Genomic DNA, 56,851 nt, shown 5'->3' with positions numbered 1-56,851 from the left:
GCGAAATTGCTCGCGGCGTTGGCGACGCTGGGATGGGCGAGGACGCCGCGCATGATGAAGCGGTCATAGTCGGCGACGTCCTCGACGGCGATGCGCAGCAGATAATCCCATTCACCGGACATGGCGTAGCATTCGACGATCTCGGCGCGCGATCGGATGAACTCCTCGAACTCGGCCCGCGCCTCGATGGACTGGCGCGTCATGCGAACCTGGCATAGGACGTTGACGCTCCGGCCGAGCATCTCGGCGCTGGCCAGCCGTACCGTCGCCCCCAGGACGCCCGCTTTCTCGAGCTGGCGGACACGGCGCCACACGGAGGCCGGCGAAGCGCCGACCCGCTCGGCCAGGGCAGCGTGACTGAGGCTGCCGTCGCGCTGAAGCTCGCGGACGATTCGCCGATCGATTTCGTCGAGGTGAAACATTGCTCTCGGGCGCCTGACTTTGGTTGAAATATCTATTTCACCAACGGTCGTTTCCAGTCAATGAATGACGGCACTATCGCAAAATTCCGGTGTAAGGGAGCAAGTGAGATGGAGACAGCGGGAATGGAACAGGACGTGCTGGTCGCCGAGCGGCGGATGCTGCTGGACCGGCTCGAGGAGCAGCCGGCGGATGCCTTGCTGGCGCTGATCGCCTTGTGCGACGCGGATCCGCGCCCCGAGAAGATCGACGTCGGCGTCGGCGTCTATCGCGACGCCGCCGGCAACACCCCGATCCTGCGCTGCATCAAGGCGGCCGAGCATATCCTGCTCCAGAGCCAGAAGACCAAGGCCTATCTCGGCTCCCAGGGCGACGCTCACTTCGTCGAGCTGATCAAGCCGATCGTCTTCGGCGATGCCACGGCGGCGGACGACCGCATCGTCGGCGTTCAGACCCCGGGCGGGTGCGGCGCCCTTCGGCTCGGCGCCGAGCTGATCGCGGCAGCCGATCCGGACGCCCGGATCTTCGTCGGCCAACCGACCTGGCCCAACCATCAGCCGCTGATCGGCCGGGCGGGCGTCAACATGGTCGATCATCCCTATTACGACCGCGACAGCCGCGAGATCCGCTTCGACGCGATGATGGAGGCGCTCCGCGGCGCCCGCGCCGGCGATCTCGTCCTGCTCCACGGCAGCTGTCACAATCCGACCGGCGCCGATCTCGACCTCGACCAGTGGCGCGCGATCGCCGACCTGGTGTCGGAGCGCGGCCTGATCCCGTTCGTCGATCTCGCCTATCAGGGGCTCGGCAACGGGCTCGAGGCCGACGCGGCCGGCACCCGCCTGGTGGTGGAGGCGGCCGAGCAGGCGCTGGTCGCGCAGAGTTGCGACAAGAATTTCGGAATCTATCGCGAGCGGACCGGCAGCCTGTTCGTCAAGGGGCAGAATGCGCGCATCGCCGCGCTCGCCTTCGGCAATCTGCTCTCGCTCGCCCGCACCATGTGGTCGATGCCGCCCGATCACGGCGCCGCCGCCGTGCGCATCGTCCTGTCCGACCCCGAGCTTCGCGCCGACTGGCGCGTCGAGCTGGACGAGATGTGTCGGCGCATCCGCACCATCCGCGCGCGGCTCGCCGCCTTCGATCCCAGGCTCGAATATATCGGGCGCCAGAACGGCATGTTCTCGATGCTGCCGTTGTCGCCCGATGCCGTGCTCGCGCTGCGCAAGAGCCACGGCATCTACATGGCCGGCAGCGGCCGGTTCAACGTCGTCGGCCTGTCGGACGATGGCGTCGAGCGGTTCGCGGCGGCGGTAACGGAGCACCTGCCGGATGTCTGACGCGCCGTTTCGCGAGTCCGATCTACGTTCGAATGTACCCGATCCGGCGTTCGATTGGCGCCGGGTCGCCTATCTGGTCCATGTCAGCCGCGCGCTCGACCGGCTCGAGGAGGAGCGTCTCGTTCCCGAGCGCAAGGTCCTCTACCAATTCAGTGCGCGTGGCCACGACATGGCCCAGATCCTGCTGGGGTCGCGGCTGACCGACCGCCATGACGCCGCCGGCGGCTATTACCGTTCCCGGCCCTTGCTGCTCGCTCTGGGCGTTCCGCTCGCCGACGCGCTCGGCTCCGGCATGGGCCGGGCGGGTGGCTATTCCGACGGACGCGATATCGGCGTCGTCTTCAACTATCCCAATCCGGGCGGCTGCCCGGCCTTGCCGATGGCCGGCGGCGTCGGTGCCCAGTACACGCCGACCGCCGGCTGGGCCCAGGCGATCGACTATCACCGCAAGGTGCTCGGCGACCGCGCCTATGACAAGGCGGTGGCGGTCGTGCTCGGCGGCGACGCCTCGGTCGCCACCAACGGCTTCTGGTCGGCGCTCACCATGGCGACGACGCTGGAGCTGCCGATGCTCTTCTACATCGAGGACAATGGCTTCGGCATCTCCGTGCCCTCGACCGTGCAGACTCCAGGCGGCGACATCGGCCGCAATCTGTCGGGTTTCGCCGGCCTCGAGATCTTTTCCGGCGACGGCACCGAGCCGGCCGAGGCGGGGCGGCTGATCGATCGCGCGCTCGGCCATGTCCGCGGCCGCCACGGCCCCGCGCTGCTGCGCCTGACGGTGCCGCGCCTGCAGGGGCATAGCGCCCAGGACACACAGGCGTACAAATCCAGCGAAGTGGTAGAGGCCGAGTGGGCGCGCGATCCGCTGCCCCGGCTCAGATCCCATCTGGTCGGTTCGCTGCTCGACGAGGGCGAATGGGAGTCGATCGCGGCCGAGGCCGAGGCCGCCGTCGCGGCCGCCTGCGCCGAGGCGGAGGCGCGCGGGCCGAGCGATCCCGAGGCGGTGACCGCCCATCTCTTCTACGAAGGCGAGATGCAGCAGCGCGGCGGCCAGTGGACCCGCGGCTATCGCGCCCCGCGCTCGACCGAGACTCCGCGTCCCGAAGGCCAGCGCCTCAACATGGGCTCGGCGATCCGCCGCACGCTCGACCAGGAGCTCGCGCTCAACAAGCGGATGGTGCTGTTCGGCGAGGATATCGGCCCCAAGGGCGGCGTCCACGGCGTCACGCTGGGCCTCCAGGAAAGGCATGGTTCCGACCGGGTGTTCGATACCAGCCTCAGCGAGGAAGGCATTGTCGGCCGCGCGGTCGGCATGGCGCTCGCCGGGCTGCTGCCCGTCCCCGAGATCCAGTTCCGCAAATATGCCGAACCGGCGCTGGAGCAGATCAACGATTGCGGCACGATCCGCTGGCGCACCCGCAACCGCTTCGCCGCCCCGATGGTGCTGCGCATGCCGGTCGGCTTCCTCAGGTGCGGCGATCCCTGGCACAGCCAGACCAACGAGGTGCAGTTCCTCCACAATCCGGGCTGGATGGTGGCGGTCCCCTCCAATGCCGAGGACGCCGTCGGCCTGCTTCGCTCCGCGCTGCGCGGCAACGACCCCACCGTCTTCCTCGAGCATCGGGCGATGCTCGACGATGCCTGGGCGCGGCGGCCATGGCCGGGCGACGATTATGTCCTGCCCTTCGGCCGCGCGCGCAAGGTGACGGAAGGCGACGACATCAGCCTCGTCGCCTGGGGCGCGATGGTGCCGCGCTGCGAGGCGGCGGCGAAGGCGGCCGGAATCTCCGCCGATCTCATCGACCTGCGCACCCTGATGCCCTGGGATCGCGAGGCGGTGCTTGAGTCGGTCCGCCGCACTCGACGCTGCCTCATCGTCCACGAGGATCTGCGCACCGCCGGCTTCGGCGCCGAGATCGCCGCGGTCGTCGCCGACGAGGCGTTCCTCGATCTCGATGCCCCCGTCTCTCGGCTGACCATGCCCGACATACCCAGCCCGCACGCTCCGGTCCTGCTCGACTGGGCGGTGCCGTCGGTGGCGAAGATCCAGGCCAAGATCGAGGAGCTGGTGAGGTTCTGATGATCGACGTCGTCGTTCCCGAGGAGCAGGAAGGCACCAAGGCCGTCGTCCGCGCCTGGCTCAAGCAGGTCGGCGACAAGGTCGAGGAGCATGAGCCGCTGGTCGAGCTCGAGACCGACAAGGTCGCGATGGAGGTCCCGGCGCCCGCATCCGGGATCCTGCGCGAGATCCTCCTCCACACCGATGCCGAGGCCGTCCCCGGCGCCCTGCTCGGTCGCATCGCGCCCGCGCTGGACATGGGCACCGCCGAGCATTCCGAGCCCGCACCCTCCTCCGAGCCCGTGCGTCCCGAGACCTTCGACGCCGCCGGCGGCGGCGCTCAGGAAAGGCCGGGTCGAGGGGCGCAGCCGCAGGTTTCGAGCCCGCCACCCACGCAGGAAGCGGACCGCGAGACCCGCTTCTCCCCTTCGGTCAAGCGCGCCATCCTTCAGCACGATATCGATCCCGCCCGCATCCACGGTACCGGCAAGGGTGGCCGCATCACCCGCGCCGATGTCGACCGCGCGGTCGAGGAGGCGACCCGGGTGCGCCAGCCGGCCGAAGGCGTGATCCCCGCCGGCACGGCCGACATCCGCTCGCACTTCGTGCCGCACGATCGCATGCGCCTTCGCATCGCCGAGAACATGCATGCCTCGGTGACGCAGGCGCCCCACGTCACCGCCGTCTTCGAAGCGGATTTCAGCGCGATCGCCGCCCATCGCGACCGCCACAAGGAGAGTTGGGCGAAAGCGGGCGTCAACCTCACCTACACCGCCTATCTCGTCGCCGCCGCGGCCGAGGCGATGAAGGTGGCTCCGGCGATCAACAGCCGCTGGCACGAAGACAAGCTCGAAATCTTCGACGACATCAATATCGGCGTCGGCACCGCCTTGGGCACCAAGGGCCTGATCGTGCCGGTGCTGCGCCAGGTCCAGAAGCTGTCGCTGAAGGGAGTCGCTGCCGGCCTCGACGACCTGGTCGGGCGCGCCCGGCGCGAGCAGCTGACCGGCGCCGACGTCCGCGGCGGCACCTTCACCATTTCGAACCACGGCGTTTCCGGTTCGCTCTTCGCTGCGCCGATCATCATCAACCAGCCGCAATCGGCCATTCTCGGGGTCGGCAAGCTCGAGAAGAGGGTGGTGGTGCGCGAGGTCGGCGGGGTCGACGCGATCCAGATCCGGCCGATGGCCTATGTCTCGCTGACCATCGACCACCGGGTCGTCGACGGCCACCAGACCAATGCCTGGCTCAGCCGCTTCGTCGAGCTGATCGAGACCTGGCCGATAGACTGAAGCCGCCATCATGGTCCGCATCCGCCGCGCTCGTCCCGATGAGGCGCCGGCCCTGTTCGCGATCTGGGAGGCGGCGGTGGCGGCGACCCACCAGTTCGTCAGCCCCGGCGACCTCGCCGAGTTCGCGGCGATCGTTCGGGACCAGTATCTGCCCGCAGCCGACATCCGGGTTGCCGTCGATGCGGACGACCGCCCCATCGCCTTCATGGGCGCGACGGGAGCCAGCCTGGATGCTCTGTTCGTCGATCCCTCCGTCCACGGGGAGGGTGTGGGAACGGCGCTCGTCGAGCATCATTGCGCGCGTCACGGCAGCGTCGATGTCGACGTCAACGAGCAGAATGCGGGCGCCGTCGCCTTCTACTTGGCGCGCGGCTTCAGGAGGGTGGGGCGTGCCGAGCGCGATTCCTCCGGCAAGCCTTATCCGATCCTCCACCTGCGCCGGTGACCTCTCCCGATGTGAGCGCTCCCTTAAACCTTCCTTTACCGTAACAACCGTAGGTCGGCGTTCGGAGAGGATCACAAAAGTGACACAACTTGTCTGCGCCATCGACGGCGAGAATGTCTCGTTCGGCCTGATTTCCGACGGCGACGGTCGCCGCCTCGATGCCGTGCGCCAGTTCAAGACCAGCGAATTCCCGACCTTCACCGACGCCCTCCAGGCCTATACGCGCGAGAACCGGCTCTCCAGCGCCGGTCTGCCGCTCGGCCTTGCCGTCGCCGGGGTCACCGGGGGCGACGTGATCAGCCTGGCCAATTGCCGCTGGTACATCTCCGTCAGCGGACTTCGCGCCTTCCTCGCGCGCGATCCGCTGCTCATCAACGATTTCGAGGCGATCGCCTGGTCGCTGGCCCACGTCGACACCAGCCGGCTGACCCGGATCGGCGTGCTTCCGCCCAAGGCGCCCGCACCCGGCCGCCGCTTCCTCGTCGTGGGGACCGGCCCGGGCCTCGGCATGGCGACGCTGTCGATCGGAGACGACGGCGCCGTCACCGTCATCCCGGGCGAGGGCGGGCATAGCAGCTTTGCCCCGCAAAATGCCCGCGAGGACGCCCTGCTCGCCAAGCTCCGCGGCCGTCACGGCCATGTCTCTTTCGAGCGGCTGCTCGCCTCGTTCGGCCTGCAGTTCATCTACGCGAACTTGATGGAGTCGAAGGGGAGGGCGGGGGAGCCGCCGGCCGCGGAGACGATCATCGCCGCCGCCGTCCGCGGCGACGCGCTGGCGGCCGAGGCCGTCGAGCAGTTCAACGCCGTGCTCGGCTCGTTCGTCGGCAACATGGTGCTTTGCACCGGCGCCTTCGACGGCGTCTTCCTGGTCAGCCCGATGCTCCGCGGCCTCGTCCCGTTGCTCGACCGCGGCGGCTTCCGCTCCGCCCTCACCGCCAAGGGACGGATGAAGAAGGCGCTCGAGCTGGTGCCGGTCAGCTTCGCCGCGGACGACAATGCCCGTCTGCACGGCGTCGCGGCCGCGATGCGCGCGCGCCACGACTTCGCGACGCCTGGCCGCCAGGCCGCCTGAAACCCGATCCGTCTCCTGGTCTCGACGGGGAATTTAGGCGGTCTCGAGGGCGTGCTGATAACCTGCGAGCAATTGGCTCCAGCCGCCGTCCATGCCGCTGTCATCGTCGCCGCGCACCTGGACGGCGCGCTCTCCGAAGCGCTCCAGGTCACGATGCTCGAACTCGACGATCGTGTGGTCCGCCTCGGCCGTGAAGCGCAACTCGACGGTGGTCTCGAGACCCGGATCGTAATCGAACTCGGCGTCGAGCTGCCAAGCCAGCACCAGCCGCCCCGGCCGCTCCCAAGCCAGCACCCTGCCCCAATCCTGCTCGCTGCCATCCTCGCCGATCTCGTACCAGCGGCCGCCGGTCCGCGGCTCGACGACGACGTCCTTCTGCGCCGCCGCCAGCAGCGAGTGGCTCTTGATCCACCAGCCGCCCATCCCCGCCACGAAGGTATCGAAGGCCTTTTCGACCGGCGCCTTCACCCGCAGCGTCTTGCGGATCGGGGCGGGGCTGATGCGCTGCGCTTCCAAGTTCATTTCATATCCTCCCTTTCAACGGCGTCGACATAGGCGGCGAGCGCCTGGTCCCAGAACCGGTCGAGCCAAGCCCGGAGCGGCCCGAGGCCGGCCGGATCGAGGCTGTAGATGCGTCGCGTGCCCTGCGCCTCGTCGCGAACCAGCCTTGCCTCCTTGAGCACCTTGAGATGCTGGGACACGGCGGGACGCGTCACCGGCAGGCCCTCCGCCAGTTCGCCGACCGCCATCGGCCGCTCGGCAAGCCGTTCGAGGATCGTCTGCCGGATCGGCTCGGCAAGAGCCGCGAAGGCATTAGCGTTAGTCATGACTTACCGTTAGTCGACACTTACCGATGATGTCAAGGATCGGGAGTTCGGCGCCAGGTCGGCCCAGGCCGGAACCCTGTCGCCCTCGGACTTGCTCAGCGCCAGCCGACCAGGCGCGCCCACGCCCGCATTCGGCGCCGATGCTCGGCGAGATCGGCGGGCCGGTTGTCGCGATTCGCGCTCGCGCGCTGAACGAGGATCGCCTCCGCGAGCGGCGGCAGTCCTACGGCGGAACGAAGGGCGTCGACCGCCGCAGCGTCCTCGATCGGCAACGGACTCATCTCGCCCTTCCCGTCCCAGTCGAATTGGGTCCCGTAGACCTGCTTGCGGCCTTCGAGGCTCAGGATGCGGTCGACCAGATAGGCGGGTTGCCAGGTCGGCACCTCTCCCGCTTCGGCCGCGGCTTCGAGATATCGGAGGCAGGTACGCTGGAAGGGTGGAAGGCCGATGGCATGCTGCGCGATCAGCCACGCGGCCTCTGCGCCGTCATCGCCGACGAGCGGCCGACCCGGCCAGCCCTGGGCCTCGACGAAGACCAGCAGCGCCGCGGCATTGGCCTCGTGCACCGCCTGCATCTCCGGATGATAGGCGTCGAACAGCGTTCCCGCGGCGGCAAGCCGGTCACGCGTCTCGAGGTCGCGCCGCGCCAGTGCCAGCAGCCCCCGGCGCAGCGCCTCGTCGATCACGGCTGATTCATCGTCAGCAGATCGTAGGAGGCGACGATCTCGTCCTTCTGGTTGAAGACGTAGACCGCCCAGCGCACCTCGCCCATTTCGGCATTGCGCACGCTCATCGACCTCACCGTCAATTCGACCCGCATCATGTCTCCCGGATAGAGCGGGGTCAGGAAACGCAGATTCTCCAGCCCGTAATTGGCGAGCACGGGACCCGGCGCCGGGTCGACGAACAAGCCGGCGGCGAAGGAGAGGATGAGATAGCCGTGGGCGACGCGGCCGTCGAAGATCGGGTTCGCCTTGGCCGCTTCCTCGTCCATATGGGCGTAGAAGGTGTCGCCGGTGAAGCGGGCGAAGCGCTCGATATCCTCGAGGTTGACCTGCCGGCTCGCCGTCTTGAGCGTGTAGCCGATTTCAAGCTCGCCGATGCGCTTGCGGAACGGGTGGACCTCGCCCTCCGTCTTGGCGCCGCCGGGCAGCCACTGCTTCACCACCTTCGACAGCATCTCGGGCGCGCCCTGGAGCGCGGTACGCTGCATGTAGTGGGTGACACCGCGTATCCCGCCCATTTCCTCGCCGCCGCCGGCGCGGCCGGGGCCGCCATGGACGAGGACGGGGAGCGGCGAGCCGTGGCCAGTCGATTCCTTCGCCGACGTGCGGTCGAGGATCATCATGCGGCCGTGATAGGCGCCGGAGCCGAGCACGAATTCTTCCGCCACGGCGGGATCGAAGGTGAACAGCGACAGCGCCAGCGATCCCATGCCGCGATTGGCGAGCGCGATCGCGTCGTCCAGATCGCGATAGGGCATGATCGTCGAGACCGGGCCGAACGGCTCGACGTCGTGGACCGCAGGACTGCCCCACGGATCGTCGGCGCGCAGCAGGATCGGTTGGATGAAGGCGCCGTTGCCCGCAACCGGCGAGGCGTCGGGATCGCCGGCGACGACCCGCGCGGATCGCGCCAGCTCCGCCACCGCCGAGCGCACCGACTCGAGCTGCTCCCGGCTGGCGAGCGCGCCCATCGTCACGCCCTCCTCGCGAGGATCGCCCACTTTGACCTTGGCGAGCCGCGCCGCCAGTGCCTCCTCGACGGCGTCGATATGCTGCGCCGGCGCCATCGCGCGGCGAATGGCAGTGCATTTCTGCCCCGCCTTGACGGTCATCTCGCGCACGACCTCCTTCACGAACAGGTCGAATTCAGGGGTTCCCGGCCCGGCATCGGGGCCGAGGACCGAGGCATTCAGCGAATCCCGCTCGGCGATGAAGCGCACGCTCTCCCGTGCGATCGCCGGGTGGCTCTGCAGCTTCATCGCGGTCGTGGCCGAGCCGGTGAAGGAGACGACGTCCTGAAGCGTCAGATGATCGAGCAGGTCGCCGGTCGAGCCCGCGATGAACTGGAGCGCGCCTGGCGGCAGCGTCCCGGACTCGATCATGATCCGGAACGCGGCCTCGGCCAGGTAGGCGGTCGAGGAAGCCGGCTTGACGATCGCGGGGACGCCGGCCAGAAGGGTCGGCCCGAGCTTCTCGAGCATGCCCCAGACCGGGAAGTTGAAGGCGTTGATGTGGACGGCGACGCCCTGCAGCGGCGTGAAGACGTGCTGGCCGACGAAGCTGCCGCCCTTCGACAGTGGCTCCATCGCCCCGTCGATCAGGATGCGCTGGTTGGGCAGCTCGCGTCGTCCCTTGGACGAGAAGGAGAAGAGCGTGCCGGCGCCGCCTTCTATGTCGATCCAGCCGTCGGTGCGGGTCGCGCCGGTATCGTAGCTGAGCGCGTACAATTCTTCCTTGCGCGCCATGATGGCGTTGGCGAGGTCCTTCAGCATCCACGCGCGATCGTGGAAGGTCATCCGCCTCAGGGCGGGCCCGCCGACGCCCCGGGCATGGTCGAGCATCGCCTTGAAATCCAGGCCCTTGCTGCCGGTCTCAGCGACCACGTCTCCGGTGATCGCGCTTCTGATCTCGGCGAAGGAGCCGTCTCCCGCGACCCAGGCGTCGCGTGCATAATTGAGCAGCTTCAGCGTCTTCAATGTCCACTCCGTTCGGGCTGAGCCTGTCGAAGCCCGTCCTTGCTTTCCCGTCCCCAGGAAGGGGAGGCCTTCGACAGGCTCAGGCCGAACGGGAGGGGGTTGTCATCTGCCGGAGAAATTCGGCTTCCTCTTCTCCATGAAGGCGGCGACGCCCTCGCGATAATCCTCGCTATAGCCGAGTTCGCGCATCGCATCGCGCTGGCGGACCAGTTCTTGCTCGAGGCTATGGTCCCAGCTCTCGCGGATCAGCTGCCGGGTGCGGGCGAGGCCTCGGGTGGGGCCGTTCGCGAACTTCGTCGCGAGCCGATCCACCTCCTCGTCGAGCCGATCGTCCTCGACCGACTTCCAGATCATCCCCCATTCGGCCGCCTGGTCCGCCGGCAGCGGCTCGCCGGTCAGCGTCAGGCCGAGGGCGCGCGCCTGGCCGACCAGCCGGGGCAGCACCCAGGTGCCGCCGCTGTCGGGACTGAGGCCGATGGCGGCGAAGGACTGGATGAACCTGGCCGATCTGGCGGCGATGACGATGTCGCAGGCCAGAGCGATATTGGCCCCGGCGCCGGCGGCGACGCCGTTCACCCGGGCGATGGTCGGCATCGGCAGCGAGGTGAGGGCGCGGATCAACGGATTGTAGCGCACCTCCACCGAATCGCCGAGGTCGACGGCTTCCCCGGGCGCCACGGCGCGATCGTTCAGATCCTGGCCCGCGCAGAATCCGCGGCCGGCACCGGTCAGCACCAGCACGCGCGCCTGGGCGGCCTGGCTGAGAGCCTCGGCGACTTCCTCGTGCATCTGCACGGTGAAGCTGTTGAGGCGGTCAGGCCGATTGAGCGTGAGGCGGGCGATGCCGTCCTCGAGGTTGAACAGGATCGTCTCGTAGGTCATGGCGGCAATTCATAGACCGATCGGTCGGCTAACCCAAGGAGCTTGTGATGGGTGAGGACGAACGCGCCGCAACGATCGCCGCGCACATGCTCGCCGCCGAGGGCACCGGCCCCGCCTGGCAGATCGCGATCGAGGAGGCGCGCGCGGGTTACGCCCGCATCCGCATGGCCTTGCGACGCGACATGCTGAACGGCCACGGCACCGCCCATGGCGGGATGATCTTCGCCCTCGCCGATACCGCCTTCGCTTATGCCTGCAACAGCCGCGACGTGAAGACCGTCGCCGCCCAGGCCTCGATCGTCTTCCTCGATGCCGCGCGGGAAGGGGAGGTGCTGGTCGCCGAAGCCCGTGAGCAGGCGCTGGTCGGCCGGTCGGGCGTTTACAACGTCACCGTGCGGACGCAGGAAGGCCGCGCCATTGCCGAGTTCCAGGGCTTCTCCCGGAGCGTCGGCGGATCCGTGATCGGAGAGTAGGATCCAAACCCGCTACTGGAGGAGGCCGACCGCGAAGCGGCGGGTGTCCTTTGCTGCCCGGCTGCGTCGCTCGGTCGGTCACGATGCACCTACATCGCTCCCTCCCTCGCTTCTTGCGGAACAACAAACTACACTCCGTCACGACCACCTCCAGTAGCGAGTTTGGACCCTTCATGACCGAAGCTTTCATCTGCGACGCCGTGCGCACGCCGATCGGCCGCTATGGCGGCTCCCTCGCCCCTGTCCGCGCCGATGATCTTGCCGCCATCCCGATCAAGGCGCTGATCGACCGCAACCCGGACATGGACTGGGACGAGCTGGACGACGTCATCTACGGCTGCGCCAACCAGGCCGGCGAGGACAATCGCAACCTCGCCCGCATGGCGGCCCTGCTCGCCGGGCTGCCCGACCGTTCGGGCGGCGTCACCCTCAACCGCCTGTGCGGTTCGGGCATGGACGCGGTGGCGATGGCGGCGCGGGTGATCCGCGGCAGCGAGGCGGACATGATCGTCGCCGGCGGATCGGAGAGCATGAGCCGCGCGCCCTTCGTCATGGCCAAGGCGACCAGCGCGTTCGATCGCAATGCCGAGATGTACGACACCACGATCGGCTGGCGTTTCGTCAATCCGAAGATGAAGTCCGCTTATGGCGACGACACCATGCCGAGCACGGCCGAGAACGTGGCCGAGGAGTTCCAGATAAGCCGCGAGGATCAGGATGCTTTCGCCGTCCGCAGCCAGGCGCGCGCCGCCGCTGCGCAGGCCAATGGCCGGCTCGCGGCCGAGATCGTCCCGGTCTCGATCCCGCAGCGCAAGGGCGATGCCGTCATCGTCGACAGGGACGAGCATCCGCGCACGACCAGCGTCGAGGCGCTGGCGAAATTGCGGCCCATCGTCCGCGCGAACGGCACGGTAACGGCCGGCAACGCCTCCGGAGTCAATGACGGGGCCGCCGCGATGATCGTCGCCACCGAGGAAGCCGCGAAGCGCAACGGCCTCACGCCGCGCGCGCGCGTCGTCGGCGCCGCCGTCGCCGGCGTGCCGCCGCGGATCATGGGCATCGGCCCGGCGCCCGCCTCGGATAAGCTGCTCGCCCGCCTCGGGCTGAAGATCGGCCAGATGGACGTGATCGAACTGAACGAGGCCTTCGCCGCCCAGGGCCTGGCGGTGATGCGCCAGCTCGGGCTCCCCGACGATGCCGCGCACGTCAATCCCAATGGCGGCGCGATCGCGCTCGGCCATCCGCTCGGCATGTCGGGCGCGCGCCTCGTCCTGACTGCTGCCGAGGAGCTGCAGCGCAGCGGCGGGCGCTACGGCCTGTGCACGATGTGCATCGGAGTCGGGCAAGGCATCGCCATGGTGATCGAGCGGGTGTGACCGGCGGCGCCCCGGCCTGATCCGGTTTGTGCGTGGCTCACCACCCTATTGGGTGGGTGTCGCCCGCGTTGAGAGACCCGCCGGCGAATGTTAGCCTCCTCCGGCGCCCACGCCTTCTGTCTTGGGTCCCGCCGGGACGGGGCGCTCCCTCTGCGGGATCGGGGGAGGTGAATCATGCCGTCTGTTCGATCCAATGCGGCCGCGCGACACGCGGTCCGCGCCGGCGTTGCGCCCGTCGCCATCGTGGCCGCCTTGTGCCTCATGCCGGCGCCCTCATGGGCGCAGACCTGCGGCTCCGGCACGGCGTCGGGAACGGGCTCTACCGCCTGCGGAACCGGCAGCTCGGCCTCGGGCGACAGCGCCGCCGCCTACGGGCAGTCGAGCAGCGCCGCCGGCGACCTCTCGACCGCGGTCGGGTCGGTGGCGGGGGCGACCGGGGCGGAGTCGACGGCGATCGGCTCCACCGCGGTCGCGTCGGGCACGTTCAGCACTGCGCTCGGTTCCTCGTCCCTGGCGACGGGTACGCTTTCGACCTCGGTCGGCGCCGGATCCCAGTCCCTGGGGCTTCGCGGCACTGCCGTCGGCGGCAGCGCTCAGGCCGATGGCCAGGGCAGCCTCGCCGTCGGCGTCAACAGCGCTGCGCTTCAGTCCGGCGGCACGGCGGTCGGCGGCTGGCTGGATCGGAACGGGGACGGCTTCTTTGGAATTGACGAGACGGCCTTGGCCGTAGGGCAGGGGGCGAGCGCCTTCGGCGCGGCCGCGCAGGCCCAGGCCGCGGGCGCGACCGCGCTCGGAACGCAAGCCCTCGTCACCGGAATCGATGGCTTCGCCGCCGGATTCGCCAGCTTTGCCCAAGGGAGCCGCAGCATCGCTCTGGGCGCAAGCGCCGACGCCCTGGCCAATGATGCGATCGCGATCGGCTCGCTCAGCGTGGCCGACCTGCCCAGCGCCGTCGCCATCGGCGGCTGGTTCGACGCCGATCTCGACGGAAACGTCGATGCGGGCGAGACATCGAGGGCCTTTGGCTACGGCGCGAGTGCGATCGGGGCCGGCGCCCGCGCCGAGCAGAATCTGGCCAGCGCGCTCGGGGCGCAGGCGGTCGCCACGGGCATCGACAGCACCGCCGCCGGCGCAAGGGCATCCGCGACCGGCAGTTCCAGCTCGGCTTTCGGCGTGTTGAGCATCGCCTCGGCCGTGGACAGCTCCGCCTTCGGCATGTCCAGCACCGCATCGGGCGTCGACAGCTCCGCCGTGGGCCGATCGGCACTCGCCTCGGGCGCGCGTTCCACCGCCGTCGGCCGGAGCAGTCTAGCCACGACCAGCGGCGCGGTCGCCCTTGGCTTCAACGCACGCGCGACGGGCAATTACGCGATCGCGATCGGCGGCGGCTTTTTGGGCGGCCCCGGCCCGCTGGCAGCGGGAGGCGACTCGATCGCAATCGGATCGGATGCCGAGGTCGCCTCGACGGCCGGCGGCGGGATCGCCTTGGGCGGCCTTTCGCGCGTCACCGCTTCCAGCGCCATCGCGCTTGGCCAGCAGGCGGCGGCCGAGGCCGCGGGCGCGACGGCGGTCGGCGATCAGGCGAGCGCGACGGCGGTCAATTCGGTCGCCCTGGGCCAGGATTCCGTCGCCAACGTAGCCGACACCGTGTCGGTCGGCAGCAGCGCGCTGCAGCGCCGGATCGTCAATGTGGCCGCAGGGTCGCTCTCAACGACGAGCACCGACGCTGTCACCGGCGCCCAATTGTTCGCCACCAATCAGGGTGTCGCGGCGGCCCAGGATACGGCCGATCTCGCCCGCACCGAAGCGGCGACCGCCCACGATAGGGCGAACATAGCGGTCAACGATGCCGCAACGGCCCAAACCACGGCCAATGGCGCCCTGAGCACCGCCAACTCTGCGCTCACCAACGCCGCGACAGCCCAGTCGACGGCGAACACGGCGCTGGCCGATGCGGCGCGGGCCCAGACGACCGCCGAGACGGCGCAGGATACGGCCGACACCGCGCTCGGCAACGCCGCCGCTGCCCAGCAGACGGCCGCCGATGCTCGGGCGGAAGCGGTATCCGCGCGCCTCGTCGCGAACGCCGCCCAGCTCCGTGCTGACGAGGCGAAGGATCTTGCCGAGCAGGCGGTGGCCGGCGGCGCCGCCACGCGCCAGATCGCCGAGACGGCGCTGGCCAATGCGGCCACGGCGGAGGAGGTCGCCGTGCAGGCCCGCGACCGGGCGAATGCGGCCGAACAGGCGGCGGCGCTCGCGGCGGACAACGCCACGCTCGCCCGCGCCGTCGCCGCCAACGCCCTGACCGTCGCGGAGACCGCTCAGGCTTCCGCCGAGGAAGCGCTGGAGCGGACCGACTATCTGGCGATCAACGGCAGCGGCGACCGGCCGACGGCGAGCGGCGCCAATGCGATCGCGCTCGGCTCGGGCGCCAATGCCAGCGGCGCCAATTCCGTCGCCTTGGGAACCGGCGCGATCGCCCGCGACGGCGCCGCCGTCTCGATCGGCGCCGGCAATATCGCCTCGGGCAATGGCGCGGTGGCGATCGGCGATCCCAATATCGCGACCGGGCAGGGGGCGGTGGCGCTCGGCTACAACAATGTCGCCGCCGGTACCGGCGCGGTCGCGATCGGCAGCGAGAGCCGGGCCGAGGGACGCTCGGCGATCGCGCTGGGCGCCAATGCCAGCGCCGGCGCCGACGGCAGCGTCGCCATCGGCGAGAATGCCGTCGCCACCCGTGCCGGCCAGGTCTCGCTCGGCTCGTCGGCCTCGACCTACACCTTTGCGGGCCTCGCCTCGCCGGCGAGCCGGGCGGCCCAGGTCGGCCCCGTGAGCTACGTCACGGCGGACGCCGCCGGCAATCTCGCCGTCGCCGATTTCGGTCCGGGCGATTTCGCCGCGCTCGACGCCGCGATCCGGATCGACCGGCGCGACGCCCGCTCGGGGATCGCCGCCGCGGCGGCGATCGGCTACGCGCCGATGCCCTCGGAGCGTGGAAGGACCGCCTGGATCCTCAACGGCACCCATTTTCGCGGGCAGCAGGCGATCGGCGGATCGATCGCCCATCGCTTGGGCACCGAGACGCCCTTCGCCGTCACCGCCGGCTTCGCTCTTGCCGGCCACGACAACAATCTGGTCAGGGTCGGCCTCGCCGGCGAGTTCTGACGCGCCGCTTCCGGTCGCAAAAATTGCAATCTCCCCAATAGGTCGCCCGACCTTTTGGACACTTGAGATAAAGACCCTGCCTGAACCGCCTGGGATCGGCCCCGTCCATCGGCGGGACGGCCGGGCGGAGACGCTTGACGCTGCGGGAATTTCGTTCTTTCTCCGTCAGCAAGCGGATGGGGATCTCATGACGGAGCCGCAGCGCGAGCGACTGGAATTCGATCTGGCCAACCTGCCGGCCGAAGCGCGTTTTCGCACTTGGCAGGCCGCCATGGCCTTCTGGGACCTCGAGACCGCGGATCCGTTCGCTTTCGACGGCCGCGGTCGCTCCTGGCGGGTGCCGCCGCTCCTGATCAGCGACATCCATCTCGGGCCGCTCACCTTCATGCGCACCCCCGAATTGATCCTCGCCGATCAGAAGGACGACATAACGTTGCAATTCCTGCTGACCGGCCAGGCGGTCGGCGACGCGGACGGCGTCGCGCTGACCCTGCGAGCCGGCGATATCGCGTTGCAGGACATGAGCCGGCCGCTCAAGATCGCCGCCGGCTCGGTTCACATGATCACCATCGCCATTCCCCGCGCCTTCCTCGACGACGCTTTGCCTGGGGCCGAGGTCCATGGCGTCGTCCTGAGAGGCGGCATGGGTGCCCTGTTCGCCGGCTTCCTGCGCGATCTTCCCGCGGCGCTCGAGGATTGTGCGCCCGGAGACCTGCCCGACATGGCGCGGTTGTTGCGCGACCTGCTTGCCGGGGCGTTGCGGCAGGCCGGCCGGCGCGAGGCCGCCGAGACGCCTACCGAGGCGACCCTGCGATCGCGCGCCCGCCGCTACATTTCCCGCAATCTCACCGGCGACCTCGAGGTCGGCTCGCTCTGCCGCGAGCTCGGTGCGTCGCGCTCGAGCCTCTATCGCGCCTTCGAGCGCGAAGGCGGCATCGCCTCCTACGTCCAGCGCCGCCGACTCGCCCGCATCTATCGGTTGCTCTGCGACCCGGCCGAACGGCGCTCGGTGTCGGAGCTGGCCGGGCTGCACGGCTTCCACGACAATAGTCATTTCAGCCGGCTCTTCCGCCGCACCTTCGGCTTCGGCCCGCGAACGGTGCGCGAGCGGGCCGCGGCGCAGCCGCCGATCGAAACCCCTCTCGATGACAAGCCGCACGAGAAGTTCGCCCGCTGGCGCGAGCTCGAGGGCTGAACCGCGTCCGGCGGCCGGCTGGGACGCGCAGTCCATCAATTGAGACGGTCGGACCACGCGGCGCGCCGCCGCACTCGCTAACCTCGCCACGACATTCGGACCGGAAGGGAAGCCGCCGTCGCGGCCGCCTCCCGCCGGGCGGGGGGAGGACGGAATGGAGTCGAAATTCGCTGTCTCGACGAGGAGGCGCCGCCGCCTGACGGCCCGGGCCTCCTTTCTGGCTCTCGCCGGTGCCAGCTTCGGCGGCTCGGCGCCAGCCGCGGCGCAGATCGTCTGCGAAGCCGGCGGAGGCACCGCCTCGGGAGTCCAGGCTACCGTCTGCGGGCCGACCGCCGTGGCTTCCGGCGAATATAGCACGGCGCTCGGCAATGGCGCCGAGTCGACCGGCAACGGTTCGGCCGCGATCGGCGATTCCGCTTTGGCCGCCGGTCTCCGCTCGACCGCCATCGGCTATGACACCTCCGCCAACGGCGACGGTGCCGTCGCCATCGGCGAGTCCGCAAGCGCGGCCGGGAGCCGCAGCGTCTCGGTCGGCGCTCTGGCGGCGGCCTCGGGCGATTCGAGCGTCCTCGTCGGGACGGTGGTCGATCTGGACGGCGACGGCATCATTTCCGCCGGGGAGAGCTCGGCGGCGTCCGGCGCCCATTCGAGCGCTTTCGGGGCTATCGCCCGCGCGACGGGCGACGATAGCGCCGCCTTCGGCTTCCTCGCACACGCCGACGGCCTGTCGAGCACCGCCTTGGGGACGAGGGCGCTCGCCGCCGGCGCCTATTCGATCGCGATCGGCGACGAGGCGACTGCGTCGGAGGAAGACGGCGTCGCCATCGGCCGCCGCAGCGTGACTGGGCTTAATGCGGTCGCGATCGGCGTCGACTCCGCGGCGACGGGGAACGACACGATCGCTCTCGGCCGCGAAGCCCGATCCGAAGGCTATAACGCGATGGCGCTCGGCGTCGACAGCTATGCGCTGGCCGCTCACGGCATCGCCTTCGGCGTCAACGCCTATGCCGGCGGCGGCGGCGGGTCCGTGGCGCTGGGCTATGGCGCCGGCGCCGGCGCGTCCAACAGCATCGCGATCGGCGAGAGCAGCCAGGCCAATGGCGATCGCAGCACCGTGATCGGCTATCTCACCGGGGGCGGCGGCGAGGATAGCGTCGTGATCGGCACGCTCAGCCAGACGACGGGCGAGGACGCGATCGCGATCGGCGGCTGGTACAATATCAATGGCGACCTCGTTGTGACCCCGGACGAGCGGACGGTCGCCGCGGGCACGCGCAGCGTGGCGCTCGGGGGCGCCGTCCATGCCGACGGCACCGACTCCATCGCGCTGGGTACGCGCGCCGGCGCGGCGGCGGCCGACACCATCGCGATTGGCCGTGGAGCCCAGGCGGCGGATATCCGGACCGTCGCGATCGGCCCGACCAGCGAGGCGCGCGGTCCCCAGTCCGTCGCCCTCGGCAACTTCGCCCGGAGCTCCGGGGGACAGGCGACGGCGCTCGGCGGCGGCGCGCTCGCGTCCGGCGTGTCCAGTCTCGCCGCCGGCTATGGCGCGTTGGGAACCGGATTCGAGTCGGTGGGTCTTGGCGTGCGCTCCGTCTCCACCGGCAACGGCAGCATCGCGCTCGGCGGCTACAGCTCCGCTTCGGCCGAGGGGGCGGTCGCGATCGGCTTCGGTTCCGTCGCCGATGTCGCCGACACCGTCTCGGTCGGGACGGCGCAGCGCACGCGCGCCATAGTCAATGTCTCCGCCGGCAATGTCGCCGCCGGCAGCGCCGACGCGGTGACCGGCGGCCAACTCTTCGCCACCAATGAGAATGTCGCCGCGGCGCAGTCGACCGCCGACACCGCCCGCACCGAGGCGGCGGCGGCGCAGGCGGCGGCGGGCGCCGCCCAGGGCACGGCCGATTCCGCCCTGCTCGCTGCGGACTACGCCCGGCGAACGGCCGACCGGGCGCGGCTCGAGGCGGCCTCGGCTCAGACCAGTGCCGATGCCGCGCAATCGACGGCGAACGATGCCGTGGCGGCGGCTTCCGGCGCGCAGGGCACCGCCAACAATGCGGCCGCCGGTGCCGCCGCCGCCTTGACCGCTGCGAATGGGGCGCAAGGGACGGCCGACACGGCGCGCGGCGACGCCGCCGCGGCGCAGGCGACCGCGACGACGGCACTGGGTCGGGCGACAGCCGCGCAGACCACCGCCGACACCGCCATCGCCAACGCCGCCGCGGCTCAGAGCACGGCCAATAATGCGCTTGCCAATGCCGCCGACGCCCGCGCCGTCGCCGACGCGGCGCAGGTCCGCGCCAACGAGGCGCAGGCCCTCGCCACCCAGGCCCTCGCCAGCGGCGGCACCGCGCAGCTCACCGCCGATCAGGCCCTCGCCGATGCGGCGACGGCGCAGCAGGCGGCCGACGAGGCGCGCGGCCGCGCCGACACGGCCCAGTCGCGGGCCGAACTCGCCATCGCCAACGCCGCTTCGGCTCGCTCGGTGGCCGACGACGCGCTCGCCAATGCCGCGTCGGCGCGGACCATCGCCGAAACCGCCGCCGCCAATGCCGCCGCCGCCCAGGCGACCGCCGACGTGGCGCTGGCGCGAACCGACTATCTGGCGATCAACGGCAGCGGCGATCGGCCGACGGCGAGCGGCGCCAATGCGATCGCGCTCGGCTCGGGCGCCAATGCCAATGGCGCCAATTCCGTCGCCTTGGGAACCGGCGCGATCGCCCGCGACGGCGCCGCCGTCTCGATCGGCGCCGGCAATATCGCGTTGGGTAACGGCGCGGTGGCGATCGGCGATCCCAATATCGCGACCGGGCAGGGGGCGGTGGCGCTCGGCTACAACAATGTCGCCACCGGCACCGGCGCGGTCGCGATCGGCAGCGAGAGCCGGGCCGAGGGACGCTCGGCGATCGCGCTGGGCGCCAATGCCAGCGCCGGCGCCCCCGGCAGCGTCGCCATCGGCGAGAATGCCGTCGCCACCCGTGCCGGCCAGGTCTCGCTCGGCTCGTCGGCCTCGACCTACACCTTCGCCGGCCTGGGCTCGGCGGCGAGCCGCGCCGCACAGACCGGCGCGACCGCTTTCGTGACTTCGGATGCGGCCGGCAATCTCGCTTTGTCGGATTTCGGCCCCGGCGATATCGGCCGCCTGGACGCGGCGATGCAGATCGATCGGCGGGACGCCCGGTCGGGCACGGCCGCCGCGGCGGCGCTCGGTCATGCGCCGATGCCATCCGAGCCCGGCCGCACGGCGTGGGTGCTGAACGGCAGCCATTTCCGCGGTCAGCAGGCGGTCGGCGGATCGATCGCTCACCGCTTCGAGGCCGACATCCCGATTGCCGTCACCGCCGGCTTCGCGCTCGCCGGCCACGACAACAATCTCGTCCGCGTCGGACTGGCGGGAGAATTCTGAAGACGCGGAGAGGCGAGACGGTGAGCCGATGGCGCTGATGGGCCTCAACAACTGGCTGCTCCTCGACGAGGGCGAGGAGGGAGGCGGCCTCACCATCGCCTTCCGCTGGGGCGACGTCGGCGAGCATCGATATCGCCTCGGCGAGACCGTCTTCTGGCCGGAGGGGCAACGGCCGGCGCAGGCCGGGGGCGAGCATCTCGTCCCCGGCCTCGCCAATGCGGCGCCGCCAGACGATCGGCGGGGCTTCGTGCCGCTCTACTATCTGATCCGGATCATCGACGACCTCATCGTCTCCGTCGATCTCGCCGACGAGGCTCGCTTCGCGAGGGCCGAGGCGGCGCTGGTGGCGCGCGGCATCCCGCAATAAGGCCGCTCAACCCCGGGCAGCGGCTGCCTTGTCGAAGTCCCTCAGCGCATCCTTGCCGATCCACCGCGCGGTGCGGTCGCCCGAGCCGGCGAGCCGCTCGGCGAGCCGCCGCGCCTCGCCCTGGAGCGCTGCGCTCTTGCGGCGGCCGATCGCGCGCAGCGCCCAGCTCACCCCTTTCTTGACAAAGTTGCGCGGATCGTCCGCGGCGGCCTCGATCAGCGCAAGCCGCTCGCGGAACGGCCCATCTTCGCATTTCTTGTCGTGGAGGGCGAGGCTGGCGAGCAGGGCGAAGGCGGCGCGCCTGACGAATTCGCGCGGATCTCCGGCCCATCGATCGACCGCGGCGAAGGCATGCCGCGTTCGGTCGAACAGGTCGAAACAGGCGGTGTCGCAATCCGCCCAATTCTCGAAATCGGCGGCCCATCGGTCCATCAGCTCCGGAGTCACCTTGGTCGGATCGGCGACGAACACGGCGAGCAGCCGCGCCTCGTACCAGCCGGTGTGCCAGAGGGCCTCGGCGAGCGCCTGGTCGCGTCCCGACGCCTTGGCCAGCCGGCGGATCTCGCCGACGCCGACCCCGAACGCGCGCGACGCCACGATGCCGTAGCGCGCCATCCCCTCGCGGACCGCTGCGCTGCCGAGCGCCTCGAGCGAAGCCAAGGCATCGCCGACCCGCGGTTCGGCGGCCGTGGAGGCAGTCTTGCCGACAGTGGCGGCTCCGGACATGGAAGCAGTCTAGACGGGAGGGTGGTTGGCGCCAACGCCGATGCCACCCGATGACCGCTTGCGCGTTGATTCCGGTGATGCCCGTCAATTCATTGAACGACCGGTCGGTTAATGATAGAAGGGGACCAAGGAGCCGCCATGTACACCACTGAATTCCAGAAGAGCCGCGACAGGAAGGTCGCCGCGATCGAGGATCCGGCCAAGCTCGCCGCCTTCGAGGCGCGGGTCGCCGCCGACGAGTTCATCGAGCCAAAGGACTGGATGCCGGAAGCCTATCGCCGCACCCTGACCCGCCAGATCTCCCAGCATGCCCATAGCGAGATCGTCGGCATGCTCCCCGAAGGCAATTGGATCTCGCGCGCGCCGTCGCTGCGCCGCAAGGCGATCCTGCTCGCCAAGGTGCAGGACGAGGCCGGACACGGTCTCTATCTCTATTCCGCCGCGGAGACGCTGGGCACGAGCCGCGACGAGATGATCGAGGCGCTCCATTCGGGCAAGGCCAAGTACAGCACCATCTTCAACTACCCGACACTGACCTGGGCGGATATCGGCGCGATCGGCTGGTTGGTCGACGGCGCCGCGATCATGAACCAGGTGCCGCTGCAGCGCACTTCCTACGGCCCCTATGCCCGCGCGATGGTTCGGGTCTGCAAGGAGGAGAGCTTCCACCAGCGCCAGGGCTACGAGATCATGATGGTGATGGCCGCGGGGACGGCGGACCAGAAGAGGATGGCGCAGGACGCGCTCAACCGCTGGTGGTGGCCGTCGCTGATGATGTTCGGGCCGCCCGACGAGATGAGCCCGAACACGGCCCAGTCTATGCGCTGGCGGATCAAGCGCGAGACCAATGACGAGCTCCGCCAGAAGTTCGTCGACATCACGGTGCCGCAGGCCGAGGCGCTCGGCCTCACCGTTCCCGATCCGGCTCTCAGCTGGAACGAGGCACGCGGCCATTACGATTTCGGCGAGATCGACTGGGAGGAATTCCACGCCGTCGTCCGCGGCGAGGGACCGGTGGCGAAGGAGCGGATGAAGGCCCGCCGCGCCGCTTGGGAAGAGGGCGCCTGGGTCCGCGAGGCCGCCGCCGCTTATGCGGAGAAGCAGGCGGCGCGCGAGGCGGCCTGAGCCGATCGACGTCATCCCGGCGCAAGCTGGGATCTCACTTCTCTTGTCCGGAGTGGGGTAAGGCACTGAGGTTCCAGCTTGCGCTGGAATGACGGAAAGAAGGAAAGATGTCGAAGGATTGGCCGCTCTGGGAAGTGTTCGTCCGCGCCAAGGGCGGGATGGCGCACCGTCATGTCGGATCGGTCCACGCGCCCGATGCCGGCATCGCGCTGCGCCACGCCCGCGACACCTATACCCGGCGTATGGAAGGCGTGAGCCTGTGGGTGGTGCCGTCGGCGCAGATCACGGCGTCGGATCCCGCGGAAGATGCGGCAATGTTCGATCCGGCAATGGACAAGATCTATCGCCACCCTACCTTCTACGACATTCCGGACGACGTGAAGCATATCTGAAGGAGGTCGAAGTGAGCGGGGAATGGCATATCGCGCAGATCAATGTCGGCCGGCTGGCGGCGCCGCAGGGCGACCCGCGAGTCCAGCCCTTCTTCGACGATCTCGACCGCATCAATGCGCTGGCCGACGAGAGCCCCGGCTTCGTCTGGCGGCTCCAGGACGAGGGCGGCAACGCGACGGCCATCCAGGTGTCCCCCGATCCGCTGTTCATCCTCAACATGTCGGTCTGGACCGACGCGGACTCGCTCTTCGCCTTCGTCTATCGCAGCGCCCACACGCCGGTGATGGCGCGGCGCCGCGAATATTTCGACCGGTTCGACGGTGCCTATCATGCGCTCTGGTGGGTGCCCGCCGGGACCGTGCCGACGATCAATGACGGCCTGTCGCGGCTCTGGTATCTCGATCGCTACGGCCCGAGCCCGCACGCCTTCACTTTCAAGACGCGCCATCCGGTGCCGGGCGTCGAATCGCCGCCGGTTGACATGCAGCCCGATCCCTGGTGCGTCGGGCGGGCCTGATGGCGTCGCTTCCGCCCATCGACCTGCCCGCCGGCACCAGCGGCGAGGGCGCGTTCGACGCCCCCGTGGCCGAGCCGTCCCGCGAGAAGCTGTTCGACTATCTTCTGCGTCTCGGCGACGATTCGCTGATCCTCGGCCAGCGGCTGTCCGAATATTGCGGCCATGCGCCGTCGGTCGAGGTCGATCTCAGCCTCGCCAACATGGCGCTCGACCTGATCGGCCAGGCGACCCTGTTCCTCGACCTCGCCGGCGAGGTCGAGGGCAAGGGCCGCGACGGCGATGCGCTGGCCTTCCACCGCGATGTCCTCGATTTCCGCAATTGCTGGCTGGTCGAGCAGCCTAATGGCGACTTCGCCCAGACGATGGCGCGCCAGTGGCTGTTCTCGACCTGGCAAAAGAGCCTGTTCGATCGCCTTGCGAACTCGCGCGATCCGCGCATCGCCGAGATCGCCGCCAAGGCGGTGAAGGAAGTCGCCTATCATCAGGATCTCGCCGCCGAATGGGTGATCCGCCTCGGCGACGGCACCGAGGAAAGCCGGCGGCGAATGGTCGACGGGCTCGACTGGATGTGGCGCTTCGTCCCCGAGCTGTTCGAAATGGACGGGATCGCGGCCGAGGCCGTCCGCTGCGGCATCGGCGTCGACGTCGCCGCGTTCCGCGACGATTATGACCGCCGGCTGCGCGAGGTCATCGCCGGGGCGGGCCTCGAGCCGCCGGCCGATCAGCGCCCGATCCTCGGCGGCCGCCGCGGCCATCACAGCGAGCATCTCGGCCATCTGCTCGCCATCATGCAGTTCCTGCCGCGCACCTATCCGGACTCGAAATGGTAGCGCTCGCCCGGGCCCGCGACGATGTCGAGCGGATCTGGGCCGTGCTCGAGTCGGTGCCCGATCCCGAGATCCCCGTTCTCTCCATCGTCGATCTCGGCATCGTCCGGGCGGTCGAGCCGGGGCGCGTCGCGCTCACCCCCACTTATACCGGCTGCCCAGCGACCCAGGTGATCGAGCGCGACGTCCGCGCCGCCCTCGACGCCGCCGGCTATCGCGGGGTGCGCATCGACACGGCGCTGTCGCCGCCCTGGACGACCGCCTGGATCAGCGAGGAAGGGCGTCGCAAGCTGCGCGCCTACGGCATCGCGCCGCCCCTGCCGGCGGGTGAGCGCACGGTCGCCTGTCCGCAATGCGGCGCGACCGACACCGAGGAGATCAGCCGCTTCGGCTCGACGCCGTGCAAGGCGCTGTGGCGCTGCCGCGCCTGCGCCGAGCCCTTCGATCTCTTCAAGTGCCACTGAACCGCGCCCGCGCCCCGATCCGGAACATCGAATGTCCGTCAGCTTCCACAACCTCGCCATCGCCGAGATCGTCCCGGAAACCGCCGAAGCGGTCTCGATCCGCTTCGCCGTGCCCGAGGCGTTGCGCGAGACCTTCGGCTTCCGGCCCGGCCAGCATCTCACCCTGAAGGCGGAGATCGGCGGCGAGGAGGTTCGCCGCAACTATTCGCTCTGCGTCGCGCCGCAGGATGGCGAGGTGAAGGTGACGGTGAAGCGGATCGCCGGCGGTCTCTTCTCCAACTGGGCGAACGACAATCTGGCCGCCGGCGATCGGCTCGACGTCATGCCGCCGCACGGCAGCTTCACCTGGGATTTCGCACCCCGGGCGGCGAACCACTATGTCGCCTTCGCCGGCGGATCGGGCATCACGCCGATCATGTCGCTGCTCAGGACCGGTCTGGCGACCGAGCCGGGGAGCCGCTTCACCCTCTTCTACGGCAATCGCGACAGCCAGTCGGTCATCTTCCTCGACGCGCTCGCGCAGCTCAAGAACCGCTACATGGACCGGCTCGAGATCCACCACTTCCTCGCCGAGGAAGCCGGGGACATCGACCTGTTCAACGGCATGCTGGATCGCGGCAAATGCGACCAGGTCCTGGACGCGCTGATCGATCCTGCCGAAGCGGCGGCTTTCTTCATCTGCGGGCCGGGGCCGATGATGGACGCTGCCGAGCAGGCGCTCGCCGCGCGCGGCGTCGCGCGCGACCATATCCATCTCGAGCGCTTCACCGCCGATCGGCCGGCGGCGGCGGTCGCGGCTCAGATGGAGGCGTTGCAGCGCGAGGCGCAGGGCCTGACGATGCTGGTCACGCTCGACGGCCGCAAGCGCCGGGTGCCGTTCGACGCGTCGGCCGGGAACATCCTCGACTCGGCCCGCAATGCGGGACTGCCCGCGCCGTTCGCCTGCAAGGCGGGAGTCTGCGCCACCTGCCGTGCCCGCGTGGTCTCCGGCGAAGTCGAGATGGCGGCGCGCTACGGCCTCACCGACGAGGAGGTCGCCGCCGGCTACGTCCTCACCTGCCAGTCGGTGCCCAAGGGCGCCGAGGTCGAGCTCGACTACGACGCCTGATCCCGGCTCAGCTGGGCCTGAAGGCGACGCGGCCGGCGCCGGCGCAGATCGGCCCGACGCCCAGCCAGCCGCGCGGCGACAGATGCTCGCCGAGGAGCAGACGCCGAAGTCGACGAAGAGGACGACGCCGAGCTTCTCGACCGGCGCGGCCTGGGTCAGAGGCCCGAGCGTGAGGGCACGGAGATTTCGGAGCCAGGAGGCGTCCGGTCGCAGCCCCACGGGAGTCTTCTCGACGCCGACTTCGCGAAAAGGGCCGTCATCTCTGCGAAGGCGGCGGAGAGCAGCGTCCAGGACAGCCAGCTCATCGTCCCGCGCTGGCTTGCTCAAAAGCGCAGCCGGGCCGCGGCCACCACCCGGCCCCGATAGATGTCGCCGAGAGCGCTCTCGGCCGTGTCGTAATAGCGGATTTCGGTGCTGAGATTGGGCGTGAGCTGCTGGCCGAAGCCGAAATTGAAGCTCGTATAGTCGCTGCCGCCGCGGCGCTCGCGGCGGCCGGCATGGGCGCTCAGCGTTCCCCAGCGGGTGACCTCGAGCGACGCGCCGGCCTCGAAATATAAGGATTTGCCGGTGCTGCCGAGCTCGTCGGGGCTGTAGGTCACCGACACGCGCGGCGTCAGCGATCCGATGCGGCGGCTGGCGGCGACCGCAAATTCGACCGCCTCGTCGTCGATCGGGCCGTCCATCCCGGTATAATGCTTGAATGCGCCACTGGCCTGGAGATCCAATCCGGAGACTGACGTGCGCGCGCCGACCAGGATGCCCGCCTCGCCGTCGATCACAGGCGCGCTGACGTTCTTCCAATAGGCGCCGAGAAACAAAGGGCCGGAGACGAGCTCGCCGCGGACCAGCAGCTGTGGCCCCTCGGTCTGGGCGAGTCCCTTTGAATAGCCGCGAGTGGCGAGATGGATCTCGATCGACGGATCGACCGGCGGAAGATCGAAATACATGGTCATCGCGCCTGCCGACGCCGCGGTTAGACATCAAGCGCAGGCCGGTTCTTCGGCCCTGAAGCTGCAAAGTCTGGCCTGTTCACGCCAGCATCGGCCGGTCCCCGCCTTCATTGATGGCTGCCGCCAGCCAGAATGGGAGTGGGAGGTCCGTGACAGAGATTCCGCGCGCGCGCCGATCGGCCGTGCTGCTTGCCCACCGCTGGATCAGCCTCGCCGTCGCCGCGATCTGGCTGGTCCAGGCCGCGACCGGGATCCTGATCGTCTTTCACTGGGAAATCGACGATGCCATGGTGCCGGGTGCGCATCTTCCCGTCGATCTCGAGGCGGTCGAGCGCAGCCTGGAGACAATGGTGCCGCCCGGATCGGAAGGCCGCGTCGGCTCGCTCTGGACGACGGCGGGCGCTCCCGACCGCTTCGATGTCTTTCTGGAGGGGGCGGGATTGCCGGAGCAGGTGCTGATCGACGGTGGCGGCAACGTGCTGCGCGCGCATCATGCGGGCGACGGGCTCGCCAATGGCGGCCTGACCGAGACCCTGGTGACGATCCACCACAATCTGCTGGCGGGCGATCTCGGCGGGTGGATCATCGGCCTGAGCGGTCTCCTGCTCCTGACCAACCTCGCTCTGGGGCTCGTCCGGGCGTGGCCTCGGAGCGGCTGGCGGCGGATCCTGCTGCCGCCGCGGAAGGGCGCGGTGGTGGCGCGCCGCTACGCCTGGCATCGCGGCATCGGCCTGTGGGCGGTGTTCCCCGCCTTCTTCACGATCAGCGCCGGCACCATGCTGACCTTCGAAGGCGGCGTGAGCCGGCTGATCGGCGCGTCGCCGGTCGCGGCGGACGAGACCGAAGCCTCGGCGGTCCGCGCGGTGGGCTTCGCGCAGGCCGCCCGGATCGCGACGGGCGCGTTTCCCGGATCGAAGATCGCCGGAGTCTATTTCCCCTCGGCAACCGACGGATCCTATCGCATCCGGGTCCTGCAGCCGGGCGAGCCGCGCCGCGTTTACGGCATGACGACCGTCTTCATCAGCGCCGCCGACGGCCGCATCCTCGGCCGCTACGATGCGCTCGGCGCGCCGCCTGCGCGTCGCTTCATGGACATCCTCTTTCCGCTCCATGTCGGCGAGCTCGGCGGGCTTCCCGGCCGGCTGGCGGTGATGGCGATCGGCGCCTGGCTGGTGACGATGATCCTGCTCGGCCTGTCGCTGTGGTGGCGGCGGCGCCGCGCGCGCGCGATCCGAGGCTGAGCCCCGTGCGCGCGCATCACCCGTTGTTCCTGCTGTTCGCCTTCGCCGGCGTCGAGGCGCCCGCCCGGGCCGAAGGAGAGGACGCGCCGGCGGTGTCGCTCGCGGTGGACTATACGGCCGACGTCTGGGCAGTGACGCATGGCGGATCGGACCGCGGCATACGCTATCTCGACGACCTCGCGCTGAGTCTGTCGCTCGACGCCGAGCGGGCGATCGGCTGGCGGGGCGCCCGCCTCCATGCCCAGCTCCTGTACAATAACGGCACCGCCCTTTCGGAGCCCCTGGCCGGCGACGTCCAGGCGATCAGCAACATCGAGACCGGCGTCCGCGCCGTCCGGCTCTACGAGGCCTGGGTCGACCAGAGGGTCGGCGACCGCCTGTCGCTGCGTTTCGGCCTCTACGATCTCAACTCCGAATTCGATGCCAACGAAGCCGGCGGTCTCTTTCTCAACAGCTCGCACGGCATCGGCCCCGATTTCTCCCAGTCCGGCGAGAACGGGCCCTCGATCTTCCCCGTGACCGCGCTCGCTCTGCGGGTCGACTATGCGCTCGGCGAATCCACCCGGGTGCGGGCCGCCGTGCTCGACGCCGTTCCCGGCGATCCCGACCGGCCCGCGCGCACCGTGATCCGGCTCAGCGAAGAGGAGGGGGCGCTGTTCGTCGGCGAGATCGAGCGGCGCTGGCGCGGCGGCAAGGCGACGATCGGCGCCTGGGCTTATGGCGAGCCCGCCGAGCGGCTCGCCGCGCCGGGGACCGACACCGCCCGCGGCGCCTATCTGCTGGTCGAGCAGCGCCTTGCCGGCGAGCCGGACGATCCGGGCGCGCTCACGGGATGGCTGCGGATCGGCGTCGCCGAGCCCGACGTCCACGCCATCGCCGCCTATCTCGGCGGCGGGCTGGTGCTGAGCGGACCGATCGCCGGGCGCCGCTCCGACGCGCTGGGCCTGGCCTTCGCGCGGGTGCGCTTCAGCCGCGCCTATCGCGCGCTCGAGGATGCGGAGCGTGGCGAGCTCAATCTCGAGCTCACCTATCGGGCGCAGCTGTCCGAAGCCTTCGCGCTCCAGCCCGACGTCCAGATCGTCTTCGATCCGTCCGGCGTGCGCGGCCGTCCGACGGCGGTCGCGATCGGCCTGCGCTCCGCCCTGAGCTTCTGATCCTCTCTTGCGCCGCGGGGGGTGGCCCGCCCAAGACGACTTGCGACCCGTTCGCAAGCGCAGCGAAACGGGACGAAGATTAGGCTCTTCGGAAAATGGCGCGTGAAACGCGTCGAACAGGGGGAATGGCATGAGGAACAGGACGATGTGCAAGGCGGGCGTGCGCGCCGCCTTGCTGTGCGGGGCGACCTTGATGGCGCAGGGCCTGGCCCTTGCGCAGGCTCCTGAAGAGGAGGCGGAAACGACGCCCAACGCGACGACCCGGCAGGAGGTCGACGGCGAGGAGATGATCGTCGTCACCGCGCGCAACTACGTGCCCGACGGCAGCATGTCGGCAACCAAGACCGACGCGCCTTTGCTCGAGACGCCGCAATCCGTCTCGGTCATCACCCGCGACCAGATCGACCTGCTCAACTTCGTCGATGTCCAGCAGGCCATCCGCTACACGTCGGGCATCGTCGGCGAGAATTACGGGCCGGATCTGCGCTTCGACTTCCTCACCCTTCGCGGCTTCGCCCCGATCCAGTACATTGACGGCCTGCAGGCGCCGATCAGCTCGACCATCCCCAATGTCGGCGTCGACCTGTACGGCTTCGAGTCGATCGACGTGCTCAAGGGCCCGTCCTCGGTGCTCTACGGCTCGGCGCCGCCGGGCGGTCTCTACAATCTCACCAGCCGCCGGCCCTCCTCGGCGTTCGGCGGAGAGATCGGCCTTCGCTACGGCTCGGACGAATATTTCCAGATCAACGGCACGGTCACCGGCGCGCTGGCAGACGGCGTCGCCGGCCGCTTGACCGCTCTCTATCGCGACCGCGAGAGCCAGGTCGATTTCGTCGACGCCAACCGTCTGTTCCTGGCGCCGTCGCTGCGCTTCGAAGCGCCGTGGGGAACCCAGATCACCGTGCTCGGCTATTACCAGCACGATCGGGTGGACGGCGACACCAACGGCTTCCTCCCCGCGGTCGGCACCCTGCTGCCCAATCCGCTCGGCCGGGTGCCGGTCAGCACCAATCTCGGCGAACCCGACTACAATTTCTACGAGCGCGACCAGTTCGGCGTCGGCTACCAGCTGCTCCAGCCGATCGCGCAGGGATGGCGCTTCGAGCAGAACACCAAATGGTTCGACTATAGCGAGATCCAGAACGTCATCTATGGCAGCGGGCTCGGCCCGGACAATCGCACCGTCCTGCGCTCGAATTTCCCTTACAAGGAAGACGTCCAGGAATTCGCCACCGACAACCGCTTCCACGGCGAGTTCGACACCGGCGCCGTCGGCCATCGCCTGACCGCCGGGCTCGACTATCGCAATTTCCGCAATGCCAGCTTCTTCGGATTCGCCGCGGCCAGCCCGATCGACCTGTTCGATCCGGTCTACAATGCGGCGCCGATCGTGACCCCGGATTTCTTTCCCTTCACCAGCCAGCGGATCGAGCAGGTCGGCGTCTATCTGCAGGAGCAGGCGCGGATCGGCGGGCTCGTGCTCACCATCGCCGGACGCCAGGATTGGCTCGACACCCGCAATCGCAACGCCGACACGCGCCGGGAGGTCGACAAGTTCACCTATCGCCTTGGCGCCAACTACATCTTCGAGAACGGATTCGCGCCCTATCTCAGCTACGCCACCTCGTTCGTGCCGGTGGCGGGCCAGGACCGGCTCGGCAATGCGTTCGTCCCGTCGACCGGCGAGCAGTTCGAGGGCGGGATCAAGTTCGAGCGCGGCGCGCCCGGCGATCCGGTCCGGATCTTCGCGAGCGCCGCCGCCTTCTCCGTCACCCAGCAGAACATTCCGACGCTGGACACCTCGCCGGGGGCCGGGCCGTTCGACCAGATCCAGGTCGGCGAGGCGCAGGTCCGCGGCTTCGAGCTGGAGGGCGTCGCCCGGATCCGCGACATGCTGACCCTGAACGGGTCCTACACCTATCTCGATGCCGAAGTGACGGCGAGCAACGTGCCCGGGGAGCTGGGCAACCGGCTGGTGACGACGCCGCGGCACAAGCTTTCCCTGTTCGTCGACTATACCCTGCAGCGCGGCGCGCTCGCCGGGCTCGGCTTCGGCGTCGGCATGCGCCACCTCAGCAGCAGCTTCGGCGACAATGCCAATGCCTTCCGCATGCCGGGGACGACCTTGTTCGACGCGATCATCCATTACGACCTGCCGAACTGGCGCTTCGCCATCAACGGCACCAACGTGTTCGACGACATCTATGTCGGACGCTGCGCGAGTCTCTCCAACTGCATCTACGGCCAGCGTCGTCAGGTGATCGCCAGCGTCACCCGGAAGTTCTGACGGCTCGTTCCTCCCCATGCGACGCATGGGGAGGAACCGGGTCCTATCGCCTGGCCTGCGCCCGCGTGGCGAGGAAGTCGGCGGCGGTGGTGGGGCCGCGGACGAAGGTGTCGCTATGCTCAGCGATGTAGGTGCGGAACTGGAGGAAGAAATCGGCCCCCGAAGGCAGGCCGAGCTCCTGCCAGGCGGCGTCGAGCGCGGCCCTCTTGTTCTCCGGGGTCTCGGCCGGCTGGATCAGCATGAAATCCCAATCGGCGCCTTCGCTGTGGACGTAGAGCTGGCGCGGCGGCAGCCCGGCCCGGCGATTGGCCTCGTCATAGCTGGCGATCGCCTCCAGGAAGGCGGTGTGCTGGCCCGGCGCGATCCGATAGATCTCGACGATCAGTCGCGTGGGCGCGGGGCTCGGCGCCGACTGGACCGGCGCGGTCTGCGCGCCGGCGGGTGCCGCGCAGGCGATCAGCAGGGCGGCGAAGGCATTTCTCATCATCGGGACCTTTCCTGAGGGGCGGCGCAGGGATCGGGTGCGCCGGGAGGACGTGTGTCGCAATACCAGCGCCGATGGAGGGGGCGCGCCTCCGGCCAGATCTCGTCCATCGTGTCGCCGTCGCGCAGCCGGCCCCCGAGCATCACCGCGCGGATGGCGAGCGCGTTGGCGACGTCCTCGAGCGGATTGCGATCGAGGATGACGAGATCGGCCAGCTTGCCCGGCTCGAGGCTGCCCAGATCCGCGTCGCGGCCGATCACCTGCGCGGAGCCGATCGTCGCCGCGCGGAGCACCTCCGCCGGCGACATGCCGCCCATGGCGTGAGCCTGCAGCTCCCAATGGTAGCCGAGGCCCGGATTCTCGCCGTGCGAGCCCATGCCGACGATCCCGCCGGCACGCTGCACCCGCGCGACGCTCTCGGCCACCCGTGGAAAGCGATACTCGCCCGGCTCGCGGAAGGTGCGCACCCGCATCTTCATGTCGACGATGAAATCGGGCACGAAGCGGTTCAGCTTCGGGTCTGAGGCGGGCCGGTCGCGGACGATGAAATAATCCTGCGCCTCGGCGCCGCCATTGCCGATCTGCAGGGTTGCCGAATAGCCGACGCCGCTGCCTGCCATCAGCGCGACGACGTCCTCGTACAGCGGCACCGCGGGCAGCGCATGCTCGTGGGCCGCATAGCCGTCGATGATCTGGGTGAGGTCGAGCTTCATCGCCAGCGCGCCCTCGGCGGCGGGATGGAGCCCGAGCTCGCGCGCCGCCATCGCGATCCATTGCCGGACCCGGCGATTGCCGGTCCGGTACATCTTGATGTTCCCGAGGCGGTAATGGTCGCGGTACCGGCGCAGCACCGCCACGACCTCCTCGTAGGAGCGGAACGCGTTGAACGAGAAGAGCGCGGTTCCGGTGGAGCGGATGCGCGAGCCCACCATCAGCCCCGCATCGATGGCATCCTCATAGGCGATCATGTCGATGGTGAGCGTCGACGGGTCGAAGGCGGTGGTGACGCCGTAGGCGAGATTGGCGAGCGCCCCCCAGCTCTCGAAGTCGAGCAGGTTGCGGCGCATGTCGGCGAGATGATCGTGGGTCTCGATCAGGCCGGGGATGATCCAGCTGCCCGAGACGTCGCGAACCGTTGCGCCGGGCGGGATCGGAACCGTCCCTCGCGGCCCGATCCCGGCGATTCGATCGCCCGTGACGACGATGTCGGCGTCCGCCACCACCTCGTCGCCGCGCATCGTCACCGCCGTTCCGCCGCGCAGCACGATGGTACCGCGCGGAAGGGCACGCGGCAGGACCACTTCCATCTCGATCCCCGACAGGTCGAGATCGACCGGCGCGGGCTGCCGTGCGCCGCTCGCCGGCAGAGGCAGCGCCGCGAGCGGCTGGCGGAAGTAGGTCGATCCCACCGCCCAGGCGAGATGGCTTCCGTCGGCGCTCCAGCCGAGGAAATCGGCTCCGACCGCGGTCAGCCGCCGGTGCGGCAGGTCGGGATCGGCGAGATCGACGGTGCGTCCGGCTTCGGGAAGGGCGATCAGATGCGCCTGCTGGACAATCTGGACCAGCGCATGGCGGCCGTCCGGACTGACCCTGATATCGTCGAACGCGCCGCGCCCCTCGGCGAAATACCAGCCGGGGCCGGTGACGTTGACGATCAGCCGGCGCGGCGATCCGTCCAGGGGCACGGCGTTGAGGCCGTCGCCGAAGCGAACCAGGACCTCGCTGGGATCGCCGGCGAAATGGAGCGTCCCGCCCATCGTCCCGCGCGCGACCACGGAGGCGGGCCCGCCGCCGGCGGGGAGTCGGACCAGCTCGGCCTGGCGCAGCGGGCCATATTCCATGTAGCTGCGCATCCGCATGGCGTGGCTCGAACGCAGCGCCAGGACCTTGCCCCCGTCCGGCGTGAAGACCGGCGAAGTATAGAAGCCGGCGGCCTCGCTGATCCGCCGTGGATCGCTGCCGTCGCTGCCGACGGTCCAGACGTGGCCGGCATCGCGCGCCGTCCATCGGACGAAGGCGAGGCGGCTGCCGTCGGGGGACCAGCGCGGCTGGAAGCCGGCCGCGACCGCGCGCGGCGGTGCCGACCCGTCGAGCGGCATCACGTAGAGGGTGCCGAGCGCGGAGAAAGCGAGCCGGCGACCGTCGGGCGACTCCACCGGATCCTGGACGAGCCGGACGCGGACCGGTCCGCTTTCCTCGCGGATCGCCTGCCGCGTGGACGGTCCGATCGGAAGGTCCGTCCGGGCTCGGAAGGGGATCGGCGTGCGATCGCCGGTTGCGATGTCGATCCGGACGATGCCGCCGTCGATATTGGCGATCAGCGCCCGTCCGTCCGGCGTGAAGGCGTGGCGCGGCAGCAGATCGCGCCACGGCCCGGCCTGGAGGTCGTCCGCCTGCACGGGAAAAGCGAGCCAGCGGTCTTCGCGGGTCTCCAGGTCGAGCAGCCTGAGCCCGGTCGCACCGCGATCGCGGGCGCCGTAGACCAGGAATCGCCCGTCCGGCGAGACTGCGGGCCGGAAGGCGGTGCCGATCACCAGATCGGGACGCGGGCTGCGCGGCGCCGAGACGATCACCTCTTCCTCGTTCGAGACGAGATCGCGGCGCACGATGGTCCATTCGGGAAACTGGTCCGAATTGATCCGTCCCACATGCCGGGCGAAATAGAGGTGGCGGCCGTCGCGGGATGCGACGGCGCCGAGGACGCTCGAATATTCGCTCGGCGGCTGCCCCTCGCCGGTCCGGATCGGCAGATGGAGGCTCATCTCGCCGGTGCCCGCGTCCACTTGCCACAATTCGTAGGCGCCCATGTCGGGGCGGGCGCGCGACACGAATAGGCTGCGCCCGTCGCCGCTCCAGCCGGGCGAGACGAAGATGAAGTCGTCGTCGCGAAAGGTGACCTGCCGGAGACGGCCGCTGCGCAGATCGGCGAGCCAGATATTGTCGGCGCCGGACCGGTCGCTCAGGAAGGCCAGCGTGCGACCGTCCGGCGAGAAGACCGGCTGCGAATCGAAAGCCATGCCGTGGGTCAGCGGACGGGCGCGGCCGCCGCGGCGGGCGTCGACGAGATAGATATCGCCGAGCAGCTCGAACGCGATCGTCTTGCCGTCGGGTGCGATGTCGGGCGACAGCCAGGTGCCCTCGTCCGTGTCGATGGCGATCGTTCGGGCCGGCGCCAGCGGCAGGGTCTGTCCCGGCCGGGCGCGGGCCGGCGCTGCGTCGGCGGACGAGCCGGCGGGCCCGCCGGCGGGCGGCTCGTGCGCGGCGGCCAGCGTCGACAGGCCGGCCAAAGCGAGGAGGCAAATGCGGCGCATCAGGGCGTGCGCGGCGTCGCCGGCGCGTAGCGGTCGCGCAGCAATGTCTGGCGGGTGACGAGGGAGATCTCGCGACCGGCGAGGATCACCGAGACGGGCGCGCTGGCGGGCTCCAGCGGGTCGCCGTCCCAGATGACCAGGTCGGCCGGCGCCCCCGGCCGGAGTTCGCCGATGCCGCCGGCTATGCCCCAGATTCGCGCGGGCGCCGCCGTGATCGCCCGAAGGGCGCGATCATGGGGAAGGCCGTTCGCGACGGCGAGGCCGGCGCCGGTGCGCAGCCCGGGACCGACATTGTAGCTGAGCCAGACGCCCTGCGCGGAGACCGAGAAGGCGATCTCGACGCCGGCGGCGGCGAGGCGGGCGGCATTGTCGGGGCGGGCGCCGATCGTGTCGAGGCTGGTGGGAAGGTCGTCCAGCGGATCCAGCACGACCGCGACGCGCTGCGCGGCGAGCAGGTCCGCGGCGCGCCAGGCCTCGGCGCCGCCGAGGATGACGAGGCGCAGGCCCTGTTCGCGCGCGAACGCCGCCGCCCCGCGGATGTCTGCCTCGCGCTGCGCCATCACCGCCAGCGGAACGCGGCGCTCGAGCAGGGGAAGGAGCGCCTCATGATTGGCGCGTTCGACGGCGCTGCCGTCGAAGCGGCCGCCGGCGCGCAGTCGCCGCGCCTCTTCGAGGGCGATCCGCAACTGCGTCCAGACGGCGCCGCGGCTGCCTCCGGCGAGGTCCGTCGCGAGGATGCCGGCGACGGCGACCAGCGCCGCCTGCTCCTGTGCGACCGGCGCGGCCGGATCGGCCAGCGACAGCCAGGCGCCGTACCCCGATATGACGCCTTGCGCGGGCGGTCCCGGGAAGACGAAGGCATGGCCGACGCCGTCGGCCCGAGCCAGGGCGAGGGTGAGGGAGCCCGGATCGACCGAATCGGCGACGATGAAGGCGGCGCCCAGCGGGCCGGACCGGATCCGCCGATCGTCGCTCTCCGGCGCGCTGCCCAGGTCGGAAAGGCCGATCTGAGTCGCCGCGGCGGCGAGGGCGGGCGTGACGTTCCGTCCGCCGGCGGAACGGCTGCGCGTGCCGGCGGGAACGGCGCCGCCGGACGCGACGGAGACGATCGTGCCGTCGCGGATCAGGATGGTCGCATCCTCGATCGTCCCCTGGCTCGTCGCCGTATGGGCGCGGGCACCGGTGATCGCCCAGCTCTCCGCCGCCGCCGGTGCGGCGCCGAACGCAAGCAGCAGCGCGGCGAGGCGCCCTTTCATTGCCATGCGCCTTCCCGGCCAAGCTCGAAGTCCGGGACGTTGCGCGGCGAGGGATTGGCACGGTCGTGCGCGACGGCGCCGTCGATCAGCACGAGATCGGCCCGGCTGTAGATGCTGAACGGATCGCCGGACCAGACGACCAGGTCCGCGTTGAAGCCGGGCGCGAGGCGGCCGATGCGGTCGCCGAGACCAAGGGTGCCCGCCGGGTTGGAGGTGATCCAGCGTATCGCCCGCTCCGGTGGAATGTCGAGGCCGGCGCGCCGCCCGGCTGCGGCCGCCTTCGCGGCCTCGATGTTGAGGAGGCTGCCGAGCACCGGTATGTCGGAATGGAGGATCGCGCAGCCGCCGGCGGCATCGACGAAGGCGGCATTCTCGCGGATTCCGTCCTCGGCCTCGCGCTTGAAGCCCCACCAATCCGGCCAGACGGCGGCGCAGACGCCGGCGTCAGCGAGCAGCGGCGCGATCTTGTAGGCTTCCGTGGCATGGTGCACCGCCGCGACCCGCAGCCCGAACTCGCCGAGCACCTCGATCCAGGTCGCGATGTCCTCGGCGCGGTAGCAATGGAGGTGGACCGGAAGCCGGCCCTCGATCGCATCGGCCAGCGTCTCCAGCCGCAGGTCGCGCTCGTGACCGCCCGGCGGGCCGCCTCCGTCCCGCCTGCCGCGACGTCCTTGCCGGCCGCGATCGCCGTCGCTTCGGCGATGCGCCGCCCGCCGGCCGGCCAGGCGCTGGGCGTCGATCAGCGTCCGCCGGATGAGCGCGATCTCGCCTTGCCGGCTGTTGGGAGCCCTGCCGCGCCCGCCGAAGCTGCTCGCCGGGTTGCCGCCGCAGGCCATCTTCAGCCCCTGCGGCGCGCCGGGGAACCGCATTTGTGCCAGCGTCACCGCCGGGACCGGATGGACGACGACGCTGCGCCCGCCGAACAGCGCGCCCGATCCCGGCAGGATCTGGAGCGTCGTCACGCCGCTGCGCAGCGCATGGGAGAATGCGGGATCGGCCGGGCGCACCGCATGCTCGATCCAGGTGTCGGCGACATTGGGGTCGCTGCTCTCGATGACGTCGCTGACCTCGGCCTCGCCGCGCGTTTGCGGCAGGAGGTAGGTCCCGTAATGAGTGTGGATGTCGATCAGTCCGGGTGTGATCCAGCGCCCGTCGGCGGCGACGATTTCGACGCCTTCCGGCCGGGGAAGGCGGGGGCCGACCGCCGCGATCCGCCCGTCGCGGACGAGGATGTCTCCGGTCAGCCGGCCGCCCGCGCCGTCGAGGATGGTGGCGCCGGTGAGGAGGAGATCGCGTCGCGGCAGCGGCTGGTACCGGCTGGCCGGCGGCTCCAGCGCGGGGGCTTGGGCAGGGGCAGGCAGAGGCGCGAGCGCGGCCAATCCGGCAGCCGCGAACCGCCCGGTCCACCTCCGCAGCCGGTGCGTCGCCGCCGCCTTCCTGTCGGTCACTCCAAACTCCCCCTCTGGCCCCGCATCCACCCCGCGACAGGCGCATCGCCGAGCTTCTGCACGATTTCGCCGAAGACTCGAAGCGTCTCGTCCTGGCCGAGCTTGAACCTCGGCGAGACGCGGCGGACATGGGCGCGAAAGGCGATGATCCGGGCGATCAGGTCCTGATAGCGCGGGCCGAGCGCCTCGACCGTCCAGGCGTCCGGCTGCTCCCCCTCGAGATGCCGGGCCAGCCGCGCCACGGCGTCGCCCGTCTCCTCGGGCACCAGCTCGACCTCTGTCTCGACGCTGACGACCGCATAGTTCCAGGTCGGACCCCAGCTTGGATCCGAGACGAAGCGGGGGGAAATATAGGCATCGGGGCCCGAGAAGAGGATCAGCGCGCGCGGATCGCGGCGCAGGCTCTCGTGGAGGGGATTGGCGCGGCTCATATGGCCGAACAAGGCGGCGATGCCGCCTTCGGCGTCGGTCTCGGCGAGGAGCGGGAGCGGCGCGGCCTGGAAGTCGGCGGCCACTACCCAGGCGAGCGGATGCTCGCGGATCAGTCGCAGGATGTCGGACGTCGTCCGCGGCGCGAAAGGATCGGTCATCTCCTCGGGCCCGCCGTCAGCTGGATCCGGAGCCATTGCGACGCTTCTTCGAGCGCGCGGTTGGCGAGGCGGGAGATCGAGACCGCCTCGAGAAAGCTGTGGGTCGCGCCGGGATAGATACGGGCGTCGACTTCCACCCCGGCCCGCGCCAGGCGCTCGGCCACTTGCCGATTGACGTCGAGCAGGATGTCGCACTCGGCGATTGCCATGAAGGCAGGGGGCAGGCCGGCGAGGTCGGCAAGAGCGGGAGCCGCCAGCGGGTCGTCCAGATCCTCCGGCCCGGCGACATAGTCGGTCCAGAACCGGTCCATCTCCTCCACCGTCAGCATGTAATCCGGTCCGCCATAGAGTCGATAGCTGGGCAGATGCTCGGGGCCGAACGCGCCGTAGTTGAGCAGCATCGCCTTCGGCAGGGCCGATCCGCAATCGCGCAGCCGCAGACAGGCGGCCATGGCGAGGTTCGCTCCCGCGGAATCGCCGCCGATGGCGATGCGGCCGCCATCCAGGCCATGCGTCGCGCCCTCTTCGCCGATCCAGGCGAGCGCGTTCACCGTCTCGCCGAGTGCGACCGGGTATCTCGCTTCGGGGGAAAGGCTGTAGTCGAGGCCGAGCACCGCGATTCCGGCACGGGCGGCATATTCGCGCATCAGCCGGTCGTGCGTGTCGATGCTGAACATCGTCCAGCCGCCGCCGTGCAGGTAGAGCAGGACGGGCAGCGCCTCCGCTTCGGCCGGCAGGTGGATGCGGGCGGCGCGCCCGGCGACGGTGGTTTCGATGGTCCGGGCCATGGCGGGGCCGCCGGCGCTCCAGGGGGCGCGGATCCGCTCCGCCGCGTCGCGCCGCTCCGGCAAGGGGAGCGAGCCGAAGCCCGGCACCGCCGCATAGCCGCGGTTGAGCGCGCTGACGAAGGCGCGGATCTCGGGATCGATCTCGCCTGGGCAGCTGTCAGTCACGGCTTCCTGCATTTCCGGATGGCTCCCCCCTGGTTCCCGCCGACCGCCGACTGAACGGCCGATTCATAGGCGGCCCGGCCGGCCGGCTCTGCGCCTGCCGGGTCAAATGCTCACGCGCGCGGGCCGCAGCGCCCTGCGCCGCTTGCAGCCTTGCTCGCTTTGGCCATAATTCACGAACCGATCCCAATCTTTCGAGGGTGGGCCATTGAAGCACAGCGTGGACTTTTTCGGGACGGCACGCCCGGTCATCGCTCTGGACGACGAGTATCCGGCGGGCTTCGTCGACGCCATGCACCAGCATGATCGCACGCAGATCCTCTATGCCTCGTCGGGCGTGATGTCGGTGACCACGCCGGAAACGAGCTTCGTCGTGCCGCCGCAACGGGCGGTGTGGCTGCCGGCCAACACCCCGCACGAAGTGTCGTGCCGGGGGCCGGTCTCGCTCCGCACTCTCTATCTGGAGCCGGGGCTGGGACGCGAGCCGAACCGCTGCCGCGTCATCGAGGTGTCGGATTTCCTCAAGGCTCTGATCCTGGAGGTGGTCACCTTCGAGAGACATTATGATCTCGTCGGCCGCGAAGGCCGGATCGTCCGGCTGCTGCTCGACGAGATCGATTCGATGCCCAATGCGCCTTACGGCGTCCACATGCCGACCGACCGCCGGCTCCTCCGGGTGTGTCGGGAGATCGTCGCCAATCCGGCCGATCCCCGTGACCTCGACGACTGGGCCAGGCTGGCCGGGATGGGCCGGCGCACCTTCACCCGCGCCTTCAAGCATGAGACCGGGATGGGGCTCGCCGTCTGGCGCCAGCAGGTGCGGCTGATGGACGCCTTGTCGATGCTGGCCTCCGGACAGTCGATCACCGTCGTCGCGTTCGAGGTCGGCTATGACAGCCCGAGCGCGTTCAGCGCCATGTTCCGCCGCGCCTTCGGGGTTCCGCCGAGCCAGTACCAGCTTCACTGATCCGCCCGCTGCGAAGGATCAGCCGGCGCCCTCCGCGGCGGCGGTGCGCAGCCGCGAGTGGCGGGCACCGTAGCCGACATAGGTGATCAGGCCGGCCAGCAGATAGGCGAGCAGGATGATGGCGGGGAGCGGCTGGCCGTTGACCGCCTTGAGCCCGATGTCGGCGACGACCGGCAAGGCCAGAGCGAGACAGAGGAGGAGCGCGGCGGCCGGAACGTAGCCGATCCAGACCCGCCCGACCGTGAAGCCGCCGAGCGGGACTCGAAAGCGGCGGGGAAGGTCGGGCCGCTCCGTCCGCAGCCACATCACGCTCAGCGCGACGATCGAGAAGGCGCAGGCGACGCCGATGCTGACCAGATCGGCAAGGAGGCCGATCGGCAGCAGCATCGCCGCGACGGCCGAAATGCCCGCGACGGTCCACGTCCCCATGGCCGGCGTGCACGAGCGCGGATCGACCGCGGCGAAGAGGCGCGGCAGCAGCCCGTCATGCGCCATGGCGTAGCAGATCCGGCTGTGCCCGTAGGTGTTGACGAGGAGCACGGAGGCCAGTCCGGCGATCGCGCCGGCCTTGATGAGCAGGGTGAAGGCCGGAATCCCGATCGCGTCGACGGCCAGCGCGATCGGATCGGGAACCCCGAGCTGGCGATAGGGAACGAGGCCGGTGAGGACCAGGGCGACCAGGATGTAGAGGGTCGTGCACAAGGCGAGTGCCCCGAGGATCCCGATCGGCATGTCGCGCTGCGGGTCGCGCGATTCGAACGCTGCGGTCGAGATGGTCTCGAATCCGAGATAGGCGAAGAAGAGGATCGAGGCTGCGCGCAGCACCCCGCTCATTCCATATTCGAACGGCCCCTCCGACGGCGGAATGAAGGGCTGCCAATTGGCCGGATCGACATAGTTCCAGCCGACCAGGACGAAGGCGACGAGGACGGTGAGCTTGAACACCACCATGATCGCATTGACCTGCGCCGATTGGCGGATTCCGCGGGTAAGCAGGAATGCGAACAAGAGCAAAGATACGGCGGCGGCGAGGTTGAGGCCGCGGCCCAACGCGAAACCGGTGACTCCGCCGCCGTCGGTCACGGCGACGACGAGCGGCGTGCTGATGGCGGCGGGCACGACGATTCCGGCATCGCCGAGCAGGCTCGACAGATAGCCGGACAGGCCGACCGCGAGCGCCGATCCGGCGAGGCCGTATTCGAGCATGAGGAGCCAACCCAGCGTCCAGGCGACGCCTTCGCCCATCGCGGCGTAGCTGTAGCTGTAGGACGAGCCCGACACCGGCAGCGCGGAGGCGAGCTCGGCATAGCACAGGCCGGTGAGCGTGCAGGCCAGTCCGGCAAAGCCGAGCGAGAGGATGACGGCGGGTCCGGCATGATGCGCGGCTGCCGTGCCGGTCATGACGAATATCCCGGCGCCGATGATGCAGCCGACGCCGAGCAGGACCAGCTGGACGGGGCCCAGCGTTCGTCGAAGCGCGTGGAGCCCCGCCTCGCCGGTGAGCGTCTCGATGGGTTTGCGGGCGCGCAGCCCTTGCCTGAATCCGCCCATCCCGCCTCCTCCTCGAAGGGGGCATGGTGGGGCAGGGGGAGCGCGTCCGCGACGCGGAACGGGTCAATGGCCGTCGCGTTCGGGTATGTTCGGCCGGCTGAGCGGCGGGACGGCGAGCGCGCCGGCGGCGACGCCTCAGCCGACCCCTTTCACGCCCTTGAGGATCACGTTTACGGCCATTTCCGCGAGCGCGTCGGCCGAGACCCGCCCCTCGGGCCGGAACCAGTTGTGGGTCCAGTTGATCATGCCGAAGAACAGCATGGTGATCGGCAGGGCGAGCGGTCCGCTCTCAGGACGGATTTCCGCGAGCAGGCCCTCGACGGTGGCGATGATCCGTCGCTGCTTGCCGATGATCTCGGCGCGCGGCGCCGCGGGAAGATTGTCGAGCTCGTTCAGCAGCACCTTCTGGCTGTCCTGCGCATCGACATAGAGTCGCATGAAGGCGAGAGTGAGGGCACGCAGTTTCGCCTCTGCGGTGCCGGCACGCGTCGTTTCCTCCGCCGCCGCGACCAACGCATCGAGATGCGCCGCCATGACCTCGTGGAGGATGTCCTCCTTGGACGGGAAATAATGATAGACGAGCGATTTGGACGCTCTGCAGGCGGCCGCGAGATCGGCGACCGACGCGCCGCGAAAGCCGCGGCGCGCATAGAGCCGCGCCGCCGCCTTGAGGATCGCCTCGCGGCGCTTGTCGTAATCGGGAGATTGCGGCCGGGCCATGCGCCTTGATCGTGCCCGCCGCCGCGGGAGTCCAGAGCGCGGCTGCTACCTTGCCGTGGTCGTCACCCGGCTGGCGGCGTCGCGGCTGTCGTGGAAGGCGATCACCGCGCGGGTCACGTCCTGCATGAACTCCATGCGCTGGACGATCGGGACGGACGTGCGTCCCATCATCACGGCCACGGCATAATGGCGGCCGTCGGGCGCGGTGATGATGCCGATGTCGTTATAGCCGGCCTGGGTGGAGCCGAGCACCTGGCCGGTGCCGGTCTTGTGCGCGATCCGCCAGCCGGGGGCGAGACCGCCGGTCAGCCGCTGGCGGCCGGTACGGGTCTGAGACATGATCGACAGCAGCCGCTCGGTCGATGCGCGCGACAGCAGCTCGCCGCGTTGCAGCCGGGCGAGGCCCTCGACGATGCCCTCGGGCGTGGCGCCGTCGATCGGATCCTCGACATAGGCTTCGAACGCCGTCCGGCGGCGATCCGCGGAGACGCCGGCGCGTGCCTGGTAGAAGGCGCGGCCGATCGAATAGCTCGGCTGCCACTGCAAGCCGGCGATCTGGCTCTGCATCAGCCTTTCGCCCGGACCGAAGCGGACGCCATTGAGCTGGTTGCGCGTCAGCATTTCCCGCACCGCCTCCGGGCCGCCGGCGCGGCGGAGCACGAAGTCGTTGCAGGTATTGTCGCTCTGCGTGATCGCGCGGAACATCAGCTCGCCGATCGTCGTCGTGTAGCTGCCGGTGCCGATCTGCGTGGCGATCGGCTGGTGGAAGAGGGTGAGGTCGTTGCGGGTGAGGGTAACGCGCTGCGACAGGTCGAGCTGGCCGGCGTCGACCCGCTGCAGCGCGGCGATCGCCACCCAGAATTTGCTGACGCTCTGCTGGGGGAAATATCGGTCGCCGTTCCAGCTCGAGGTCCGGCCGGTGGCGACATCGCGGACCGCAATGCCGACATGGCCGTCGAAGCTCTGGCCCAGCTGGCGGATACGGGCATCCAGGATCCGCTGGGCGACGCTGTCGGCGGAGAGAAAGGCGGTGTCGGCGCGGCTGAGCGGCGCCTCGCGCGCCGGTGCATTGGTCTGGCTCTTGCGTGGCTGGGACGACTGCGCCTGGGCGATATAGCCCGCCACTGCCAGCGCCGGCACCAGCGCCAGAATCTGCGCCGTCCTGCCGATTTGCCACTTCCCGCTCACGCTTGCTCCTAAGACCTTCTGCCCCAATGTTTTCATCATAGCCGACTCGTCGTTTCTGTCAGCTTAACCCGCGCTTGCCGGGGACGGGCCGTGTCGATGATGCGGCGGAACGAGTCGGGAACCACTCCGGTCCGCGTCGCTTATCCTCATCTCGTCGACATCGAGCCGACGATCCGTGGCAGGGACGGGATGAAGAGAGTTGATATATTGTAACATTGAGGCTACCGCCGCGTCGGGTCGGCAGGGGGGTCGTCTCGCATTCCTTCTCTTTCCGGAGCCGTCGATGAAGTTTGCCAGCCTGATTGCCGTAACCTCGCTCGCCGCCGCGCCCGCCTGGGCGCAGGAGGCGATGACGGCGCCGCCGAGGAGCGACGGCGCGTCGGTCCAGGACCATGTCCATGAGGATCTCGGCCCCGAGATCGTCGTTACCGCGCCCTTCGTTCGCGATCTCAACCTTCTTGCCGGCACCGCGACGCTCAGCGGCAGCGACCTGGTACGCGAGATGCGCCCTCAACTCGGCGAGACCCTGACCCGGCTTCCGGGAGTCTCCGCGACCTCTTTCGGCCCCGGCGCCTCGCGGCCGGTGCTGCGCGGCTTCCAGGGCGAGCGCGTCCGCGTGCTCGTCGACGGCATCGGCTCGATCGACGTCTCCAATACCTCCGCGGACCACGCCGTCACCATCGATCCGATCACCTCGGACCGGATCGAGGTCCTGCACGGCCCGGCCGTTCTCCTTTTCGGCAGCCAGGCGATCGGCGGCGCCGTCAACGTCTTCGACCGGCGCATTCCGCGCCGCGTGCCGGAAGATCCGGTTCATGTCGACGCGCTCGCCAGCTACGCGACCGCGGCCGACGAGATCAGCGTCGCCAGCGGCGTCGATTTCGGCGTCGGCGACGGCCTCGTCCTCCATGTCGACGGCAGCTGGCGCGATTCGGATGATCTGCGCGTCGGCGGCCGCATCGTCTCGCCGCTGCTGCGGGACGAACTCCTCGAGATGGCCGCCGAAGAGGAAGCGGAAGGCCATGTCGAGGAAGCCGAGGAAGCGCGCGAATTCGCGAATCTCCGCGGCCGCCTGCCGAACAGCGCCACCCGGACCTGGACGGCCGGAGCCGGGCTCGCTTTGATCCGCGACGGCGGCAATCTCGGTTTCTCCTTCTCCGTCTATGATAGCCGCTACGGCGTTCCGACACGCCCCGGCGCTCACCATGCCCACGAGGAGGGAGAGGAAGGAGAGGAGGAGGAAGCCGAGGAGGGGCCGGTCACGCTCGACCTGCGCCAGTATCGCGGCGACCTGCGCGCCGAGGTCGAGACCGGCGGCGGCTTCCTCGATCGCATTCGCGTCCGGCTTGCCGCGGCCGATTACGAGCATATTGAATTCGAGGGTGCCGAAGTCGGCACAGTGTTTCGTACCCAGGGCCTCGAGGGCCGTATCGAGGCCGTCCAAGCGGAGCGGGGCGGCTGGCGCGGAGTCATAGGCGGCCAGTTCTTCCTGCGGGATTTCGAGGCGATCGGCGCGGAAGCGTTCGTGCCGCCCAACGACACCAGCCAGATCGGACTCTTCGCCCTGCAGGAGGTCGAGCTCGGGCCGCTGGAGTTCGAAGGCGCCATCCGCTTCGAGCATAGCCAGGTCGCTGCGCCGATCCGCGGCGTCGAGCGTAGCTTCAACGCATTGTCGCTGGCCGGCGGGGCCTCGTTCGAGGTCGCGCCGCGCATTCGGATCGGCGCCAACGTCTCGCGCTCGGAACGGGCGCCGTCGGCCGAGGAGCTGTTCTCCTTCGGTCCCCATGTCGCCACCCAGGCCTTCGAGGTCGGCGATCCCACCCTCGACAAGGAGCGCAGCCTGGGCGGCGAGCTCTATGCGCGGGCGACGGCGCACGGCTTCCAGCTCAACGCCACCCTCTTCGCCAACCGTTTCGACGATTACATCTTCCAGGCCGCGACCGGCGAGGAAGAGGACGGTCTCCCGGTCTTCCGCTATTTCCAGAGCGACGCCACCTATTGGGGTGTCGAGTTCGGTGCCTCGGCGCCGCTCGGCTATGTCGGCCGCTGGCGGCTCAGTGTCGACGGTGTCGCCGACTATGTCGAGGCGACGATCCGGAACGGAGGCGGCCCGGTCCCGCGCATCCCGCCGCTACGCCTGCTCGGCGGCGTCGAGGCGGAATCGGAGGCGTTTGACGGCCGCGTCGAGGTCGAGCACGTCTTCGAGCAGGACCGCGTCGCCGAATTCGAGACCCCGAGCGAGGGCTTCACATTCGTCAACGCGTCGGTCACCTGGCGACCCTGGGGCCGGCGCAATCCGACCAGCCTGATCCTCGCCGCGAACAACATCTTCGACGTCGAGGCCCGACGACACGCCTCCTTCACCAAGGATTTCGCGCCTTTGGCCGGCCGCGACATCCGCTTGAGCGCTCGAATCAGCTTCTGAAGCCGGCCGCGCCCGATCCGGGCGCGGCCGCTTCGCGACATCCTGCGACAAAATTCCCGGCGCGCCGACAAACGCACGCGACAACGTCCCTTCATATCGGCACCATCGAAGGTTTCACCCGAAGGGACATCCACATGAACAAGAAGCTCGTCTTTTCTGCCGGCGCCGCGCTGGCGATCGCCGCCGGAGCGGCCGCCGTCGCGCAGCCGGCCGGCGCACCGCGCGCCGACCGCAATGCCGACGTTACGCGTCAGCAGGTTATCGAACGCGCCGACCAGCGTTTCGCGCGTCTCGACACCAACCGTGACGGCCGCGCCACCCGCGAGGAGGCGCAGCAGGCCGGGGAGCAGCGACGGGCCGAACGGGCCGGCCGTGCCTTCGACCGGCTCGATCTCGATCGCGACGGCAGCGTCACCCGCGCCGAGTTCGACCAAGCCCGCGCCCAGCGCGCGGAGCAGCGGTCGGAGCGACGGGCGGAGCGCGGCGAGCGCGGGGAACGCCGAGGCTTCCGCCGCGGCCGCGGCCGCGGCATGCATGCCATGCACGGCGGCCGGATGTTCGGCGAGCAGGGCTTCGTCACATTGGAGCAGATGCGCGAGCGCGCGCTGGCCCGCTTCGATCGGCTCGACGCCAATCGCGACGGTACCCTCACCGCCGCCGAGCGCCGGCAGGGCCGCGAGCAGATGCGCGAGCAGCGGCGCGAGCGCCGCGGCGGCGACAACGGCTGACGACTTCCACGTCGTCAGAACGGGAAGGGCGGCCTGGCGGCCGCCCTTTTTCGTGGGCGTGGCGGGGCGGCCTGGCGGACCCGCATGGCCGTCGCGCGGCGGCCGTAAGGCCCTGTTTGTCGGAAACTTTTCGGTCGAGGTTGATGCGGATCAAGCCGTGCCGCCGGATTCCGTGGCACAGGAGGCTGGGGCGATTCCGACAGGGGGGAAAGTGGTCTATTACCGGCTTTACCTGATGAACCGGCCTGAAGGCCGCTTCGTCGGCTTCGAGGAGATCGAGGCGCCGGACGATGTCGAGGCGGTCCGCGCCGCCGAGCGCCATTGCGGCCGCCAGCCGCTCGAATTGTGGTGCGGCAAGCGCAAGGTGAAGACCTTTCCCCCGCGCGAGGATGCGGATCAGAGCGATTTCTAGTCGGATGGGATCATCCGACGTCTCCGAAATCGCGACATATCAAGCTCCTAGACCGGATGATTTGATGCCATCAGATCACGTACGGACTAGACGAACCCGCGCTCCCGATTTTCCCCGCCGTCAGGCTCCGCAGGATCATGCTCGGGTCGCCCGGGGCAGGGCGGCCCAACATGACCGGACGAAGTGCCGTTGAGGGGTTTCTTCAGCGCGGAGGGTCCGAGGCACGATCGGTGGCGCCTCTCCTCAGTCAACTCTGCGCGCCGGGCTCCCTCGGCAGCACGATCCGCGCAGTCAGGCCGCCGCCTTCGCGATTCTCCAGCTCCAGGCTTCCGCCATGCGCCTGCGCGGCCGCCCGGGCGAGCGTGAGTCCGAGTCCGGTGCCGCCGGTCTCCCGGCTTCGCGACGGCTCGATCCGATAGAAGGCCTCCTGCACCCGGGCCAACTCGCCCGGCTCGATGCCCGGTCCCCGATCGGACACCACGATGGCGACGCCGTCGGCGACGGCGCGCACCGCCACTACGGCCGAGCCGGCATATTTGACCGCATTCTCGATCAGGTTGCGGATGGCGCGCCTCAGCAGGTTGGGCTGCACCTTGGCGGTCAGCCGCTCGCCGGCCTCCATCTCGACCTTGCGGCCGAGCGAATGGAACTCCTCGACCACGGCATCGGCGAGCGCCCCGAGATCGACCGCCCGCAGCGGCTCGACCGCTCTTCCCGAGCGGGCGAGCGCCAGCGTGTCGTCGAGCATCGACGCCATCTCCTCGATCGTCGCGATCATGCGCTCGCCTTCCTCTTCGGGCTCGACGCTCTCCGCGCGTATCCGCAGCGAGGCGAGCGGCGTCCGCAAATCGTGGCCGATGGCGCCGAGCATCCGATCCTTCTCGTCGAGCATCGCGCTCACCCGCTCGCCCATCGCGTTGAAGGCGTTGATCGCGCGGGCGAGGTCGGCCGGGCCGCTCGGCTCCACCCGCGGCACCTCGCCGCGACCCTGGAAGCGCTCGGCGGCGCGGGTGAGGTCGCGCAGCGGCCGCGCGATGCGGGCGGCCACCCAGACCATCGCCGCCAGGATGAGGAGATAGGTGAGCAAGGTGGCGACCAGTGGCCGGACCATGATCCAGGGATCGGGCCGGCGTGCCATCACCCGCGAATTGACCCAGCTGCCGTCCTCGAGCTGGGCAGACAGGATGAGCGCTCGCCACCGCCGCATCCGCCGTTCCAGCCGCGCCAGATCGTTCGCCCCTTCGATGCGGCGCAATTCGGGCGGAACGGGAAGGTCGTCGCTGAACGTCGCCCGCACCTCGCGCAGCGCCAGGCCCTGCGCCTGCGCCGCCTCGCGAAGCCTTTCGACGAGCTGGGGATCGGCCGCTTCGGGGGCGACCAGGCTGGCCGCATCGATCGAGAGCAGCCCGCGCCGGTGCCGCCGTTCCGGCAGCATCTCGTCGCGATCGTCCGGGGACAGCGGCGCCAGCCGCTGCACGAGCAGGACGAAGCGGGCGATGGCGGGGCCTTCGATCTGGGCGCGGTTGACCCGCTGGCGCTCGCTCAGCACCAGCGTGAAGTTGATCGCCTGCGCAATGAGCAGGGCGATCGCCATGACCAGGGCGATCTGGCCGATCAGGCTCCTCGGCAGCAAAGGCCTCAGCACGGCACGCTCAAAGCTTCCGGACCTCGGCGGCGAACATGTAGCCGCCGCCCCAGACGGTCTTGATCAGCTTGGGATCGGACGCATTCTCCTCGATCTTCTTCCTCAGCCGGCTGATATGATTGTCGATGCTGCGCTCGAACGCCGCCAGCTCGCGCCCTTGCGTGAGGTCGAGCAGCTGGTCCCGGCTCAGCACCCGCCGCGGCCGCGTCACTAGCGCGTGGAGCAGGCTATATTCGCCCGATGACAGCGGGATCGCGACGCCGTCCTGGTCGACCAGCTCGCGTTCGCCCGATTTCAGGACCCAAGGTCCGAAGGCGTAGGATTCGCTGTCCTCCGCCTGGACACGGCCCCCCGAATCGCCGGCGCGCCGCAGCACCGCCTTGATCCGGGCGAGCAGCTCGCGAGGACTGAACGGCTTGGTGACATAATCGTCGGCGCCGATCTCGAGGCCGACGATCCGGTCTGTCTCCTCGGCCTTGGCGGTGAGCAGGATGACCGGGATCGTGCTCGTCGCCCGGATATAGCCGGTGAGCTGTAGCCCGTCCTCGCCCGGCATCATGATGTCGAGCAGGACGAGATCGATCGCATAAGCGGCGAGGGTCTGGCGGGCTTCGGCGGCATTGGCCGCCTTGGATACCCGCACGCCGTTGCGCGACAGATAGGCGGCCAGGGGATCGCGAATGTCGCGCTCGTCGTCGACGAGAAGGACGTGCGGCTCGTCATTCTGTCCGTTTGTCTTGGGTGCCATCTCTTCTTCCTGACGCTCGTTCTGTGCGCCTTCTCGACACTCCACCGGCGACGGGCCGGAAGGGGGCGTCCGGCGAATGCGCCGTCGTCCGACTTTCGCTTCACTAACCCCCTGGCCGAACCTTTCCAGCCTCAGTGTGTCTCACTTTGTCGCCAATTGTCTCCGTCGGAGCCGGCGCGCATAACGGACCCGTCATGAGTTTCGATCCCCGCAAGGCCGCCTCGCTCGCCAGGTCCGCGCTCGCCCGCGGCGACTTGATCGCCGCCTATGACGTCACCGTCTCGGCGATCGCGGGGGGCGATCCGTCGAGCGAGATACGGCACCAGCAGGTGCTCGCTCTGGCCCGAATGGGCGACGCCGACCGCGCCATGGAGCGCTTCGCCGCTTATGGGCTCGAATCCTCCACCGACCCCCACGAGCGAGCCGTCGGCGCGCGGCTGCTCAAGGACCGCGCACTCGCCCTCGCGCCGGGGGCGGAACGGCAGGCCGCGCTGAAGGCGGCCTTCGAAGCCTATCACTCGATATTCGCCGCCAGCCGGGATGCCTTTCCCGGGATCAACGCCGCCACCCTTGCTCTGCTTGCGGGGGAGGAGGCGCAGGCGCGCGGTCTTGCCGAAGCGCTGCTCGCGGACCCCGAGGTCGCGGCGTCCAGGGATTATTATGCCGCCGCCACCCGGGCCGAGGCGCTGCTCGTGCTCGGGCGACTCGCCGAAGTCACCGAGGCGCTCCGGATGTCGGCGATCCGCGACAGCGTCGATCATGGAGCCCGCTCGACCACGGCCCGCCAGCTCGCGATGGTCGCACGGCATCGTGGTCTCGACGACGCGTCGCGCACCGAGTTGCTCAAGCCGCTGGTGCCGCCGAGGGTGGCGCACTTCGCCGGCCACATGTTCGCGGCCGACGCGGCGGCGGAGGCACGGCTGCGCGAGGCCGTCGACATCGCGCTCGAGGCCGAGACGGTCGGCTTTGCCTATGGCGCGCTCGCCTGCGGCGCCGACATCGTCATCGCCGAGGCGGCGCTCGCCCGCGGTGCTGAGCTCCATGTCGTCCTGCCCTTCGCCGAGCTCGATTTCCTCGAGCAGTCGGTCCGCCCGGGGGGCGAGGGCTGGATCGGCCGATACAATGCCTGCGTCGTCCGCGCCGCCAGCGTCACCATCGCCAGCGCCGTCGAATTTTTCGGAGACCCGGCTCAATATGGCTATGGCAGCCGGATGGCGATGGGCATGGCCAGGCTTCGCGCCGAGCATCTCGGGGGCGAAGCCGTCCAGATCGCCGTCTGGGACGGGATCGCCTCCGACGGCCCCGCCGGCACCGGCGCCGACATTGCCGCCTGGCGCGAGCAGGGCGGTCGCACGATCGTCATCGACCCCGGGCTCGTCGAGCGCCGTCTCGATCGGCCTGCTGCTGGAACGGGCACGGCGACGACGGGCGGGGCTTTCGAGCGCACGCTCGCCGCCATCCTGTTCACCGATTTCGTCGGCTTCTCGACCTTGAAGGAAGCGGCGCTGCCCGCCTTTTGCGATGGCGTCATGCGCGAGATCGCCGATGTGCTCGACGCCCATGCCGATCGGGTCGAATGCCGCAACAGCTGGGGCGATGCGCTCTATGCGGTCACGGACAATGCCGCCGCCGCCGCCCGGATCGCGCTCCAGCTACAGGAGCGGCTCGCCGCGATCGATTATACCCGCCTCGGCCTCGATCCGGGCGGAGGCGGCATGCGGATCGGCGTGCATTACGGGCCTGCCTTCCGCACCACCGATCCGATCACCGGCCGCACCACCTTTTACGGTACCGAGGTCTCCAAGACGGCGCGGATCGAGCCGGTGACGCCGCCCGGCGCCGTCTTCGTCACCGAGCCGTTCGCCGCGATCCTCGCTTTGGAAGCCGGCCGCGGCTTCACCTGCCGCTATGTCGGCCGCATCCCGCTCGCCAAGAATTACGGCGACTATCCGATGTACCGCCTGACGAAAGGCGGGTGACGCGCCGACTTGCCCTGAATCCTTGGCCCTCCCCCGTGAGGGGGAGGGCAGGGTGGGGGCGTTCGGTGACGGAGGGTTCGAACCATCCGTCCAAGCTGGCGTCGAACTGATCTCAACCGCTAGCCGCGTTCGCCTGCCGTGGACGGGCTCGGCGCCGGCGCCGGCGCCGCCATCGATTCCGGCAGGCTCTGGGCGTGCTGGTAGTGCATCTGGATGGCCGGAACGGTGCGCTGGGCGAATCCGCGCAGCGCCTCGTTGTCGCCGCCCGAGGCAAAGCCCTGGTGCAGGTTGAGCGCTTCCTGGTGAGCGGCGATCTGGGCACGCTTGTAGGCGCTGTCGAAATTGGCCGGGCCGGCCGCGCGCAGCTCGTCGAGCATCTGCTGGTGGTGCGGCGCCATCATCGGCGGCGGCGGGTTCATGCCCTGCTGCCGGGCGATGGCGGTCGCCTCGTTGGTGGTACGGGTATGATCGTTGATCATCATCTGCGCGAACTGGCGCACGGCCGGATTCTGGGACTGCTGGAGCGCCAGCCGGCTCGATTCGATTTCGAACATGTCCGAGCTTGCCGCCATGCGCAGATAGCCGGGCGCGCTGGTCGGCGACATGGCGTCCGCCGTGCTCGCGGGCGGCGCGTCGTCGGCATTGGTGGCGCAGGCGGCGGACAATGCGGCCGCGCCGATGGCCAGGACGAGTGCTTTCATGATGGTCTCCCTGTTCGCCCCCGCCCCCTCGCCAATACGCCGCTGGCATGAGGCGGTTCCGGAGGTCGAAGGCACCGCCGTGAAAGGCAGGCTGCAGGTTTACCTATGTTGGCAAGAATGTTGCGCCTGCCGGCCGATTGACCATCCCGGAATCGGCGGCGGCTGTTCGCTAGCCCGCGGCCGGCAGCTTCGCTCGCCCCGCCGCCGAGCCTCCTATAATAAACGTGAGACGTCGCGAACCATTTGTCGGAGCTCGAATGAGGAACATCACGCCAGGGTCTGGGACGTGGCTCGACGCGATCGGGGTCGAGATAGACGAAGGGGCGACCTTCGGCTTCGAGCATCCCGCCGAGATCCATCTCGAGCCGCCGCTCAACGTCCGTCGCGGTATCTATGATGTCGAGTTCATCGGCGGCTTCACCTATCTGGGCGGTCGCGAGACCTTGCTGCGCCACGTCTGGATGATCGGCCGATTTTGCGCCATCGCCAGCAATGTCGTTGCGGGCCAGGTCGAACACCCTACCGATTTCCTGTCGCCCAGCCCGATATTCGCCCGCTCCTTCCAATGGCCGCAACTCGAGGCCTTCCGGGCCGCCAATCCCGAGATGACCGAGAAATCCGCCCGGGCGACCGCGGACTATCTCGGCCGCCGCTTCGACCGCATCCGGATCGGGAATGACGTGTGGATCGGGGAGGGGGCCTTCATCCGACGGGGCGTTTCGATCGGCGATGGCGCGATCGTCGCATCCCGCTCCGTCGTCACCGGGGATGTGCCGCCTTATGCCATCGTCGGCGGCACGCCCGCCCGGATCATCCGCTACCGCTTCGAGGCGCCCGTCGTCGACGACCTGCTTCGGCTGTCATGGTGGACATACGGTCTCAGCGCCCTTCACGATGTCGATTTCACCGATATCCATCAGGCGCTGAAGACGATCGAACGCAATATCGTCTCGGGCCGGGCTCAGCCCTACGAGACCCCGATCGTCCGCATCGATGCGCAAGGCGAGCTCAGCCGCTGGCGCTACGATGCCGATGCCCAGCGCCTGCTGGCCGCCTGACCCTAGCCTCGTCGCGGAAGCTCAGGGGCGAGGGATCCCGAACGTCTCGAAGGGCTCGGCCGCCCGTGGATCGTCGGCGAGCGCCTGCGCGATCGCGCTCCGACCCTCCGCTTCCCGCCCCAGCCGGACCGTCGCCACCGCCCGCGCGTAGCGATAGGCCGCCAGCTCCGGCTGGAGCGCCAGCGCCGCATCGAAATCGGCGAGGGCGCCGTTCCAGTCCTCCTCGCCCAGCCGGATCAGTCCCCGGTGGAAGAAGGCGTCGGAGAAGGTCGGATCGGCAGCGATCGCGCGCTCGACGTCGGCGCGGGCGCGCTCGGTGTCGCGGAGCCCGAGATAAGCGGCGGCACGGCCGTCCAGGGCGTCGGCGTCGCGTGGGTCGAGCGTGGCGGCGCGGCCGAAATCCTCCGCCGCCGCCGCATAATCCGCCATGCCCAGTCGGATGCTGCCGCGATTGAGGTAGCTGGTGCCGTCGTTCGGATCGAGCGCCACCGCCTGTTCGTAATCGGCCAGGGCGTCGTCGAGCTGGTCGAGCCGGTGCCGCGCGAAGCCGCGATTGGCATAAGCCGCCGCCAGCTGCGGATCGATGGAGAGCGCGGAGTCGAGATCGGTAATCGCCCGGTCCCACTGCTCCGACTGGATATGCGCGTGGCCGCGCTCCAGATGATAGTCCGCGCGGCCGGGCTCGATCGCGATCGCCCGGTCGAAATCGGCGATCGCGCGCGACCAGTCGCCGAGGCCGCCATGAGCGGATCCGCGGTTGAACCAGGCGTTCCCCTCCTCCGGGATCAGCCGCACCACCTCGTCATAATCGGCAACGGCGCCCCGATAGTCGGCCTGGAGCAGGCGGACGCGGCCGCGATAGAAATAAGGCGTGGCGCGCTGGGCGGGCTCGAGACCGTCCAGCTCGAGCAGGGCGTTGCAGGCGGCGACAACCTGCTCGTGCGGCACCGTTCCCTCCTCGGCGGCGCAGACGGCCCAGTCGTCCTGCATCGCCGGCGCCGCCGCCACGGCCGCGATGAAGAGCATGAGAATGTTCATTGGCGTTCCCCCCTGCCGGACTCCCCGCCGCCTGCCGGCACCTGACCGGCGAAGCGCCATCGGAGATTAGTCATTGCCAGGGCGAAGGGAAGGCACGACCGAAAGCGGCCGCAGGCATGCTTCATGATCGAGGATTTTTGGTGAGCCCAGCAGGATTCGAACCTGCGACCTACTGATTAAAAGTCAGTTGCTCTACCGACTGAGCTATGGGCCCTCACCAGGGAGCGAAACCACCTAGGAGCGAGGATCGGCCCGGTCAACCGGAACGCCTCGCCTCAGCCGGTGCCTGAGCTGGCGGACGGTCAGACCGGTGAGCGGATCGCGCCAGCCCGGCGCCACGTCGGCGAGCGGATCGAGGACGAAGCCGCGCTTGCGGAATTCGGGATGCGGCACGGTCGGGCCCGGCCCGCCCCAGGGCCCGCCGGACCACAGGATGATGTCGAGGTCGATCACCCGCGGCCCCCATCGCTGCCCCGGCCGGCGGCCGAACTCCGCTTCGATGCGCTTCAGCGCCGCGAGCAGCGCGTCGGGCGCGAGGCGGCTGGTCAGGATCGCCGCGGCATTGGCGAAGCCGCGGCCGGCCGGGCCGAGCGCCGGAGTGGATCGGATCGGGGATAGGGAATCGACCGTGCCGAGCGCCGCCAGCGCCTGCACGGCCGCCGCGACCACCGCGGCGGGCGATCCGTGGCGGCCGTGGCGCCGGTTCGAGCCGATCGCGATCGCGTAGCTTGTCTTCCCCATGGCCGCCCGCCTAGACCGCTTTGCGTCCCGGCGAAATGCTCGCCGGACCCATCTCCGCCTGTCCCTTCGAGACGAAAGCCACTCTCCTTCGATGCGCCTCGCCAGTCCGGTCCCCGAAGCGGAAGCTCCGCGCAACTGTCCGCTCTGTCCGCGGCTCGTCGGCCTGCGCCACGAGCTGCGCGCGCAACATCCCGACTGGTGGAACGCACCGGTGCCCGCTTTCGGCGATCGCGGTGCCTGGCTCGGCATCGTCGGGCTGGCGCCCGGCATGTTCGGCGCCAATCGCACCGGCCGGCCCTTCACCGGCGACCATGCCGGAATCCTCCTCTACCGGACGCTCGTCCGCTACGGCCTCGCCGAGGGCGACTATGCCGAGCGGATCGACGACGGCCTCAGGCTCACCGGCGCGGTCATCCTCAACGCGGTCAAGTGCCTGCCGCCCCAGAACAAGCCGCTGCCGGAGGAGATCGCCACCTGCCGGCCCTATTACGAAGCCTCGCTCGCGGCCTTGCCCGGCATTCGCATCCTGATCGCGCTCGGCCAGATCGCCCATGTTTCGGCGGTCCGGACCGCCGGCGGCCGCCAAGCCGCGTACAAGTTCGGCCATCTCGCCGAGCACCGGCTGCCCGACGGGCGCATCCTCATCGATAGCTATCACTGCTCGCGCTACAACCAGAATACCGGCCGCCTCACCGCCGAGATGTTCGAGGCGGTGTTCGCGCGAGCGCTCGCGGTGAGGGGGGAGCTCGATCGAACGGAAGCTTGACATTCCGTTCTATGTATGTTCCAATGAAACTTGGCTGAACCAGGCGCAGCGTCCGTCCTCGCCCAGCGTCCGGCAGCCCGAAGGCCCAGGCGCCGCGCCGGCTCCAGCCGTCGATTCCCCGGATATCTCTGCTCGGCTTGGCCCTCGGCCGGACGGCGAACGTGGCTCTTTGACAATCGAAGAGGAATAACGGCCGCGGAGCGAGCCTCGGCGCTCCCGGCGAGCGGCGGGCGCGCTTAAAATTGATGGGGTGGACGCCCCCCGATGGCATCTATGTGCCAAGATGGTGGTGTCGAACGACCATCGAAGGGAGGCGTCCATGGGCGAGGTTAC

Annotated in this window: 49 protein-coding genes and 1 tRNA gene (1 of these 50 cut by a window edge); 27 read left to right on the top strand and 23 right to left on the bottom strand. The window is 69.6% G+C overall.

Translation table 11 applies throughout. The features are described from left to right. Nucleotides 1-422: the 5' portion of an Lrp/AsnC family transcriptional regulator gene (locus DDE10_RS15820; RefSeq protein WP_114953758.1), read on the bottom strand. The gene continues 40 nt to the left of window position 1, outside the view; 422 of the gene's 462 nt are visible here — the first part of the coding sequence; it begins with the start codon at nt 420-422; its stop codon lies beyond the left edge, outside the window. Between the two features lie 108 nt (nt 423-530). Here DDE10_RS15820 and DDE10_RS15815 point away from each other — a divergent pair, with 108 nt between their 5' ends. From DDE10_RS15815 to DDE10_RS15795, 5 genes are all read left to right on the top strand, one after another. Continuing rightward, nucleotides 531-1,757 (top strand): amino acid aminotransferase, encoded by a 1,227-nt coding sequence (locus DDE10_RS15815; RefSeq protein WP_284734702.1) that lies wholly within the window; start codon nt 531-533, stop codon nt 1,755-1,757. Beyond that, the gene (locus tag DDE10_RS15810; RefSeq protein ID WP_114953756.1) at nt 1,750-3,840 is read left to right on the top strand and encodes a transketolase C-terminal domain-containing protein; all 2,091 of its coding nucleotides are present in this window, start codon (nt 1,750-1,752) and stop codon (nt 3,838-3,840) included. The genes DDE10_RS15815 and DDE10_RS15810 overlap by 8 nt, the downstream gene beginning before the upstream one ends. Further along, the gene (locus DDE10_RS15805; protein ID WP_114953755.1) at nt 3,840-5,111 is read left to right on the top strand and encodes a dihydrolipoamide acetyltransferase family protein; all 1,272 of its coding nucleotides are present in this window, start codon (nt 3,840-3,842) and stop codon (nt 5,109-5,111) included. Before DDE10_RS15810 ends, DDE10_RS15805 begins: the two co-directional genes overlap by 1 nt. Nucleotides 5,112-5,121: 10 nt before the next feature. Beyond that, on the top strand, nt 5,122-5,556 hold the full coding sequence (locus DDE10_RS15800; RefSeq protein WP_114953754.1) for an acetyltransferase: 435 nt from the start codon (nt 5,122-5,124) through the stop codon (nt 5,554-5,556). Nucleotides 5,557-5,635: 79 nt separating this feature from the next. Then, nucleotides 5,636-6,628: a glucokinase gene (locus DDE10_RS15795; protein WP_162806663.1), complete on the top strand. Its 993-nt coding sequence runs from the start codon at nt 5,636-5,638 to the stop codon at nt 6,626-6,628. Between the two features lie 33 nt (nt 6,629-6,661). On the opposite strand, the gene DDE10_RS15790 is transcribed toward DDE10_RS15795, so the two are convergent. The 5 genes from DDE10_RS15790 to paaG form a co-directional block, all read right to left on the bottom strand. Then, nucleotides 6,662-7,150, bottom strand: coding sequence for an SRPBCC family protein (locus DDE10_RS15790; protein ID WP_114953752.1), 489 nt, complete (start codon nt 7,148-7,150; stop codon nt 6,662-6,664). Beyond that, nucleotides 7,147-7,455, bottom strand: a complete 309-nt coding sequence (locus tag DDE10_RS15785) for an ArsR/SmtB family transcription factor (RefSeq protein ID WP_114953751.1) — start codon at nt 7,453-7,455, stop codon at nt 7,147-7,149. Before DDE10_RS15785 ends, DDE10_RS15790 begins: the two co-directional genes overlap by 4 nt. 95 nt (nt 7,456-7,550) lie before the next feature. Further along, on the bottom strand, nt 7,551-8,141 hold the full coding sequence (locus DDE10_RS15780) for a DUF6624 domain-containing protein (RefSeq protein ID WP_114953750.1): 591 nt from the start codon (nt 8,139-8,141) through the stop codon (nt 7,551-7,553). Continuing rightward, complete coding sequence (gene paaZ / locus DDE10_RS15775) at nt 8,138-10,156, bottom strand: phenylacetic acid degradation bifunctional protein PaaZ (RefSeq protein ID WP_114953749.1); 2,019 nt, start codon at nt 10,154-10,156, stop codon at nt 8,138-8,140. Before paaZ ends, DDE10_RS15780 begins: the two co-directional genes overlap by 4 nt. A gap of 102 nt (nt 10,157-10,258) precedes the next feature. Next, nucleotides 10,259-11,038: a 2-(1,2-epoxy-1,2-dihydrophenyl)acetyl-CoA isomerase PaaG gene (gene paaG / locus DDE10_RS15770; RefSeq protein ID WP_114953748.1), complete on the bottom strand. Its 780-nt coding sequence runs from the start codon at nt 11,036-11,038 to the stop codon at nt 10,259-10,261. A 47-nt stretch (nt 11,039-11,085) separates the two neighbouring features. Here paaG and paaI point away from each other — a divergent pair, with 47 nt between their 5' ends. The 6 genes from paaI to DDE10_RS15740 all read left to right on the top strand — a co-directional run bounded on the left by paaI (nt 11,086) and on the right by DDE10_RS15740 (nt 21,020). Further along, the gene (gene paaI / locus DDE10_RS15765) at nt 11,086-11,511 is read left to right on the top strand and encodes a hydroxyphenylacetyl-CoA thioesterase PaaI (protein ID WP_114953747.1); all 426 of its coding nucleotides are present in this window, start codon (nt 11,086-11,088) and stop codon (nt 11,509-11,511) included. A 173-nt stretch (nt 11,512-11,684) separates the two neighbouring features. Then, complete coding sequence (gene pcaF, locus DDE10_RS15760) at nt 11,685-12,887, top strand: 3-oxoadipyl-CoA thiolase (RefSeq protein WP_114953746.1); 1,203 nt, start codon at nt 11,685-11,687, stop codon at nt 12,885-12,887. Between the two features lie 174 nt (nt 12,888-13,061). Then, complete coding sequence (locus tag DDE10_RS15755; RefSeq protein ID WP_114953745.1) at nt 13,062-16,052, top strand: hypothetical protein; 2,991 nt, start codon at nt 13,062-13,064, stop codon at nt 16,050-16,052. A 187-nt stretch (nt 16,053-16,239) separates the two neighbouring features. Beyond that, entirely contained in the window at nt 16,240-17,247 is a 1,008-nt protein-coding gene (locus tag DDE10_RS15750) for an AraC-like ligand-binding domain-containing protein (RefSeq protein ID WP_114953744.1), read from the top strand. A gap of 154 nt (nt 17,248-17,401) precedes the next feature. Continuing rightward, nucleotides 17,402-20,653 (top strand): hypothetical protein, encoded by a 3,252-nt coding sequence (locus DDE10_RS15745; protein ID WP_114953743.1) that lies wholly within the window; start codon nt 17,402-17,404, stop codon nt 20,651-20,653. A 28-nt stretch (nt 20,654-20,681) separates the two neighbouring features. Continuing rightward, entirely contained in the window at nt 20,682-21,020 is a 339-nt protein-coding gene (locus DDE10_RS15740; protein ID WP_114953742.1) for a hypothetical protein, read from the top strand. Between the two features lie 6 nt (nt 21,021-21,026). On the opposite strand, the gene DDE10_RS15735 is transcribed toward DDE10_RS15740, so the two are convergent. After that, the gene (locus DDE10_RS15735; protein ID WP_114953741.1) at nt 21,027-21,746 is read right to left on the bottom strand and encodes a DNA alkylation repair protein; all 720 of its coding nucleotides are present in this window, start codon (nt 21,744-21,746) and stop codon (nt 21,027-21,029) included. A gap of 138 nt (nt 21,747-21,884) precedes the next feature. On the opposite strand from DDE10_RS15735, the gene paaA reads away from it, so the two are divergent. From paaA to paaE, 6 genes are all read left to right on the top strand, one after another. Next, on the top strand, nt 21,885-22,871 hold the full coding sequence (gene paaA / locus DDE10_RS15730) for a 1,2-phenylacetyl-CoA epoxidase subunit PaaA (RefSeq protein WP_114953740.1): 987 nt from the start codon (nt 21,885-21,887) through the stop codon (nt 22,869-22,871). A gap of 107 nt (nt 22,872-22,978) precedes the next feature. Next, nucleotides 22,979-23,263 (top strand): 1,2-phenylacetyl-CoA epoxidase subunit PaaB, encoded by a 285-nt coding sequence (paaB, locus tag DDE10_RS15725; protein ID WP_114953739.1) that lies wholly within the window; start codon nt 22,979-22,981, stop codon nt 23,261-23,263. Between the two features lie 11 nt (nt 23,264-23,274). Then, entirely contained in the window at nt 23,275-23,781 is a 507-nt protein-coding gene (locus DDE10_RS15720) for a DUF3291 domain-containing protein (RefSeq protein ID WP_114953738.1), read from the top strand. Continuing rightward, the gene (gene paaC, locus DDE10_RS15715) at nt 23,781-24,611 is read left to right on the top strand and encodes a 1,2-phenylacetyl-CoA epoxidase subunit PaaC (RefSeq protein WP_114953857.1); all 831 of its coding nucleotides are present in this window, start codon (nt 23,781-23,783) and stop codon (nt 24,609-24,611) included. Before DDE10_RS15720 ends, paaC begins: the two co-directional genes overlap by 1 nt. After that, entirely contained in the window at nt 24,605-25,072 is a 468-nt protein-coding gene (paaD, locus tag DDE10_RS15710) for a 1,2-phenylacetyl-CoA epoxidase subunit PaaD (protein WP_114953737.1), read from the top strand. The genes paaC and paaD overlap by 7 nt, the downstream gene beginning before the upstream one ends. A 31-nt stretch (nt 25,073-25,103) precedes the next feature. Then, nucleotides 25,104-26,180: a 1,2-phenylacetyl-CoA epoxidase subunit PaaE gene (paaE, locus tag DDE10_RS15705; protein WP_114953736.1), complete on the top strand. Its 1,077-nt coding sequence runs from the start codon at nt 25,104-25,106 to the stop codon at nt 26,178-26,180. Between the two features lie 323 nt (nt 26,181-26,503). On the opposite strand, the gene DDE10_RS15695 is transcribed toward paaE, so the two are convergent. Beyond that, nucleotides 26,504-27,133, bottom strand: a complete 630-nt coding sequence (locus tag DDE10_RS15695) for a TorF family putative porin (protein WP_162806662.1) — start codon at nt 27,131-27,133, stop codon at nt 26,504-26,506. A gap of 146 nt (nt 27,134-27,279) precedes the next feature. Here DDE10_RS15695 and DDE10_RS15690 point away from each other — a divergent pair, with 146 nt between their 5' ends. From DDE10_RS15690 to DDE10_RS15680, 3 genes are all read left to right on the top strand, one after another. Further along, complete coding sequence (locus tag DDE10_RS15690; protein ID WP_162806661.1) at nt 27,280-28,371, top strand: PepSY-associated TM helix domain-containing protein; 1,092 nt, start codon at nt 27,280-27,282, stop codon at nt 28,369-28,371. A gap of 5 nt (nt 28,372-28,376) precedes the next feature. Beyond that, on the top strand, nt 28,377-29,525 hold the full coding sequence (locus DDE10_RS15685) for a carbohydrate porin (RefSeq protein WP_162806660.1): 1,149 nt from the start codon (nt 28,377-28,379) through the stop codon (nt 29,523-29,525). 130 nt (nt 29,526-29,655) lie between these two features. After that, entirely contained in the window at nt 29,656-31,812 is a 2,157-nt protein-coding gene (locus DDE10_RS15680; RefSeq protein WP_114953732.1) for a TonB-dependent siderophore receptor, read from the top strand. Between the two features lie 43 nt (nt 31,813-31,855). On the opposite strand, the gene DDE10_RS15675 is transcribed toward DDE10_RS15680, so the two are convergent. Genes DDE10_RS15675 through DDE10_RS15650 form a run of 6 tightly spaced genes read right to left on the bottom strand, consistent with a single transcriptional unit; the run spans nt 31,856 to nt 39,854 of the window. Continuing rightward, nucleotides 31,856-32,299, bottom strand: a complete 444-nt coding sequence (locus DDE10_RS15675; protein WP_114953731.1) for a protein-tyrosine phosphatase family protein — start codon at nt 32,297-32,299, stop codon at nt 31,856-31,858. Next, a complete protein-coding gene (locus DDE10_RS15670) occupies nt 32,296-35,607 on the bottom strand; it encodes an amidohydrolase family protein (protein WP_114953730.1) in 3,312 nt (1,103 codons plus the stop codon). Before DDE10_RS15670 ends, DDE10_RS15675 begins: the two co-directional genes overlap by 4 nt. Further along, nucleotides 35,607-36,869: an amidohydrolase family protein gene (locus tag DDE10_RS15665; protein ID WP_114953729.1), complete on the bottom strand. Its 1,263-nt coding sequence runs from the start codon at nt 36,867-36,869 to the stop codon at nt 35,607-35,609. Before DDE10_RS15665 ends, DDE10_RS15670 begins: the two co-directional genes overlap by 1 nt. Further along, a complete protein-coding gene (locus DDE10_RS15660; protein ID WP_284734701.1) occupies nt 36,860-38,311 on the bottom strand; it encodes an amidohydrolase family protein in 1,452 nt (483 codons plus the stop codon). Before DDE10_RS15660 ends, DDE10_RS15665 begins: the two co-directional genes overlap by 10 nt. Beyond that, a complete protein-coding gene (locus tag DDE10_RS15655) occupies nt 38,308-38,901 on the bottom strand; it encodes an FMN-binding negative transcriptional regulator (protein ID WP_162806659.1) in 594 nt (197 codons plus the stop codon). The genes DDE10_RS15660 and DDE10_RS15655 overlap by 4 nt, the downstream gene beginning before the upstream one ends. Beyond that, nucleotides 38,898-39,854, bottom strand: coding sequence for an alpha/beta hydrolase fold domain-containing protein (locus DDE10_RS15650; protein ID WP_284734700.1), 957 nt, complete (start codon nt 39,852-39,854; stop codon nt 38,898-38,900). The genes DDE10_RS15655 and DDE10_RS15650 overlap by 4 nt, the downstream gene beginning before the upstream one ends. A 205-nt stretch (nt 39,855-40,059) precedes the next feature. Between DDE10_RS15650 and DDE10_RS15645 the strand changes: the two genes are divergently transcribed. After that, nucleotides 40,060-40,818, top strand: a complete 759-nt coding sequence (locus tag DDE10_RS15645) for an AraC family transcriptional regulator (protein ID WP_284734699.1) — start codon at nt 40,060-40,062, stop codon at nt 40,816-40,818. Nucleotides 40,819-40,836: 18 nt separating this feature from the next. On the opposite strand, the gene DDE10_RS15640 is transcribed toward DDE10_RS15645, so the two are convergent. From DDE10_RS15640 to bla, 3 genes are all read right to left on the bottom strand, one after another. After that, complete coding sequence (locus DDE10_RS15640) at nt 40,837-42,369, bottom strand: APC family permease (RefSeq protein WP_114953727.1); 1,533 nt, start codon at nt 42,367-42,369, stop codon at nt 40,837-40,839. A gap of 135 nt (nt 42,370-42,504) precedes the next feature. Next, nucleotides 42,505-43,089 (bottom strand): TetR/AcrR family transcriptional regulator, encoded by a 585-nt coding sequence (locus DDE10_RS15635; protein ID WP_114953726.1) that lies wholly within the window; start codon nt 43,087-43,089, stop codon nt 42,505-42,507. Between the two features lie 45 nt (nt 43,090-43,134). Then, the gene (gene bla, locus DDE10_RS15630) at nt 43,135-44,277 is read right to left on the bottom strand and encodes a class A beta-lactamase (RefSeq protein WP_284734698.1); all 1,143 of its coding nucleotides are present in this window, start codon (nt 44,275-44,277) and stop codon (nt 43,135-43,137) included. Between the two features lie 283 nt (nt 44,278-44,560). Here bla and DDE10_RS15625 point away from each other — a divergent pair, with 283 nt between their 5' ends. From DDE10_RS15625 to DDE10_RS15615, 3 genes are all read left to right on the top strand, one after another. Beyond that, entirely contained in the window at nt 44,561-46,702 is a 2,142-nt protein-coding gene (locus DDE10_RS15625) for a TonB-dependent receptor (protein WP_114953725.1), read from the top strand. Nucleotides 46,703-46,836: 134 nt separating this feature from the next. Then, nucleotides 46,837-47,430 carry an EF-hand domain-containing protein gene (locus DDE10_RS15620; protein WP_114953724.1) on the top strand — a complete coding sequence of 198 codons (594 nt, stop codon included), beginning with the start codon at nt 46,837-46,839 and terminating at the stop codon, nt 47,428-47,430. A 235-nt stretch (nt 47,431-47,665) separates the two neighbouring features. Further along, nucleotides 47,666-47,842: a hypothetical protein gene (locus DDE10_RS15615; RefSeq protein ID WP_162806658.1), complete on the top strand. Its 177-nt coding sequence runs from the start codon at nt 47,666-47,668 to the stop codon at nt 47,840-47,842. Nucleotides 47,843-48,089: 247 nt separating this feature from the next. Here DDE10_RS15615 and DDE10_RS15610 read toward each other — a convergent pair whose 3' ends face one another. Then, a complete protein-coding gene (locus tag DDE10_RS15610) occupies nt 48,090-49,487 on the bottom strand; it encodes a sensor histidine kinase (RefSeq protein WP_162806657.1) in 1,398 nt (465 codons plus the stop codon). A 7-nt stretch (nt 49,488-49,494) separates the two neighbouring features. Continuing rightward, nucleotides 49,495-50,235, bottom strand: coding sequence for a response regulator (locus DDE10_RS15605; RefSeq protein ID WP_114953721.1), 741 nt, complete (start codon nt 50,233-50,235; stop codon nt 49,495-49,497). Nucleotides 50,236-50,429: 194 nt separating this feature from the next. Between DDE10_RS15605 and DDE10_RS15600 the strand changes: the two genes are divergently transcribed. Then, nucleotides 50,430-52,214, top strand: a complete 1,785-nt coding sequence (locus DDE10_RS15600; RefSeq protein ID WP_114953720.1) for an adenylate/guanylate cyclase domain-containing protein — start codon at nt 50,430-50,432, stop codon at nt 52,212-52,214. 119 nt (nt 52,215-52,333) lie between these two features. Here the strand turns inward: DDE10_RS15600 and DDE10_RS15595 are convergent, their stop codons facing one another. Continuing rightward, on the bottom strand, nt 52,334-52,915 hold the full coding sequence (locus DDE10_RS15595) for a DUF4142 domain-containing protein (protein ID WP_114953719.1): 582 nt from the start codon (nt 52,913-52,915) through the stop codon (nt 52,334-52,336). 257 nt (nt 52,916-53,172) lie between these two features. Between DDE10_RS15595 and DDE10_RS15590 the strand changes: the two genes are divergently transcribed. After that, the gene (locus tag DDE10_RS15590; protein ID WP_114953718.1) at nt 53,173-53,973 is read left to right on the top strand and encodes a CatB-related O-acetyltransferase; all 801 of its coding nucleotides are present in this window, start codon (nt 53,173-53,175) and stop codon (nt 53,971-53,973) included. A 21-nt stretch (nt 53,974-53,994) separates the two neighbouring features. On the opposite strand, the gene DDE10_RS15585 is transcribed toward DDE10_RS15590, so the two are convergent. The 3 genes from DDE10_RS15585 to folK all read right to left on the bottom strand — a co-directional run bounded on the left by DDE10_RS15585 (nt 53,995) and on the right by folK (nt 55,752). Beyond that, the gene (locus tag DDE10_RS15585) at nt 53,995-55,011 is read right to left on the bottom strand and encodes a tetratricopeptide repeat protein (protein ID WP_162806656.1); all 1,017 of its coding nucleotides are present in this window, start codon (nt 55,009-55,011) and stop codon (nt 53,995-53,997) included. Nucleotides 55,012-55,149: 138 nt separating this feature from the next. Continuing rightward, a tRNA-Lys gene (locus DDE10_RS15580) sits at nt 55,150-55,225 on the bottom strand. 20 nt (nt 55,226-55,245) lie between these two features. Then, nucleotides 55,246-55,752: a 2-amino-4-hydroxy-6-hydroxymethyldihydropteridine diphosphokinase gene (gene folK, locus DDE10_RS15575; protein WP_114953716.1), complete on the bottom strand. Its 507-nt coding sequence runs from the start codon at nt 55,750-55,752 to the stop codon at nt 55,246-55,248. A gap of 91 nt (nt 55,753-55,843) precedes the next feature. Here folK and DDE10_RS15570 point away from each other — a divergent pair, with 91 nt between their 5' ends. Further along, nucleotides 55,844-56,518: a uracil-DNA glycosylase gene (locus DDE10_RS15570; RefSeq protein ID WP_114953715.1), complete on the top strand. Its 675-nt coding sequence runs from the start codon at nt 55,844-55,846 to the stop codon at nt 56,516-56,518. Nucleotides 56,519-56,851 lie beyond the last annotated feature (333 nt).

Source organism: Sphingosinicella terrae (genome assembly GCF_003347635.1).
Taxonomy (GTDB): domain Bacteria; phylum Pseudomonadota; class Alphaproteobacteria; order Sphingomonadales; family Sphingomonadaceae; genus Allosphingosinicella; species Allosphingosinicella terrae.
The sequence above is the reverse complement of the archived record's forward strand: the minus strand, read 5'-3'. Positions and strand labels throughout refer to the sequence as shown.

What these genes read in the sequence shown, in the direction of transcription:
- DDE10_RS15805 (WP_114953755.1), top strand. Translation starts at nt 3,840, where the DNA reads ATGATCGACGTCGTCGTTCCCGAGGAGCAGGAAGGCACCAAGGCCGTC.
- paaC (WP_114953857.1), top strand. Translation starts at nt 23,781, where the DNA reads ATGGCGTCGCTTCCGCCCATCGACCTGCCCGCCGGCACCAGCGGCGAG.
- paaB (WP_114953739.1), top strand. Translation starts at nt 22,979, where the DNA reads ATGTCGAAGGATTGGCCGCTCTGGGAAGTGTTCGTCCGCGCCAAGGGC.
- paaD (WP_114953737.1), top strand. Translation starts at nt 24,605, where the DNA reads ATGGTAGCGCTCGCCCGGGCCCGCGACGATGTCGAGCGGATCTGGGCC.
- paaG (WP_114953748.1), bottom strand. Translation starts at nt 11,038, where the DNA reads ATGACCTACGAGACGATCCTGTTCAACCTCGAGGACGGCATCGCCCGC.
- DDE10_RS15640 (WP_114953727.1), bottom strand. Translation starts at nt 42,369, where the DNA reads ATGGGCGGATTCAGGCAAGGGCTGCGCGCCCGCAAACCCATCGAGACG.
- DDE10_RS15695 (WP_162806662.1), bottom strand. Translation starts at nt 27,133, where the DNA reads ATGACCATGTATTTCGATCTTCCGCCGGTCGATCCGTCGATCGAGATC.
- pcaF (WP_114953746.1), top strand. Translation starts at nt 11,685, where the DNA reads ATGACCGAAGCTTTCATCTGCGACGCCGTGCGCACGCCGATCGGCCGC.
- DDE10_RS15675 (WP_114953731.1), bottom strand. Translation starts at nt 32,299, where the DNA reads ATGATGAGAAATGCCTTCGCCGCCCTGCTGATCGCCTGCGCGGCACCC.
- DDE10_RS15800 (WP_114953754.1), top strand. Translation starts at nt 5,122, where the DNA reads ATGGTCCGCATCCGCCGCGCTCGTCCCGATGAGGCGCCGGCCCTGTTC.
- paaA (WP_114953740.1), top strand. Translation starts at nt 21,885, where the DNA reads ATGTACACCACTGAATTCCAGAAGAGCCGCGACAGGAAGGTCGCCGCG.
- DDE10_RS15655 (WP_162806659.1), bottom strand. Translation starts at nt 38,901, where the DNA reads ATGACCGATCCTTTCGCGCCGCGGACGACGTCCGACATCCTGCGACTG.
- DDE10_RS15680 (WP_114953732.1), top strand. Translation starts at nt 29,656, where the DNA reads ATGAGGAACAGGACGATGTGCAAGGCGGGCGTGCGCGCCGCCTTGCTG.
- DDE10_RS15665 (WP_114953729.1), bottom strand. Translation starts at nt 36,869, where the DNA reads ATGGCAATGAAAGGGCGCCTCGCCGCGCTGCTGCTTGCGTTCGGCGCC.
- DDE10_RS15785 (WP_114953751.1), bottom strand. Translation starts at nt 7,455, where the DNA reads ATGACTAACGCTAATGCCTTCGCGGCTCTTGCCGAGCCGATCCGGCAG.
- DDE10_RS15790 (WP_114953752.1), bottom strand. Translation starts at nt 7,150, where the DNA reads ATGAACTTGGAAGCGCAGCGCATCAGCCCCGCCCCGATCCGCAAGACG.
- DDE10_RS15590 (WP_114953718.1), top strand. Translation starts at nt 53,173, where the DNA reads ATGAGGAACATCACGCCAGGGTCTGGGACGTGGCTCGACGCGATCGGG.
- DDE10_RS15670 (WP_114953730.1), bottom strand. Translation starts at nt 35,607, where the DNA reads ATGCGCCGCATTTGCCTCCTCGCTTTGGCCGGCCTGTCGACGCTGGCC.
- DDE10_RS15615 (WP_162806658.1), top strand. Translation starts at nt 47,666, where the DNA reads ATGAACCGGCCTGAAGGCCGCTTCGTCGGCTTCGAGGAGATCGAGGCG.
- DDE10_RS15570 (WP_114953715.1), top strand. Translation starts at nt 55,844, where the DNA reads ATGCGCCTCGCCAGTCCGGTCCCCGAAGCGGAAGCTCCGCGCAACTGT.
- DDE10_RS15755 (WP_114953745.1), top strand. Translation starts at nt 13,062, where the DNA reads ATGCCGTCTGTTCGATCCAATGCGGCCGCGCGACACGCGGTCCGCGCC.
- DDE10_RS15585 (WP_162806656.1), bottom strand. Translation starts at nt 55,011, where the DNA reads ATGAACATTCTCATGCTCTTCATCGCGGCCGTGGCGGCGGCGCCGGCG.
- DDE10_RS15600 (WP_114953720.1), top strand. Translation starts at nt 50,430, where the DNA reads ATGAGTTTCGATCCCCGCAAGGCCGCCTCGCTCGCCAGGTCCGCGCTC.
- DDE10_RS15750 (WP_114953744.1), top strand. Translation starts at nt 16,240, where the DNA reads ATGACGGAGCCGCAGCGCGAGCGACTGGAATTCGATCTGGCCAACCTG.
- DDE10_RS15635 (WP_114953726.1), bottom strand. Translation starts at nt 43,089, where the DNA reads ATGGCCCGGCCGCAATCTCCCGATTACGACAAGCGCCGCGAGGCGATC.
- DDE10_RS15625 (WP_114953725.1), top strand. Translation starts at nt 44,561, where the DNA reads ATGAAGTTTGCCAGCCTGATTGCCGTAACCTCGCTCGCCGCCGCGCCC.
- folK (WP_114953716.1), bottom strand. Translation starts at nt 55,752, where the DNA reads ATGGGGAAGACAAGCTACGCGATCGCGATCGGCTCGAACCGGCGCCAC.
- DDE10_RS15810 (WP_114953756.1), top strand. Translation starts at nt 1,750, where the DNA reads ATGTCTGACGCGCCGTTTCGCGAGTCCGATCTACGTTCGAATGTACCC.
- DDE10_RS15745 (WP_114953743.1), top strand. Translation starts at nt 17,402, where the DNA reads ATGGAGTCGAAATTCGCTGTCTCGACGAGGAGGCGCCGCCGCCTGACG.
- DDE10_RS15735 (WP_114953741.1), bottom strand. Translation starts at nt 21,746, where the DNA reads ATGTCCGGAGCCGCCACTGTCGGCAAGACTGCCTCCACGGCCGCCGAA.
- DDE10_RS15740 (WP_114953742.1), top strand. Translation starts at nt 20,682, where the DNA reads ATGGCGCTGATGGGCCTCAACAACTGGCTGCTCCTCGACGAGGGCGAG.
- DDE10_RS15605 (WP_114953721.1), bottom strand. Translation starts at nt 50,235, where the DNA reads ATGGCACCCAAGACAAACGGACAGAATGACGAGCCGCACGTCCTTCTC.
- paaI (WP_114953747.1), top strand. Translation starts at nt 11,086, where the DNA reads ATGGGTGAGGACGAACGCGCCGCAACGATCGCCGCGCACATGCTCGCC.
- paaE (WP_114953736.1), top strand. Translation starts at nt 25,104, where the DNA reads ATGTCCGTCAGCTTCCACAACCTCGCCATCGCCGAGATCGTCCCGGAA.
- DDE10_RS15815 (WP_284734702.1), top strand. Translation starts at nt 531, where the DNA reads ATGGAGACAGCGGGAATGGAACAGGACGTGCTGGTCGCCGAGCGGCGG.
- DDE10_RS15620 (WP_114953724.1), top strand. Translation starts at nt 46,837, where the DNA reads ATGAACAAGAAGCTCGTCTTTTCTGCCGGCGCCGCGCTGGCGATCGCC.
- DDE10_RS15595 (WP_114953719.1), bottom strand. Translation starts at nt 52,915, where the DNA reads ATGAAAGCACTCGTCCTGGCCATCGGCGCGGCCGCATTGTCCGCCGCC.